General features: G+C 69.0%; 64 protein-coding genes (2 of these 64 cut by a window edge). 35 read left to right on the plus strand and 29 right to left on the minus strand.

Annotated features, from left to right (window positions below; translation table 11 throughout):
* From NO345_RS13535 to NO345_RS13545, 3 genes are all read right to left on the minus strand, one after another.
* Positions 1-781 carry the 5' portion of a DUF7289 family protein gene (locus NO345_RS13535; protein ID WP_438266771.1) on the minus strand. 902 nt of this gene lie to the left of the window's left edge, so the window shows 781 of its 1683 coding nt (coding positions 1-781); its start codon is at positions 779-781; its stop codon lies beyond the left edge, outside the window.
* A 237-nt stretch (positions 782-1018) separates the two neighbouring features.
* Positions 1019-1861, minus strand: a complete 843-nt coding sequence (locus NO345_RS13540; RefSeq protein WP_256300024.1) for an enoyl-CoA hydratase/isomerase family protein — start codon at positions 1859-1861, stop codon at positions 1019-1021.
* On the minus strand, positions 1858-2745 hold the full coding sequence (locus NO345_RS13545) for a 3-hydroxyacyl-CoA dehydrogenase family protein (RefSeq protein WP_256300025.1): 888 nt from the start codon (positions 2743-2745) through the stop codon (positions 1858-1860). The genes NO345_RS13540 and NO345_RS13545 overlap by 4 nt, the downstream gene beginning before the upstream one ends.
* A gap of 94 nt (positions 2746-2839) precedes the next feature.
* On the opposite strand from NO345_RS13545, the gene NO345_RS13550 reads away from it, so the two are divergent.
* Positions 2840-3262 (plus strand): DUF6069 family protein, encoded by a 423-nt coding sequence (locus NO345_RS13550; RefSeq protein WP_256300026.1) that lies wholly within the window; start codon positions 2840-2842, stop codon positions 3260-3262.
* 18 nt (positions 3263-3280) lie between these two features.
* On the opposite strand, the gene NO345_RS13555 is transcribed toward NO345_RS13550, so the two are convergent.
* Positions 3281-4717, minus strand: coding sequence for an OB-fold domain-containing protein (locus NO345_RS13555; RefSeq protein WP_256300027.1), 1437 nt, complete (start codon positions 4715-4717; stop codon positions 3281-3283).
* Positions 4714-5889 carry a thiolase C-terminal domain-containing protein gene (locus NO345_RS13560; protein ID WP_256300028.1) on the minus strand — a complete coding sequence of 392 codons (1176 nt, stop codon included), beginning with the start codon at positions 5887-5889 and terminating at the stop codon, positions 4714-4716. Before NO345_RS13560 ends, NO345_RS13555 begins: the two co-directional genes overlap by 4 nt.
* A gap of 90 nt (positions 5890-5979) precedes the next feature.
* Here NO345_RS13560 and NO345_RS13565 point away from each other — a divergent pair, with 90 nt between their 5' ends.
* From NO345_RS13565 to NO345_RS13645, 17 genes are all read left to right on the plus strand, one after another.
* A complete protein-coding gene (locus tag NO345_RS13565) occupies positions 5980-6141 on the plus strand; it encodes a hypothetical protein (RefSeq protein WP_256300029.1) in 162 nt (53 codons plus the stop codon).
* Between the two features lie 83 nt (positions 6142-6224).
* The gene (locus NO345_RS13570; protein WP_256300031.1) at positions 6225-6782 is read left to right on the plus strand and encodes a ribbon-helix-helix protein, CopG family; all 558 of its coding nucleotides are present in this window, start codon (positions 6225-6227) and stop codon (positions 6780-6782) included.
* Between the two features lie 149 nt (positions 6783-6931).
* Positions 6932-8281, plus strand: a complete 1350-nt coding sequence (locus NO345_RS13575) for an ABC transporter substrate-binding protein (protein ID WP_256300033.1) — start codon at positions 6932-6934, stop codon at positions 8279-8281.
* 91 nt (positions 8282-8372) lie between these two features.
* On the plus strand, positions 8373-10409 hold the full coding sequence (locus NO345_RS13580) for a hydantoinase/oxoprolinase family protein (RefSeq protein WP_256300035.1): 2037 nt from the start codon (positions 8373-8375) through the stop codon (positions 10407-10409).
* Complete coding sequence (locus NO345_RS13585; protein WP_256300036.1) at positions 10406-12124, plus strand: hydantoinase B/oxoprolinase family protein; 1719 nt, start codon at positions 10406-10408, stop codon at positions 12122-12124. The genes NO345_RS13580 and NO345_RS13585 overlap by 4 nt, the downstream gene beginning before the upstream one ends.
* On the plus strand, positions 12124-13257 hold the full coding sequence (locus NO345_RS13590; protein ID WP_256300038.1) for an MFS transporter: 1134 nt from the start codon (positions 12124-12126) through the stop codon (positions 13255-13257). The genes NO345_RS13585 and NO345_RS13590 overlap by 1 nt, the downstream gene beginning before the upstream one ends.
* Positions 13258-13318: 61 nt before the next feature.
* A complete protein-coding gene (locus NO345_RS13595; RefSeq protein WP_256300040.1) occupies positions 13319-14524 on the plus strand; it encodes a branched-chain amino acid ABC transporter permease in 1206 nt (401 codons plus the stop codon).
* Positions 14524-15972 carry a branched-chain amino acid ABC transporter permease gene (locus NO345_RS13600; RefSeq protein WP_256300042.1) on the plus strand — a complete coding sequence of 483 codons (1449 nt, stop codon included), beginning with the start codon at positions 14524-14526 and terminating at the stop codon, positions 15970-15972. The genes NO345_RS13595 and NO345_RS13600 overlap by 1 nt, the downstream gene beginning before the upstream one ends.
* Entirely contained in the window at positions 15965-16729 is a 765-nt protein-coding gene (locus NO345_RS13605) for an ABC transporter ATP-binding protein (RefSeq protein ID WP_256300044.1), read from the plus strand. Before NO345_RS13600 ends, NO345_RS13605 begins: the two co-directional genes overlap by 8 nt.
* Positions 16726-17430, plus strand: coding sequence for an ABC transporter ATP-binding protein (locus tag NO345_RS13610; protein ID WP_256300046.1), 705 nt, complete (start codon positions 16726-16728; stop codon positions 17428-17430). Before NO345_RS13605 ends, NO345_RS13610 begins: the two co-directional genes overlap by 4 nt.
* A 142-nt stretch (positions 17431-17572) precedes the next feature.
* A complete protein-coding gene (locus NO345_RS13615; RefSeq protein WP_256300048.1) occupies positions 17573-18016 on the plus strand; it encodes a DUF5518 domain-containing protein in 444 nt (147 codons plus the stop codon).
* Positions 18017-18106: 90 nt separating this feature from the next.
* Complete coding sequence (locus tag NO345_RS13620; protein WP_256300050.1) at positions 18107-18595, plus strand: MaoC/PaaZ C-terminal domain-containing protein; 489 nt, start codon at positions 18107-18109, stop codon at positions 18593-18595.
* A gap of 43 nt (positions 18596-18638) precedes the next feature.
* Positions 18639-18995 (plus strand): VOC family protein, encoded by a 357-nt coding sequence (locus tag NO345_RS13625; RefSeq protein WP_256300052.1) that lies wholly within the window; start codon positions 18639-18641, stop codon positions 18993-18995.
* A gap of 49 nt (positions 18996-19044) precedes the next feature.
* Positions 19045-19923, plus strand: a complete 879-nt coding sequence (locus tag NO345_RS13630) for an amidohydrolase family protein (protein WP_256300054.1) — start codon at positions 19045-19047, stop codon at positions 19921-19923.
* 42 nt (positions 19924-19965) lie between these two features.
* Positions 19966-20796: a VOC family protein gene (locus NO345_RS13635; RefSeq protein WP_256300056.1), complete on the plus strand. Its 831-nt coding sequence runs from the start codon at positions 19966-19968 to the stop codon at positions 20794-20796.
* Positions 20797-20911: 115 nt separating this feature from the next.
* Positions 20912-22522: a long-chain-fatty-acid--CoA ligase gene (locus NO345_RS13640; protein WP_256300058.1), complete on the plus strand. Its 1611-nt coding sequence runs from the start codon at positions 20912-20914 to the stop codon at positions 22520-22522.
* Between the two features lie 59 nt (positions 22523-22581).
* The gene (locus NO345_RS13645; RefSeq protein WP_256300060.1) at positions 22582-23406 is read left to right on the plus strand and encodes an alpha/beta fold hydrolase; all 825 of its coding nucleotides are present in this window, start codon (positions 22582-22584) and stop codon (positions 23404-23406) included.
* A 24-nt stretch (positions 23407-23430) separates the two neighbouring features.
* On the opposite strand, the gene NO345_RS13650 is transcribed toward NO345_RS13645, so the two are convergent.
* Positions 23431-24195 carry an enoyl-CoA hydratase/isomerase family protein gene (locus NO345_RS13650; protein ID WP_256300062.1) on the minus strand — a complete coding sequence of 255 codons (765 nt, stop codon included), beginning with the start codon at positions 24193-24195 and terminating at the stop codon, positions 23431-23433.
* Positions 24196-24291: 96 nt separating this feature from the next.
* Here NO345_RS13650 and NO345_RS13655 point away from each other — a divergent pair, with 96 nt between their 5' ends.
* The 3 genes from NO345_RS13655 to NO345_RS13665 all read left to right on the plus strand — a co-directional run bounded on the left by NO345_RS13655 (position 24292) and on the right by NO345_RS13665 (position 26586).
* Complete coding sequence (locus NO345_RS13655) at positions 24292-24492, plus strand: YMGG-like glycine zipper-containing protein (RefSeq protein WP_256300064.1); 201 nt, start codon at positions 24292-24294, stop codon at positions 24490-24492.
* Positions 24493-24545: 53 nt separating this feature from the next.
* Positions 24546-25544 carry a tyrosine--tRNA ligase gene (locus NO345_RS13660; protein WP_256300066.1) on the plus strand — a complete coding sequence of 333 codons (999 nt, stop codon included), beginning with the start codon at positions 24546-24548 and terminating at the stop codon, positions 25542-25544.
* Positions 25545-25623: 79 nt separating this feature from the next.
* Positions 25624-26586 (plus strand): biotin--[acetyl-CoA-carboxylase] ligase, encoded by a 963-nt coding sequence (locus NO345_RS13665; RefSeq protein ID WP_256300068.1) that lies wholly within the window; start codon positions 25624-25626, stop codon positions 26584-26586.
* Between the two features lie 2 nt (positions 26587-26588).
* Here NO345_RS13665 and NO345_RS13670 read toward each other — a convergent pair whose 3' ends face one another.
* From NO345_RS13670 to NO345_RS13690, 5 genes are all read right to left on the minus strand, one after another.
* On the minus strand, positions 26589-26762 hold the full coding sequence (locus NO345_RS13670) for a hypothetical protein (protein ID WP_256300070.1): 174 nt from the start codon (positions 26760-26762) through the stop codon (positions 26589-26591).
* A 5-nt stretch (positions 26763-26767) separates the two neighbouring features.
* Complete coding sequence (locus tag NO345_RS13675; RefSeq protein ID WP_256300072.1) at positions 26768-27202, minus strand: universal stress protein; 435 nt, start codon at positions 27200-27202, stop codon at positions 26768-26770.
* A gap of 72 nt (positions 27203-27274) precedes the next feature.
* The gene (locus tag NO345_RS13680) at positions 27275-28330 is read right to left on the minus strand and encodes an amidohydrolase family protein (RefSeq protein WP_256300074.1); all 1056 of its coding nucleotides are present in this window, start codon (positions 28328-28330) and stop codon (positions 27275-27277) included.
* Positions 28327-29550 carry an HD domain-containing protein gene (locus NO345_RS13685; RefSeq protein ID WP_256300076.1) on the minus strand — a complete coding sequence of 408 codons (1224 nt, stop codon included), beginning with the start codon at positions 29548-29550 and terminating at the stop codon, positions 28327-28329. Before NO345_RS13685 ends, NO345_RS13680 begins: the two co-directional genes overlap by 4 nt.
* 131 nt (positions 29551-29681) lie before the next feature.
* Positions 29682-29855 (minus strand): hypothetical protein, encoded by a 174-nt coding sequence (locus NO345_RS13690; RefSeq protein ID WP_256300078.1) that lies wholly within the window; start codon positions 29853-29855, stop codon positions 29682-29684.
* Between the two features lie 273 nt (positions 29856-30128).
* Here NO345_RS13690 and NO345_RS13695 point away from each other — a divergent pair, with 273 nt between their 5' ends.
* Together NO345_RS13695 and NO345_RS13700 are read left to right on the plus strand one after the other, a co-directional pair.
* The gene (locus NO345_RS13695) at positions 30129-30488 is read left to right on the plus strand and encodes a DUF555 domain-containing protein (RefSeq protein ID WP_256300080.1); all 360 of its coding nucleotides are present in this window, start codon (positions 30129-30131) and stop codon (positions 30486-30488) included.
* Between the two features lie 42 nt (positions 30489-30530).
* A complete protein-coding gene (locus tag NO345_RS13700) occupies positions 30531-31070 on the plus strand; it encodes a CBS domain-containing protein (protein ID WP_256300081.1) in 540 nt (179 codons plus the stop codon).
* A gap of 65 nt (positions 31071-31135) precedes the next feature.
* Here NO345_RS13700 and NO345_RS13705 read toward each other — a convergent pair whose 3' ends face one another.
* Positions 31136-31318, minus strand: a complete 183-nt coding sequence (locus tag NO345_RS13705) for a hypothetical protein (protein WP_256300082.1) — start codon at positions 31316-31318, stop codon at positions 31136-31138.
* A 221-nt stretch (positions 31319-31539) separates the two neighbouring features.
* On the opposite strand from NO345_RS13705, the gene NO345_RS13710 reads away from it, so the two are divergent.
* Positions 31540-31716 (plus strand): hypothetical protein, encoded by a 177-nt coding sequence (locus NO345_RS13710; protein WP_256300083.1) that lies wholly within the window; start codon positions 31540-31542, stop codon positions 31714-31716.
* A 2-nt stretch (positions 31717-31718) separates the two neighbouring features.
* Here the strand turns inward: NO345_RS13710 and purM are convergent, their stop codons facing one another.
* The 5 genes from purM to NO345_RS13735 all read right to left on the minus strand — a co-directional run bounded on the left by purM (position 31719) and on the right by NO345_RS13735 (position 36528).
* The gene (gene purM / locus NO345_RS13715) at positions 31719-32696 is read right to left on the minus strand and encodes a phosphoribosylformylglycinamidine cyclo-ligase (RefSeq protein WP_256300084.1); all 978 of its coding nucleotides are present in this window, start codon (positions 32694-32696) and stop codon (positions 31719-31721) included.
* A gap of 96 nt (positions 32697-32792) precedes the next feature.
* Entirely contained in the window at positions 32793-33836 is a 1044-nt protein-coding gene (locus tag NO345_RS13720) for a proline racemase family protein (RefSeq protein WP_256300085.1), read from the minus strand.
* Positions 33837-33884: 48 nt separating this feature from the next.
* Entirely contained in the window at positions 33885-34160 is a 276-nt protein-coding gene (locus NO345_RS13725) for a hypothetical protein (RefSeq protein WP_256300086.1), read from the minus strand.
* A 47-nt stretch (positions 34161-34207) separates the two neighbouring features.
* The gene (locus NO345_RS13730) at positions 34208-34819 is read right to left on the minus strand and encodes a zinc metalloprotease (protein WP_256300087.1); all 612 of its coding nucleotides are present in this window, start codon (positions 34817-34819) and stop codon (positions 34208-34210) included.
* Positions 34816-36528 carry a TraB/GumN family protein gene (locus tag NO345_RS13735; protein ID WP_256300088.1) on the minus strand — a complete coding sequence of 571 codons (1713 nt, stop codon included), beginning with the start codon at positions 36526-36528 and terminating at the stop codon, positions 34816-34818. The genes NO345_RS13730 and NO345_RS13735 overlap by 4 nt, the downstream gene beginning before the upstream one ends.
* A gap of 283 nt (positions 36529-36811) precedes the next feature.
* Here NO345_RS13735 and NO345_RS13740 point away from each other — a divergent pair, with 283 nt between their 5' ends.
* On the plus strand, positions 36812-37249 hold the full coding sequence (locus NO345_RS13740; RefSeq protein ID WP_256300089.1) for an acyl-CoA thioesterase: 438 nt from the start codon (positions 36812-36814) through the stop codon (positions 37247-37249).
* A gap of 18 nt (positions 37250-37267) precedes the next feature.
* Here NO345_RS13740 and NO345_RS13745 read toward each other — a convergent pair whose 3' ends face one another.
* The 4 genes from NO345_RS13745 to NO345_RS13760 are packed head-to-tail and all read right to left on the minus strand — an operon-like array spanning position 37268 to position 40954.
* Positions 37268-37987, minus strand: coding sequence for a class I SAM-dependent methyltransferase (locus NO345_RS13745; protein ID WP_256300090.1), 720 nt, complete (start codon positions 37985-37987; stop codon positions 37268-37270).
* A 48-nt stretch (positions 37988-38035) separates the two neighbouring features.
* Positions 38036-39094, minus strand: a complete 1059-nt coding sequence (locus NO345_RS13750; RefSeq protein WP_256300091.1) for a S66 family peptidase — start codon at positions 39092-39094, stop codon at positions 38036-38038.
* A 55-nt stretch (positions 39095-39149) separates the two neighbouring features.
* Positions 39150-39989, minus strand: a complete 840-nt coding sequence (locus NO345_RS13755) for an ABC transporter permease (RefSeq protein ID WP_256300092.1) — start codon at positions 39987-39989, stop codon at positions 39150-39152.
* A complete protein-coding gene (locus NO345_RS13760; protein WP_256300094.1) occupies positions 39986-40954 on the minus strand; it encodes an ABC transporter ATP-binding protein in 969 nt (322 codons plus the stop codon). The genes NO345_RS13755 and NO345_RS13760 overlap by 4 nt, the downstream gene beginning before the upstream one ends.
* A gap of 104 nt (positions 40955-41058) precedes the next feature.
* Between NO345_RS13760 and NO345_RS13765 the strand changes: the two genes are divergently transcribed.
* From NO345_RS13765 to NO345_RS13780, 4 genes are all read left to right on the plus strand, one after another.
* Positions 41059-41400, plus strand: coding sequence for an ArsR/SmtB family transcription factor (locus NO345_RS13765; RefSeq protein ID WP_256300096.1), 342 nt, complete (start codon positions 41059-41061; stop codon positions 41398-41400).
* The gene (locus NO345_RS13770) at positions 41401-41706 is read left to right on the plus strand and encodes a DUF7521 family protein (RefSeq protein ID WP_256300098.1); all 306 of its coding nucleotides are present in this window, start codon (positions 41401-41403) and stop codon (positions 41704-41706) included.
* A gap of 64 nt (positions 41707-41770) precedes the next feature.
* Positions 41771-42046, plus strand: a complete 276-nt coding sequence (locus NO345_RS13775) for a DUF7521 family protein (RefSeq protein ID WP_256300099.1) — start codon at positions 41771-41773, stop codon at positions 42044-42046.
* A gap of 135 nt (positions 42047-42181) precedes the next feature.
* Positions 42182-42637: a DUF7992 family protein gene (locus NO345_RS13780; protein ID WP_256300101.1), complete on the plus strand. Its 456-nt coding sequence runs from the start codon at positions 42182-42184 to the stop codon at positions 42635-42637.
* Between the two features lies 1 nt (position 42638).
* Here NO345_RS13780 and NO345_RS13785 read toward each other — a convergent pair whose 3' ends face one another.
* The 3 genes from NO345_RS13785 to NO345_RS13795 all read right to left on the minus strand — a co-directional run bounded on the left by NO345_RS13785 (position 42639) and on the right by NO345_RS13795 (position 44223).
* Positions 42639-43265 carry a DUF106 domain-containing protein gene (locus NO345_RS13785; RefSeq protein WP_256300103.1) on the minus strand — a complete coding sequence of 209 codons (627 nt, stop codon included), beginning with the start codon at positions 43263-43265 and terminating at the stop codon, positions 42639-42641.
* A 141-nt stretch (positions 43266-43406) separates the two neighbouring features.
* Positions 43407-43550 (minus strand): rubrerythrin-like domain-containing protein, encoded by a 144-nt coding sequence (locus NO345_RS13790; protein ID WP_256300105.1) that lies wholly within the window; start codon positions 43548-43550, stop codon positions 43407-43409.
* A gap of 115 nt (positions 43551-43665) precedes the next feature.
* Positions 43666-44223 (minus strand): class I SAM-dependent methyltransferase, encoded by a 558-nt coding sequence (locus NO345_RS13795; RefSeq protein WP_256300107.1) that lies wholly within the window; start codon positions 44221-44223, stop codon positions 43666-43668.
* A 96-nt stretch (positions 44224-44319) separates the two neighbouring features.
* Here NO345_RS13795 and NO345_RS13800 point away from each other — a divergent pair, with 96 nt between their 5' ends.
* The gene (locus NO345_RS13800; RefSeq protein WP_256300109.1) at positions 44320-44883 is read left to right on the plus strand and encodes a GrpB family protein; all 564 of its coding nucleotides are present in this window, start codon (positions 44320-44322) and stop codon (positions 44881-44883) included.
* Positions 44884-44904: 21 nt separating this feature from the next.
* Here the strand turns inward: NO345_RS13800 and NO345_RS13805 are convergent, their stop codons facing one another.
* The gene (locus NO345_RS13805) at positions 44905-45912 is read right to left on the minus strand and encodes an LLM class flavin-dependent oxidoreductase (protein WP_256300111.1); all 1008 of its coding nucleotides are present in this window, start codon (positions 45910-45912) and stop codon (positions 44905-44907) included.
* Between the two features lie 141 nt (positions 45913-46053).
* On the opposite strand from NO345_RS13805, the gene NO345_RS13810 reads away from it, so the two are divergent.
* Entirely contained in the window at positions 46054-47178 is a 1125-nt protein-coding gene (locus NO345_RS13810; RefSeq protein ID WP_256300113.1) for a M24 family metallopeptidase, read from the plus strand.
* Between the two features lie 55 nt (positions 47179-47233).
* Positions 47234-47740: a GNAT family N-acetyltransferase gene (locus NO345_RS13815; RefSeq protein WP_256300115.1), complete on the plus strand. Its 507-nt coding sequence runs from the start codon at positions 47234-47236 to the stop codon at positions 47738-47740.
* On the opposite strand, the gene NO345_RS13820 is transcribed toward NO345_RS13815, so the two are convergent.
* Entirely contained in the window at positions 47741-49009 is a 1269-nt protein-coding gene (locus NO345_RS13820) for a M24 family metallopeptidase (protein WP_256300117.1), read from the minus strand. It abuts the gene before it with no gap.
* 126 nt (positions 49010-49135) lie between these two features.
* Here NO345_RS13820 and NO345_RS13825 point away from each other — a divergent pair, with 126 nt between their 5' ends.
* Genes NO345_RS13825 through paaI form a run of 3 tightly spaced genes read left to right on the plus strand, consistent with a single transcriptional unit; the run spans position 49136 to position 50600 of the window.
* Complete coding sequence (locus NO345_RS13825; RefSeq protein ID WP_256300119.1) at positions 49136-49648, plus strand: DUF8173 domain-containing protein; 513 nt, start codon at positions 49136-49138, stop codon at positions 49646-49648.
* A gap of 59 nt (positions 49649-49707) precedes the next feature.
* Positions 49708-50187 carry a VOC family protein gene (locus tag NO345_RS13830; protein ID WP_256300121.1) on the plus strand — a complete coding sequence of 160 codons (480 nt, stop codon included), beginning with the start codon at positions 49708-49710 and terminating at the stop codon, positions 50185-50187.
* A complete protein-coding gene (paaI, locus tag NO345_RS13835; protein ID WP_256300123.1) occupies positions 50184-50600 on the plus strand; it encodes a hydroxyphenylacetyl-CoA thioesterase PaaI in 417 nt (138 codons plus the stop codon). The genes NO345_RS13830 and paaI overlap by 4 nt, the downstream gene beginning before the upstream one ends.
* A 7-nt stretch (positions 50601-50607) precedes the next feature.
* On the opposite strand, the gene NO345_RS13840 is transcribed toward paaI, so the two are convergent.
* The 3 genes from NO345_RS13840 to NO345_RS13850 form a co-directional block, all read right to left on the minus strand.
* Positions 50608-50997 carry a RidA family protein gene (locus tag NO345_RS13840; protein ID WP_256300126.1) on the minus strand — a complete coding sequence of 130 codons (390 nt, stop codon included), beginning with the start codon at positions 50995-50997 and terminating at the stop codon, positions 50608-50610.
* Between the two features lie 54 nt (positions 50998-51051).
* On the minus strand, positions 51052-52347 hold the full coding sequence (paaK, locus tag NO345_RS13845) for a phenylacetate--CoA ligase PaaK (protein WP_256300128.1): 1296 nt from the start codon (positions 52345-52347) through the stop codon (positions 51052-51054).
* 79 nt (positions 52348-52426) lie between these two features.
* A protein-coding gene (locus tag NO345_RS13850; protein ID WP_256300129.1) for an ABC transporter ATP-binding protein crosses the window boundary here: on the minus strand, positions 52427-52841 show its 3' portion. It continues 305 nt past the right edge of the window; 415 of the gene's 720 nt are visible here — the last part of the coding sequence; the start codon falls outside the window, past its right edge — the gene reads right to left on this strand; its stop codon occupies positions 52427-52429.

Below are 52841 nucleotides of genomic sequence, written 5' to 3' on the forward strand. Positions count from 1 at the left end.
CCTCGGAGAACGTGCTGTCGATGGCGGGCTCGCCGAGCCGCATGACCACCGTCTCGTTCTCGTGGTCGACGGAGATGCTCGCCTCGTTCGTCTGCTGGCGGAAGTAGTCCGCCCAGCCGCCGTAGTACTTGCTCCGTATCTCGACGGTCACGAGCTGACCCTGGACGACGGACTGCCGGTCCAGCGCCTCACCCGTCCCGTTCCGTCGGAGGTCGACGGCGTCGCCGGTGAGCGTCCGTTGCCCGGTCACCAGCGGAATCCAGGCGTTCAGCGATCCGTCGTCGTACTCGAACGGGGGTGGCGAGACCATGGTGGCGTCCGAACCGGCCCCGCGCCACACGCCACCGGCCTGGTACGCGATAGTGCTCCCCTCCCGCGTGTACTCGACGGACCCGAAGGTCCGATTGGCGATCAGCGTGTCGTCCGTGTAGACGAGGACGCGTCCGGTCTCGTCGTGACGCACCGCCGCGTCGTTCGCCCGGATGTCGAAGGTGACTCGTTCGGTCGTGCCCTGCCCGAAGGCGACGGACGTCACCGACTGGCTGAACTCGACGAACACCATCTCAACGCGCTGGTTCTGGGCATCGTCCTGCGCCCGGTCGAGCGTGACGCTCCCCACCAGTGCGACCGACAGCATGCCCATGACCACGAACCCGATGAGCAGTGCCACCGCCAGCACGGACGACTGTCCCCGTTCGTCCGCTCCGCTCGTTCGTCCGCCCGATACGCCCGTTTCTTCCCTGCGTTTCGACGCTCCCCCTTCCCAAGGGGCTCGTCTCATCGGTATGTGAAACGCAGGGCACACATAAATAAAGAATGTAATATAAACGTCAGTACCGGCGATAGTAACAACGCTATCGGGTGGGAAATAACCAGCAACAGCAGTGAAGAAGCGACGAGCGCCTCCGAGAGGACGTACGGGAACGTCTGAGAGGATACCGGCTCCGACAGGGAAGCGGCCACAACCCTATTGGGCCGGGACTAGTCAACCAGCTGAATTGAAACCCCTGGTCGGCGGTTACCGGCCCGACCACTCGGGCTCGCGATCCTCGAAGAAGGCGTCGATACCCTCGTTCTTGTCCTCCCCCGCGAACAGGAGGGCGAACAGCTCCGCCTCGTACTCGATGCCGGCCTCCAGTTCCATCCGCGAGGCGGCCTTCACGGCCTTCTTCGCGTGTTCGAGGGCGACCGGTGACTTCGACGCCATCTTCCCCGCGAGGTCGTAGACGCGCTCGTCGAGCGCCTCCGGCTCGTACACCTCGTCGACGAGGCCGATCTCGTCGGCCTCCTCGGCGTCGATGAGCTCGCCCGAGAGCACGAGCCGCATCGCCTGCCCCTCGCCGACGAGCCGGGGGAGCCGCTGGGTCGCGCCGCCGCCGGGCATGATGCCGAGGTTGATCTCCGCCTGGCCGAACTTCGCACCGGACTGGGCGATGCGGACGTCGCAGCCGAGGGCGAGCTCGGAGCCCCCGCCGATGCAGTGCCCGTTGATGCGGGCGATGACGGGCTTCTCCAGGTCGTCGACGTACTCGTAGACGCGGGGGCGCTTCGACGCCTCGCGCTGTTCGAGCGCGTCGCGCTCGCGCAGTTCCGTCACGTCCGCGCCGGCGACGAACGCGCTCGATTCGTCCGACCCCGTGAGCACGACCACGACCACGTCGTCGTCGGCCTCCACCGCGTCCAGGACCGACTTCAGCTCGCTGCGGAGCTGTGCGTTCAGCGCGTTGCGCGCGTCCGGCCGGTCGATGGTGACCGTCGCCACGCCCTCGGCCTCGTCGCCGACGGCCACGCTGACGAGTTCGCAGTCGGCGGCCGCGGTCTCGGCGTCGGCCGTGCCGTCCGCGCCCTCGCCGTCGCTCATTCCGCCTCACCCCAGTCGCCCGAGGTGCCGACGATCTCGCCGTCCTCCCAGACGTAGAACCCCTCGCCGGTCTTCTTGCCGAGCTTGCCCGCCCGGACCTTCTGCTTGAGCAGCTGCGGCGGCTTGAACCGCTCGCCGAGCTCCTCGCGCAGGTACTCGAGGATGTCCAGCCGGACGTCTAGCCCGACCACGTCGCCGAGCTCGATGGGCCCCATCGGGTGGTTGTAGCCGAGCTCCATCGCGGCGTCGATGTCCCGCGGCGAGGCGACGCCCTCCTCCAGCATCCGGATGGCCTCGACGCCGAGCGTGACCCCGAGCCGGGAGGACGCAAAGCCCGCCGAGTCCCGCACCGTCACCGGCGTCCGGTCGATACCCTCGACGAACGCCTCCGCGAACTCGACCGTCTCCTCGCTCGACTGCTCGGGGACGACGACCTCGACCAGCTGCATCAGGTGGACCGGGTTGAAGAAGTGCAGCCCGACGGCGCGCTCGTCGTGCTCCAGCGCGCTCGCGATCTCCGTGATGGAGAGCGATGACGTGTTCGTCGCGATGACGGCGTCGTCGTCGACGAGCGCCTCGACGTCCTCGAAGGTGCTCTTCTTCAGTTCCATCTGCTCGGGCACGGCTTCGACGACGAGTTCCGCACCTTCGACGGCGGGTTCGAGTTCGACCGCTGTGTCGATGCGCGCCAGCGTGGCGTCCATCTCCGCCTGGGTGACCTTGTCCCGGTCGACACCGCCCTGGAGGTTCGACTCGATGGTCGCCAGCCCGTCGTCGACGAACTCCTGTTCGATGTCGCGCATCGTCACGTCGTGGCCGGCCATCGCCGTGACCTGCGCGATTCCGTTCCCCATCGTCCCCGCACCGAGTACAGTGACCTTCATACTTGGGACGGTGTTTGCCCGGCAAGTAAGCGTTGTTCGTTCCGGCGGCCTCTGCGGTCCAAGCTTGAAGTTGGCCCCTGCCGTCGGTACGGCCATGAGTCAACGCACGACGACCATCGAGCGGCTCCGGGAGCCGGTCGCGGGCTACGGGCTCCCGGCCCGGACCGTGGTCGCCCTCGTCGCCTCCCTCCTCGGGAACCTCGCCATCGTGAACCTGGCCATCTCGGCCGACCTCGCACCGGACCTGCCGGCGCTGTCGTACCCGCCCGTGGTGTTCCTGACGACCGTCGGCGTCCTCGGGGCCGCCGTCGTCTACTGGCTGCTGTCGACCCGGGTAGAGACGCCGACGGGGACGTTCACCCGGCTGGCCTGGGCCGTGCTCGTCCTGTCGTTCGTCCCCGACATCGCCGTCCTCCTGCTCGACGAGACGGCGACCGCGGCGGGGGTCGGCGCGCTCGTGTTCATGCACGTCACGGCCGCGGTGGCCTGCATCGCGTTCATCCCGTCCGGTGACTGAGAACCAGCGTGGCGGCGGTCACTCCGCCGGTGTGACCTTCGCCCCGTAGCGCGTGACACCCTCCTGCGTGTAGATGCGACGGAACGCGGCGGCGACCGAGTCGCCGACGCCGACCGACCCCGGCTCCGCGTCGGTCGCCTGTACCGGGACGCTGACACTCCCGCCGTCGGGGCCGTCGAAGGCGACGACCGCGACCGCGAAGTCGCCCGACTTGGACTGCTGTTCTGCGAACTCCGGTGGTGCCCCGCCCTGGGAGATGGTCGTCACCGCCTCGACCGTGCCGGTTCCCGGTAGCTCGACCGCCTCCCGGCCGACGCGCTCGTTGCAGTCCCCGCAGGCACCCTCCGGCGGGAAGTTCAGCGCGCCACAGGCCACACAGCGGCCGGCCTCCAGTCGGTAGCGTTGCGGGATGGAGCGCTTCCACGACGGCACCGAGACGTACGCGCCACCGCCGTCCGGCGGGCCGGAGGTGACCTCGCCGCGCTGGCGCAGGTACTCGGCGTAGGAGAGGTTCGCACCACCGTCCAGCGCGAGGTCGGCCGCGACGGCGTCGCCACCGTCGGCGCTCTCGACCACGAGCGCGTCCGCGCCAGCACCGGAGCCGACCCCGACGACGAGCGTCGTGTCGACGCCGTCCGCGAGCGCGGTGGCGAGCGAGAGCGGCGCGCTCGCCGCACCCGTGTCCCCGAGGTCCTGCACGGTCGCGACGTCGTAGATCGCGGCGTTGTCGACGCCGAGGTCGCCCGCGACGCGGTACGGTCGCTTCCCGTCGGGGGCCTGGATGGCGACCGCGTCGGGGTCGGGGCTCGCATCGAGTGCGTCGACCGCGCCCGTGACGACCTCGCGGTACGCGGCCCGGTCGTAGGTCGTCACGTCGAGGCCCTCGACGCGCTCGCTACCGGCCTGCCGGAACCGGGTCCCGGGGTAGGGGGTGGCGTACTCGGCGCTGTCGGTGACAGTCGCACCCTCGTCGTCGCCGTCGCCGAGCACGAACGCGGCCGCACCAGCCCCGGCCGCGTGGTCGATATCGTCGTCGGGGTGGCCCTTCGGACAGTCCGCGGCGACGACCAGCGCGTGGCCCCCGTCGAGGTCCGCCGTGACGGCGTCCACGAGCGCCGAGGTGCCGGCGCGGGTGCTCCCGCCGCGGAACCTGCGGGTCGCGGTCTCGGGCACGCCCAGCGCCGCCCCCAGCCGGCTCGTGAGTTCCCCCTCTGCCAGCGGCGGCGTCGTGGAGGCGAAGGCGAGGTACTCGACCGCGTCCCCTTCGCTCCCGTCGGCGGCGAGTGCGCGCTTCGCGGCCGCGACGGCCATGGTGAGCGCGTCCTCGTCGGCCCCCGGGACCGCCTTCTCCTCGATGCCCGACGCCTGGAACTGGCCCCAGGCCTCCTCGAACGCCTCGGCGGTGATGCGGAACCGGGGAGCGTACGCGCCGACGGCACTGATCCGGTTGCTCATGCGCCGATCACCTCGCGCTCGAAGGCGTGGACGACGGCCGCACCGCCGCTCCCGCCGACGTTGTGGGTCAGCCCGCGCGTCGCGCCCTCGACCTGACGCTCGCCGGCCTGTCCGGTGAGCTGCTTGAACGCCTCGACGACCTGGCCCGCGCCGGTCGCGCCGATGGGGTGGCCCTTCGACTTGAGGCCGCCGGAGGTGTTGACGACGACCTCGCCGCCGTAGTCGCTCCGGCCGTCGGCGACGAACGCCCCGGACTCGCCCGGTTCGCAGAGGCCGAGGTCCTCGTAGGCCATCAGCTCCGCGATGGCGAAGCAGTCGTGGACCTCCGCGAAGTCCAGCTCCTCGGGGCCGAAGCCGGCCATCTCGTAGGCGGTGGCGGCGGCCTCGACGGACGCCGGCACGTTCACGTAGGAGTCGCGCTGGAACAGCCCGACGCGGTCGGAAGCCGCGCCGACGCCCGCGACGCGTAACGCCTCGTCGGCGTACTGGTCGACCACGTCCTCGCTGACGACGATGGCCGCCGCCGCGCCGTCGGTGGTCGGACAGCAGTGGTAGAGGTTCAGCGGGTCCGCGACGACGGGCGCGTTCATCGCGTCCTCCAGCGAGCAGGTGAAACCGAGGTGGGCGTGTGGGTTGTCCGCCCCGTGGGCGTGGTTCTTCACCGCCACCTGGGAGAGCTGCTCGTTCGTCGTCCCGTGCTCGGCCATGTGCGCGCTGGCCATCTGGGCGTAGACGCCGGCGAACGTCGTCCCGGAGAGTCGTTCCCACTCCGTCTCGCCGCTGACGCCGAGCCAGTACTTCGTCGCGTCGCCCGAGGCGTCGGTCATCACCTCGACGCCGCCCGCCAGCACCACGTCGGCCATGCCGGATTTGACGGCCTGCACGGCCTGTCGGACGGCGTAGCCCGACGCGGCACAGGCGTTCTCTACTCGGGTCGTCGGCACGCCGTGGAGCCCGACGTGCTCGGTGACCGCCGGCCCGGAGAGCCCGAGCTGGCGACCGCCGACGCCGAGTGTCCCCACGACGGCCTCGTCGAAGTCGTCGGTGTCGATGCCCCCCGCGACGCTGTCGACGGCGGCGTCGTAGGCCGTCTCGAACAGCGACCGGTAGCTCTCGTCGGGGAAGGAGCCGAAGTCGGACTGGCCCGCCCCGACGACGTACGCATCTCGCATAGCGGGAGTCGGTCGCGGGAGCGCATATAGGTCGGGGGAAGCGGCGGTTTCGACGGGAAGGTTCCTGTTCCGGCGCTGATAGCATCCGGTGTGTCCGCCTGGGAACCGAGGCTGTACGCGAAGGGGGTCCTCTACGGCGTCCCCCTCATCGCGCTCCTCTTCCTGGTCGCGCTGGTCTCCGGGACGGACGCGGTCGCCATCCCCGGGTTCGGAGCCTCGCTGTTCGCCGGTGCCGCCGCCCTGTTCTCCTGACCGGGGACGTCGATGTCGCGGGTCGACCCGTCCGGGGCCGGAATCGCCGTGAGATACAAGCCAACTCCCCGTCTCTACCGACCATGAGCAACTCGCGGATCACCGTCTCGCTCGACGAGGACGCCCAGGAGGCGCTCGCGGACGTCACCAAGCGGACGGGACAGGGCCAGAGCGAGCTCGTCCGGCGGGCGCTGACGTTCTACGCGGCCAACTTCCAGGCGGCGACGACGGACGCGAGCGAGAAGCTGGAGGACTACCACAAGATGCTCTCCGGCGGCGAGCACGTCCTCCTCGACGTGGACTTCCTGCACTGCTTCCTCGACTTCGTCTCCGACGAGGAGGGGAACCGGGCCGAGGAGTTCCTGGCGGCGGCCGACGAGGTGTCGGCGTACCACGCCCGGGAGTACGAGGACGAGTTCGGGAGCCTGGACGAGATGCTGGAGTGGCTCTCGCTCTGTGGCTTCCTCTCGGTCCGCCGGAGCGACGAGAACCGCTACCACGTCGTCTTCCCCTCCGAGGAGATACGCTGGTTCATGACCCGGTTCATCGAGCGCAGCGCGGTCAGACTGCCGTTCGACATCGAGATCGAGGAGGGCTACACGAAGGTCATGATGACCGAACACCCGGTCGAGGAGTCCTGAGCCAACAGCGAGGGCGTCGACCGGCCGTCCTGTTTTCCGACTAGTATGAACGTTTCATACGTCTTCATACGAACGCATAACTGCCGATAGAGCCGTGTTACTCGGTAACAACAGACTATAAACCGGTTCACGGACTGGTACCGTCCGTCATGGCACAGGATGACACGTTCGCGGACAGGCTGCGGCGGCGGCGGTTCCTGCGCCTGGGTGGGGCTGCCGGTGTGGCGGGCCTCGCCGGGTGCCTGAACCAGGGTGAACTGCAAGGTGAAACCGACGACAGTGGCGACGACACGGAAGACGGCGGTGGCGGTGGTGGCGACGAGACCGACGACGGTGGCGGTGGTGGCGGCGGCTCCGGAGAGCCGATCACGGTCGGTGCTGCCATCCCGTTCTCGGGCGACCTGAGCGACTTCGGTGAGCCGATGCTCAACGCGATGCAGATGGCGGTGGAGGACATCAACGCGGCGGGTGGACCGCTCGGTCGCGAGATCGAGGTCAACGACGAGGACACCGGGACCGACTCCACGCAGGGCGTCAACGCCGCGAACAAGCTGGTCGAGACGGACGGCGTCGACGCGGTCCTGGGGGCCGTCTCCTCGGGCGTAACCATCAGCATCGCACAGTCGGTGACCATCCCGAACGGCGTCCTCCACCTCAACTCGGCGTCGTCCTCGCCGAGCATCTCGACGCTCGACGACGACGACCTCCTCTTCCGGACGCGGACGAACGACCGGTTCGTCGCCCGGGTGATGGCCCGCATCATCGAGAACGAGGGGGCCGACAGCGCGGCGGTCGTCTACGTCAACAACGACTTCGGCCAGGCACTGGCGGACACCTTCGAGTCGACGTTCTCGGGGACGACGACCGCCGCCGTCGGCTTCTCGTCCGGCCAGTCCAGCTACGAGCAGGTGCTCTCCGAGGCGTTCAGCGACGACCCGGACATGATCGCCTTCGCCGGCTACCCGGAGTCCGGGACGACGATGCTCAGCCAGTGGAACGAGGGCGGCTACGGCGGCAACTGGGTGCTCCACACGAGCATGCTCTCGGAGGACGTCATCAGTAACGTCGGTGCGGAGGTGCTGAACGGGATGTTCGGCGTCCGGACGCGCCCGCCGACGGGCGACGCGACCGAGTCGTTCGTCGGCGACTACGAGAGCGAGTACCCGGACGCCGACGTGTTCTCGCCGTACTCGTGGAACTCCTACGATTCGCTCGTCTCCTACGCGCTGGCGGTCCACGCCGCCGGCTCCACGGACTCCGACGCCGTGAAGGCGGAGATGCGGACCGTCTCGAACCCGCCCGGCGACGCCGTCAGCTACGGCGAGTTCGGGGACGGCGTCGACCTCCTCGACGACGGCACCGAGATCGACTACAGCGGACCCAGCGGGACCGTGGACTTCGACGACAACGGCGACGTGGCCAGCGACATGGTCGTCGTCGAGGTCGTCGACGGCGAGTTCGAGGACCAGGAGGTAATCCCGGCCGACGAGCTGGTCTGAGACGACGGTCTGTCATCCCCCCATTTTCGATACACATGCACGCTGCAACAGCACGACGGAAACGCAGGCGACGGACAGAGGTGAGGCTCGCGTGAACGGCGACGCCCGCGTCGGCGTCGACATCGGCGGCACGTTCACGGACCTCGTGACCATCGCGGACGGGGCCGTCCGCGTCCACAAGACGCCCTCGACGCCCTCGGACTCCGAGCAGGGAGTCATGGACGGGCTCGAAGGGGTCGCCGAGCAGTACGGTATCGCCCCCGGGGACATCGGCTTCTTCGGACACGGGACGACCGTGGCGACGAACGCGGTGCTCGAGGGCCAGTGGGCCGACACCGCGCTCGTGACGACGGGGGGCTTCCGCGACGTGCTCGAAATCGGCCGACAGGCGCGGCCCGATATCTACGACTTCGACGCCGAGAAGCCCACCCCGGTGGTCGAGCGCGACCGCCGCTACGAGGTCACCGAACGACTCGACGAGCGCGGGGAGGTCGTCGACCCCCTCGAGGAGTCGTCGGTCGAGACGCTCGCCGACGAACTCGACGACGTCGACAGCGTCGCAGTCAGTCTCCTCTACTCGTTCGAGAACGACGACCACGAGCGCCGGGTCCAGGAGCTACTCGAGGCCCAGGGTGTCGACGCCTCGTTCTCGCTCTCCTCGCAGGTGCTCCCCGAGATCCGGGAGTACGAGCGCACCCTGACGACGGCGCTGAACGCCGCGCTCAAGCCGGTGATGGACAGCTACATCGGCCGGCTGGAACGGCGGGTCGCCGAGGAGGGCGTCGCGACCGACGTGAAGATAATGCAGTCCAACGGCGGCATCATCACCGCCGATGCGGCCCGCGACCGGCCGGTGAACACGCTGCTCTCGGGCCCCGCCGCAGGGGTACAGGGCGCGACCTACGTCGCTGGACTCGCGGGCATCGAGGACTGCATCACGATGGACATGGGCGGCACCTCCTGCGACGTGTCGCTCGTCGAGGGCGGCGACCCCCTCGTCACGACCGACGTCGAGGTCGGCGACTACCCCGTCTCGGTGCCGATGATCGACATCCACACCGTCGGGGCCGGTGGCGGCTCAATCGCCTGGACCGACGCCGGCGGCGCGCTGCGCGTCGGTCCCCGCTCGGCCGGCGCGGAGCCCGGCCCGGTCTGCTACGGCCGGGGCGGCGAGCACCCGACCATCACCGACGCGCACGCGCTGCTCGGCCGCATCGACCCCTCGCGGTTCCTCGACGGGCCGTCGCCCGACGACGCCGTCCGGCGCGCGATTCGAGACCGTGTCGCGGACGACCTCGACATGGGCGTCGCCGAGGCGGCACAGGGCATCCTCGACGTGGCGAACGCGAACATGGCCCGGGCGCTCCGGGTCGTCTCCGTCGAACGCGGCTACGACCCCCGGGACTTCGGCCTCGTCGCGTTCGGTGGTGCCGGGCCGCTCCACGCCTGCCGGCTGGCGCGCGAACTGGAGGTTCCCCGGGTCGTCATCCCGCGGACCGCTGGCGTGCTCTCCGCGCTCGGGCTGCTCATCAGCGACGTGCTGTACGACTACTCGACCTCGAAGGTCCGGCCGTGGACCGAGGTCGAGCCCCGCACCCTCGCCGAGAGCTTCGCGACGTTCCGCGAGCGCGGGAGCGACCGGCTCGACACCGAGCGCGGGACCGCCGACTCCGTCCAGTACGAACGCTCGGTCGACCTGCGCTACGCCGGGCAGTCGTTCGAGCTCACGGTCCCGGTCCCGGGCGGCGAGGTCGACGCGGACACCCTCGACACCGTCGTCGAGCGGTTCCACGACCGGCACCGCCAGCGCTACGGACACGCCTACGAGGACGAGCCGGTCGAACTGGTCACGGTCCGGCTTCGGGCGCGGGGCATCGTCGAGACGCCGGACCTGCACCCGGAACCCGTCGAGGGAACCGTCGAGGACGCGGTCCGCGAGACGCGCGACGTGGTGTACGACGGCCGGACCCACGGGACGCGGGTCTACGACCGGCGGCTCCTGCCGACCGGGACGAGCTTCGACGGCCCGGCCATCGTCGAGGGCACCGAGAGCACGGTCGTCGTCCACCCCGACCAGGCCGCGAGCGTGGACGAGTACGGCACGCTGCTCGTGGAGGTGAACGCATGACGGATTCGGTCACACTCGAGGTCATCAGGAACGCCTGCATCGCCGTCTGCGAGGAGATGAACGCGAACCTCATCCGGACGGGCTACTCGCCGAACATCAAGGAGCGCCGGGACTGCTCCTGCGCGCTGTTCGACGCCGACGGCGAGATGATAAGCCAGGCGGAGAACATGCCGGTCCACCTCGGCGCGATGCCGTTCTCGGTGGCGGCGGCCATCGACCGCTTCCCGCCGGAGACGCTCGAACCCGGCGACGGCATCCTGCTCAACGACCCGTTCTACGGCGGCGCACACCTGCCCGACCTCACCCTCGTGACGCCCGTGTTCCACGAGGACGACGCCGGAGAGAGCGAGCTCGTCGCGTTCGCCGCGAACCGCGCCCACCACGCCGACGTGGGCGGCGCTCGTGCCGGGAGCGTCGCCGCGGACTCCACGGAGATATATCAGGAGGGCATCCGCATCCCGCCGGTGAAGCTGTTCGAGGCGGGCGAGCCCAACGAGTCCGTCTTCGACATGGTGCTCTCGAACGTCCGGACGCCCGACGAGCGTCGCGGCGACCTCCGGGCACAGGAGGCCGCGAACCAGACCGGCCGGCGGCGCTTCCTCGACCTCGTCGAGAAGTACGGTCGCGAGACGCTGACCGAGGCGCTCGACGAGATTCAGGACTACTCCGAGGCCCGGATGCGTGCGGAGATCGAGGACCTCGAGGACGGCACCTACGAGTTCAGCGACGTGCTCGACGACGACGGCCTCGGCAACGAGGACCTGCGCATCCAGGCGGCCGTGACCGTCGACGGCGACGACGTCACGGTCGACTTCGAGGGCACCGCCGACCAGACCGAGGGGCCGGTCAACGCCGTGCTCGCGGTCACCGCGTCGGCGACGTACTACTCCGTGCGCTGCGTGACCGACCCGGACATCCCACCGAACCACGGCTGCTACCGGCCCATCGAGGTGCAGGCACCCGAGGGGAGCATCGTCAACCCGAACCCACCGGCGGCGGTCGTCGGCGGCAACCTCGAGACCTCCCAGCGGGTGACAGACGTGGTGCTCGGGGCGTTCGCCCAGCAGGCACCCGAGCGCGTCACCGCGGCCGGCCAGGGCACGATGAACAACATCACCTTCGGCGGCACCGACCCACGGACCGGCACGCCCTACGCCTTCTACGAGACGCAGGGCGGCGGCTTCGGCGGCCGGGTCGGCAAGGACGGCATGGACGGCGTGCACGTCCACATGTCGAACACGATGAACACGCCCGTCGAGGTGCTGGAGACGGCGTACCCGCTGCGGGTGGGTCGGTACGAGCTCCGACAGGACTCCGGCGGCCCCGGCGAGTTCCGGGGCGGACTGGGCATCCGCCGGGACATCCAGGTGCGCGACCACGAGGCGCACTTCAGCCTGCTCGCGGACCGCCACACCCACCAGCCATATGGATTGGAGGGTGGCGAACCTGGCGAGTCCGGCGCGGCAGAGCTGACGACCGCCGAGGGCGAGTCGCGTCGACTCCCGCAGAAGTCCACCCACGAGCTCCCGCCGGGCGCGACGGTGAGCATCCGCACACCCGGAGCCGGCGGGTACGGCGAACCGGGCGACCGCGACCCCGACGCCGTCCGGCGCGACGTCCGCCACGGGAAGGTATCGGCGGCGGCCGCGCGGGACGCCTACGGTGTCGACGTCCCGACCGGAGAAACAGCCGACGCGGAGGGAGACGATGACTGATGAGCCGCGACCCGCTCCGGTACGTCCCGCACGTGCTGGTCACGAGCGTCGGCTACGTCGTCTTCGCCTACGCCGCGCTGCCGGCGCTGCTGACGGCGCGACTCGACATCGGTCTCTCGTCGTTCGGGCTGCTGATGAGCGCGCCGCTGGCGGCGTTCGTCGTCGTCCAGCGACCCGCCTCGCGCTGGGTCGGCCGGCACACGACGACACGGGTGCTGTTCGCTGGCGGGCTCGCCCACCTCGGGCTGGGGCTGTCGCTGGACCTCTCGGCGTCGTTCCCCGTCGTGCTCGCGCTGCGCGGGCTCTGGGGGCTGACCGGCGGGCTCCTGCTCACGGTCGGCGCGACGCACATCTCGCGTCTCTCGGAGGGCGCGAACGCGACCCGACAGCAGGGCGTCTACGGCGGTCTGCTCACCATGGGTGGGATGCTGGGCTTCCTGCTCGCGCCGACGCTCGTCGAGCGCTACGGCTGGCTCGCGCTCCACGGGCCGGGCGCGCTGCTCTCGGTCCCGGCCATCGCGGTCGCGGGGCTCCATCTGTCGGACCGGCGGACGGCACCCACGGAGACGACGACGGAACGTGGCGGTGTCGTCCTGCACCCGGTCGTGGTGCTTGCCTCCGTGTGCTACGTGGCCATCATCGGCTCGTACATCACGCTCTCGACGTTCGTGACGGCGTACTTCGCGGACCTCGGTGTGGTCGCCCCGCTGAACGTCGTCGTGCTCGCGTCGGCGACGGCAGGGAGGATCGTCGGCGGGGAGACCTCGTGGCGGATCGCGCTCTCGGACCGGCGGCTCATCGCCGGGAGCACCGCCGCCGCCGCGCTCGGGTTCGGTGCAATGGCCGCGACCGGGAGTTCGACCGCGCTGGTCGTCCTCCCGTTCGTCGTGATGCTCGCCGTCTCGGTGCCGTTCGGGGCCGTGTACAACCTCGCTGCCGGAGCCACGGACGCGGAGGGGACCGCTATCGCGACCATCGTCGCCGCGGGCAACGTCGCCGCGCTCGTGCTCCCGCCGGTCACGGGCACCATCCGGGAGACGACGGGGAGCTACGGCGGCGCGTTCCTCGTCCTCGGTGGACTGAACGCCGTCGCCGCGGTCGCGACGTACTACACGATACGGAGGAACTCATGAGACACGACGGACGGTCCGGCGGGTCGACGAACGCCCGCCGGACGCTGGGGGTGAGCATCGCGTGGTAGACACCGGACTCCTCGACGCGCTGGCGCAGGGCCTCGTCACCGGGACCATCATCGCCGCCGGAGCCATCGGCCTCTCGCTGGTGTACTCCATCGCGGAGGTGCCGAACTTCGCCCACGGGGACATGATAACCGTGGGGGCGTACTTCGCACTCGTCGTGAACCGGCCCGCGGAGATCTCGCTCCTGCCGGGACTGCCCGGCGGCGCGGTGTCGCTCGTCGTCGCAGGGGTGTTCGCGCTCGTCGCGGCGTCGGCGTTCGGCGCGCTGTACGAACTCGCTATCTTCCGGCGGTTCCGGTCGAAGGAGGCGGACCTCATCACGATGGTCATCGTCTCGCTCGGCCTCGCGCTCGTGTTGCGCAACCTCGTGCTGTTCGTCGCCGGCTCGCGCAACATCGCCTACGAGACGCCGGTCGTCCGCGACGTGAACTGGGACCTCTACCTCACCGGCTCCGGGCTCACCGTCCAGCGCACGCAGCGACAGGCCGGCGACATCGCGCTGCTCGGCGAGTGGGGCTACCCGCTGTGGCTCCTGCTCGGCATCGTGGCGGCCGCCGCTGGCGTCGGGTACGGCGTCTACCGCTGGCGGTCTACCGACGACGACTTCCGGACGGTGCACCTCGTCTCGCCGCGCGTGCTCGGGGTGCTGGGCGGGCTGGCGACCCTGCTCGCGCTCGCGTACGCGCTCCGGTTCGGCCCACAGGGTACCGACGCGCTGTGGTCGACCCGCATCGGAACGAGCTACAAGGACATCGTTATCGTGGTCATCGTGGCCGTGGCGATGTTCCTGCTCAACCTCGTGCTGAAGGCGACCAGACTCGGCAAGGGGATGCGCGCGACGGCCGACAACATGGACCTCGCGGAGGTCCGCGGTGTCGACGTGAACCGCGTCCAGCTCGTCGTCTGGGTCATCGCCGGGCTGCTGACCGCGCTGGCCGGCGTGCTGGCGGGCTGGAGCGCGTCGAACGTCAACCCGAACATGGGATTCACGCTGCTGTTGCCGGTGTTCGCGGCGGTCATCCTCGGGGGCATCCGGTCGCCCTACGGGGCCGCCGCCGGGGCGATCCTCATCGGCATCAGCATGGACGTCGGCGTCTACCTACTGCCGTCCGGACTGGCGACGTACCGCACCGCCATCGCGTTCGTCGTCCTCATCGGCGTCCTGCTCGTCAAACCCGACGGCATCTGGGGTGATGTCTGATGGCGTTAGCTGACTTCGCCGTCTCGCTCGTGACGTTCATCGCCATCTACGGCCTGTTCGCGCTCGGGCTGAACCTCAAGTTCGGCTTCACGGGGCTGATCGACTTCGGCCACGTGGCCTACTTCATGGTCGGCGGCTACGTCACCGCCGTCCTCACGATGCCGGCGCAGGTGACCGGCTACGACGGCCTCGGGGGCTACGCGCTCCCCGCGATGCTCGCCGTCGTGCCCGGCGGCGACGTGCTCGGCTGGCTGCTCGGCGTCGCCGGCGGCATGGTCGCCGCCGCGCTCGTCTCGCTGCTCGTCGGTGTGCCGACCCTGCGCCTGCGCGAGGACTACCTCGCCATCACGGCGCTCGGCATCGCGACCATCCTGAACGAGGTCGTCCGGAACGAGGTCTGGCTGTTCAACGGGCCGTTCGGCATCCGGACCATCCACCAGCCCGCGTCGGGCGTGTTCCCGCTCGGGCTCGGCTCGTTCACGCTCAATCTCGTCGTCCTCGGCGGCCTGAGCGTGCTCGTCATCGCCTACGCGGGCTACCGCGTCGGCGGCTACGTGAAGGACGTAGACACGACCGGGGCGGGCCTCGGCCTGGCCAGCGTCGCCGTCCTCGGTGGGGCCATCGGGGCGCTCACGCAGGGCGGCAGCCTGCTGGTCGTCGGCGTCGCCCTCGCCGCGGTGGGTGTCGCGCTCGTCCGCGAGGCGGTCCGTCGCTCGACCGAGCCCGAGCGCACCCTCGCGCTCGTGGTCGCGCTGGCCGTGGCGGCGTGGTACTTCGTCCAGCCGCTGCTGGCCGCCTCGAACCCGACCGTCACGCTCCAGACGAACGTGATGTTCCTGTTCGACCCCGTCGCGGGGCCGAACGGCGGACTCGACTACGACCGGTTCTTCATGCTGCTCTCGCTCGCGTTCCTCGTCGGCGGCTACTGGTGGTGCCAGCGCACCATCAACAGCCCGTACGGCCGCGTCCTGCGGGCGGTCCGCGACGACGAGGACGTGCCGCGGGCGCTCGGCAAGGAGACGTTCCGCTACAAGATCCAGGCGCTCCTGTTCGGCTCCGCGCTCGCGGGGGCGGCGGGCTCGCTGTACACCATCCACCTCGGCTTCATCAGCCCCGACCAGTTCGGCGCGATGATCACCTTCTTCGCGTTCTCGTCGGTCATCATCGGCGGGACCGCGAACAACGCCGGGGTCGTCCTCGGCACGGCGGTGTTCTGGTCCATCAACAGCGGGACGCAGTTCCTCAACGACTACTTCCCGTCCGAGTACGCCGTCCAGCTGGCGGCGGCCCGGCTCATCTTCATCGGGGTCCTGCTCATCGTCATCCTCTACTACCGACCCGAGGGTATCCTCGGCGAGCAGGACTACGACATCCGCCTGCCCGGGGAGGACCCCGTGCCGAGTCGTGACGAGACCGCCGCCGCAGCCGGAGGTGACGCCGATGACTGAGCCCGTGCTGGAGGTCTCGGGGCTGCGGAAGTCCTTCGGCGGCATCAACGCCCTCGACGGCGTCGACGTGACCGTCGGCCAGGGCATCACCGGCCTCATCGGGCCGAACGGGGCCGGGAAGACGACGTTCTTCAACTGCATCACCGGCTACCTGGAGCCCGACGGCGGTACCGTCGAGTTCCGGGGGACGGACCTGACGGGGCAGCGAACGCCCCGCGTCGTCCGCGAGGGACTCGTCCGCACCTTCCAGATTCCGCGCGAACTGGAGAACATGACCGTCCGGGAGAACCTGCTGCTCGCCCCCGGCGGGCAGTCGGGCGAGAAGCTCACCCGGACCTGGCTCCGCGGCGGCGAGTTCGCCGAGGACGAGCGGCGGAGCCGACGCGAGGCCGTCGAGATGGCCGAGTTCTTCGAGCTCGACCACCTGCTCGACGAGCCGGCGAGTTCGCTCTCGGGCGGCCAGCGCAAGCTGCTCGAACTCGCCCGCGTCCTGCTGACCGACCCGGAGATGGTGCTGCTCGACGAGCCGCTGGCCGGCGTCAACCCGACGCTCGAACGGAAGATCCTCGACCGCATCCACGAACTCCAATCGCAGGGACTCACGTTCCTGTTCGTCGAACACGACATCGAACTCATCATGGAGCACTGCGAGCACGTCGTCGTCATGCATCAGGGGCAGAAGCTCACCGAGGGCGCGCCATCCGAGGTCAGAAGCGACCAGCGCGTCATCGACGCCTACCTGGGTGAGGAGCTATGAGCCTGCTCGAACTCGACGCGGTCGACGCGGGCTACGGCGACCTCCAGATACTGACCGACGTGGACATGCACGTCGACGAGGGCGAGTACGTCACCATCGTCGGCCCCAACGGAGCCGGCAAGTCCACCGCGATGAAGACCGTCTTCGGGCTGACGACCCACATGGGCGGCACCGTCCGATTCGAGGGGACCGACATCCACGAGCTCGGCACGCAGGAGATCATCCGCGAGGGCATCGCGTACGTCCCCCAGACGGAGAACCTGTTCCCCCGGATGACCGTCCGGGAGAACCTGGAGATGGGTGCGTACATCTTCGACGACGTGCCGCAGGACCGACTCGCCGACGTGTTCGACCGGTTCCCCATCCTCGAGGAGCGCCAGCGCCAGCGCGCCGGCACGATGTCCGGCGGGCAACAGCAGATGCTGGCGATGGGGGCGGCGCTGATGCTCGACCCGGCGCTCCTCCTGCTCGACGAGCCATCCGCCGGGCTCGCACCCGACCTCGTCGACGAGATGTTCGACCGCATCGACGAGATCAACGACGCCGGGACGGCGGTGCTGATGGTCGAGCAGAACGCCAAGGAGGCGCTCCGCCGCTGCGACCGCGGCTACGTGCTCGTCAACGGCGAGAACAGCTTCGAGGGTCCCGGCGACGAGCTGCTGGCCGACGAGGAGGTCCGCCAGCGGTTCCTCGGCGGCTGACCCACCCCGACCGGTTCGTCGGCGACAGTGCAGGCCGTCCGCCGTCCCCATACCTGCGGGGCCTGTTCCGAATCCACCCCCGGCGGCTATCGACGAGACACCTAGAGCGCAAGTTTATAAGTGCATCTGTCGTTCTACCGGCATGGCACTCAACTTCGACGACAGCAGTCACGAGAACGGCTTCTGGATCAACGCGCTCATCGGTGCCGTCGCGGCGTTCGTGCTCGGGTTCATCCCGTTCTCGACCGTCCTCGGTGGCGTGGTCGCGGCGTACCTACAGAAAGGGGAGACTCGAATGGAGAACGTGAAGGTCGGCGCGGCCGCCGGGGCGATATTCTTCGTGCCCTCGCTGCTCGCCCTGTTCGGGTTCGGCTTCCTCGGCATCCTGACCGGCGACGCGGCGGGCTTCATCGTCCTCATGCTGTTCGGCATCATCATGCTCGTGATAGCCGCCATCTACACCGTCGGCCTCTGTGCGCTCGGTGGCTTCATCGCCCACGCAGTCTGGGAGGACGACTTCCGCAAGGCCCGCACGACCGCCAGCACCGACACCACGACCGAGACGTACGACGAAGCCCAGTACTGACCGGGCGTCGAGGAACGCGTTTTTCGGGGCGACGACAGTCACCGGAGTCGGAGGGCAATCATTACTTGGGGGCCCTTCGAAGCCACCGCTATGGCCTACAGCTACGAGCCACACTACTTCGAGGACATGGAGGTCGGCAAGACCTTCGAGAGCGTCGGACGGACCGTCACCGAGTCGGACTTCGTCTTCCACTCGATGTTCGCCGACGACTGGACGGAGCTCCACACCAACGCCGAGTACAGCGAGGACGGCCCGTTCGGCGAGCGCATCGGCCACGGCCCGATGACGTTCATCCTCACGACCGGGATGGTCCAGCGCTGTGGCTTCGTCGAGCGCACCGTCATCGCCTTCCTCGGGATGAACTACATGGACGTGCCGAACCCGCTGACCATCGGCGACACCATCTCCTCGGAGTTCGAGGTCACGGAGCGACAGGAGTTCGAGTCGCGTGAGGACGCCGGCCTCGTCGTGGTCGACTCCGAGACGCGCAACCAGGACGACGAGATACTGCTGCAAGGCGACATGAAGTTCATGTTCAAGAAGCGGGCGCACTACGGCGACAAGCCCGGCAACCCCTGACGCGGTACGAGGTACTTTCTCCCCGGCCGCCGAACAGTCGTCCATGACCATGGACCACGCGGCGATCCGCGTCTCGAACCTCGACGACTCGCTCGCGTTCTACCGGGACGTGTTCGGATACGAGCCGGTCGAGCGGTTCGAGGAGAGCGACGCCGTCTCGGACACGTTCGTCGGCGTCGACGACCAGGCGGTGATACAGCTCGTCGAGGCCGACGGCCCGGTCGAACCGAGCGACGGCGGACACCTCGGGCTCTCCGTCGAGGACGTCGACGCAGCGGTCGCCGAGCTGCCGGCCGACCGCGTCACCCGCGGACCGGAGACCATCGAGGAACTCGACATCCGCATCGCGTTCGTCACCGACCCCGACGGGCACGTGCTCGAACTGCTCGAACCGGTCTGAGCCGGGGGAAACACGAACGCTTTTTCGCCTGCCCGTTGCAGGAGGGAGTATGAGTCTCCCGAGCGTCGTCGACCCCGACGACCCACGAATCATCGACACCCACGCACACCAGCCGACCGAGGAGTTCCTGTTCGACGCCGGCGGCGAGATGATGCAGGACGCCGCCGCACGCTTCGGCAAGGAGATGGTGCCGAACTCCTACGAGGAGATGATCGAGGAGTACCGCGCCGTGGGCATCGACAGGGCGGTCCTGCTCGGCTGGGACGCCGAGACGAACACCGGCAACCCGCCGGTGCCGAACGAGTACGTCGCCGAGGTGCGCGACGAGCACGACGACTTCTTCGTCGGCTTCGGCAGCGTCGACCCGCTGAAGGACGACTGCGTCGAGGAGGCCCGCCGCTGTGTCGAGGACCTCGACCTCGTCGGCTTCAAGTTCCAGCAGATCGCCCAGGGCTTCGACCCGAGCGACCCCGAGCACGAGGAGCTGTTCGCGACCATCGAGGACCTCGGCGTCCCCTGTGTCTTCCACGGCGGCAACTCCACGCTCGGCGCGTGCTCGCCCGGCGGCCGCGGCCTGCAGATCAAGTACGGCGACCCGATGCTCATCGACGACGTGGCTGCCCGCCACCCCGATCTGCAGATCCTCATCGCCCACCCGGCGTTCCCGTGGGAGAAGGAACAGCTCGCCATCTGCCAGCAGAAGGGGAACGTCTACATGGACCTCTCCGGCTGGATGCCCGCGTACATCGACGACCAGGTGCTGCACTACGCGAAGAGCCTGCTCAAGGACAAGGTGATGTTCGGCACGGACTACCCGATGCTCGACCCGAAGATCTGGCTCGAACAGTTCGCCGAACTCGACTTCCCCGAGGCGGTCCAGCGCAAGATACTCTGGGAGAACGCCGAGGAGTTCTTCGACCTGGACTGAGCCGCCACGAACCCTTTTCTCGCTGGGACGCGCGTAGCCGCCATGGACATCCGCATCGACCACGTCGCGAGCGCCTGGGCCGACCGCGAGGCGGGCGAAGCCGCGTGCGACGCCGTCGGGCTCCCGACCACCTACGGCGGGGAGCACGCCGACGGGACGACCGACATGAGCATCGTCGGCTTCCCCGACGGCAGCTACCTCGAACTCATCACGAACACCGGCGAGGCGCAACCCTCGCGTTGGCCCGTGTTCATCGCAGGCGACGCGGGGCCGGCCGCCTGGTGCGTCGAGGTCGACGACCTCCGGTCGGCGCTCACCCGCGCACTCGACGCGGGAGTGCGCGTCGCCGGCCCGGACCGTGACGGCCGCGAGCGTCCCGACGGGGTGTACGTCGAGTGGGAGACGGCCATCCTCGGAGACAGCCTCGGCGCGACGCTCCCGTTCGTCATCGAGGACCGGACACCGCGGCGCTACCGCATCACGCCCGACCCGCAGCTCGTGGACTCGCCGCTGGTGGGCATCTCCGAGGTCGTCGTGCTGACCGACGACGCGACCGCACTGACGCGGCCCTTCGACCGCCTGTTCGGGGTGCCTCGACCGGAGGCCGTTGACGCCGACGAGTTCGGGGCAAGGCTCCACCGGTTCGCCGGTGCGGGCGTCGCGCTCGCCGAACCGGCCGGCGACCGCCTCCGGGACAGGCTCGACGAGTTCGGTCCGGCACCCTGTGCCGTGCTCGTGGAGACGCCCGACCTCGACGCGGCGGGGGAGGCCTTCTCGCTCACGAACCCGGTGGCGTGGGGACACGACCGCGTCGCGTGGTTCGACCATCCGGCGCTGCGGGAGTGGCTGGGTGTCGTCGAGTACGACGACTGAGGCGGACGGGCGGTGTTCGACTGGCACGGCCGGGCTATCGTTCACCCGGCCCGGGATTCAGGTAACTATTGAACGAACACGGGGTTTTGAACCCCGGAGAACCGAACCATCGTTCATGCACAAACCCCTGCTGGTGACCGACTTCCTCGACCGTGCACGCCGACACTACGCCGACGAGACGGCCGTCGTGGCGACGACGGGCGAACGCTACACCTACGCCGAGTTCGGCGAACGAGCCGACCGGTTCTCGGCGTTCCTCCAGTCCGTCGGCGTGTCGGAGGGTGACCGCGTCGCCGTCCTCGACCCCAACACGCACTACCACCTCGAAGCGGCCTACGGGTCGATGCAGGTCGGTGCGGTCCACACGCCGCTGAACTACCGGCTGACCGCCGACGACTACGCCTACATCCTCGAGGACGCCGGCGTGACGGCCATCTACGCCGACCACGAGTACGCCCACCGCATCGAGCAGATCCGCGACGAGGTGCCGACCGAGCTGTTCGTGACGAACGACACCGACGCGGTCGACGGCGACTGGCGCTCCTTCGACGACGAGCTCGACGCGGCGGGGACCGACTACGACCGCGCCGAGATGACCGAGCACGACGTGGTGACCATCAACTACACCTCCGGCACCACCGGCGACCCGAAGGGCGTCTGTCGGACACACCGCGCGGAGACAATCCACTCCTACCTCGTCACGGCCCACCAGGACATCTCGGACGACGACGTCTACCTCTGGACGCTGCCGATGTTCCACGTCAACGGCTGGGGCCACATCTACTCCATCACCGGCAACGGCGGGACCCACGTCTGCACGCGCGGCGTCGACGCCGAGGCGGTGTTCGACGCCATCCAGACCGAGGACGTGAGCTACCTCTGTGCCGCGCCGACGGTGCTCAACATGCTGATGAACCACTACGACGAGCACGACGGCGACGTCCAGACGGCGGGCGCGAACCCCGTCCGCGCCGCGACCGCTGGTGCAGCGCCGCCCGAATCGACCCTCCGGACCGTCGAGGACGAGTTCGGCTGGACGCTGATGCACGTCTACGGCGCGACCGAGACCGGCCCGCTCATCACCACCTCGCACTCGCCCCGGCACCTCGCCGGCAAGAGCGACGACGAACGGTTCGACCTGATGAAGCGGCAGGGCGTCGGCTACCTCGGCACCGAGGTCCGCGTCGTCGACGAGGACGGGAAGGACGTGCCCCGTGACGGGTCGACCATCGGCGAGATCGTCGTCCGCGGCAACCAGGTGATGGACCGCTACTGGAACAAGCCCGAGGAGACAGAGACGGCGTTCTCCGAGCGCCGTGAGGGCTACTACCACATGGGCGATCTCGCGACGTGGGACGAGAACGGCTTCGTCGCCATCCAGGACCGCAAGAAGGACATCATCATCTCCGGCGGCGAGAACATCTCGACCATCGAGCTGGAGGACGTGCTCTACGACCACCCCGAGATATCGAAGGCGGCGGTCATCCCCGCACCGAGCGAGCAGTGGGGCGAGACCCCGAAGGCGTTCGTCGTCCCGACCGCCGACGCCACCATCGACCCCGACGACGTGAAGGCGTTCGTCGCGGACCGCGTCGCGAACTTCAAGCGCATCACCCGCGTCGAGTTCGTCGAGCAGCTCCCCGAGACCGCGACCGGGAAGGTCCAGAAGTACGAGCTCCGCGAGCGGGAGTGGGAGGACGAGGACTCGATGGTCGGGCAGGGCTGAAGCGGGCGGCCACCCGGCGTCGGGAACGGGGTTAAGCCGGTTCGGGCCCGAGGTCGACCGTGCTCCCCACCCTCGCCACCATCGGCACGGCGGCCGGCCACCCGTTCGTCCGGGTCGGTGCCGGGCCACGCAGCCTGCTCGTCGTCCCCGGTCTGAACGATCCCCTCCACACGGTCGGGGACTCGTGGTGGTACCCGCGGCTGATGGCGCTGTACCTCCGGCGCTACGCTGACACGCACACCGCCTACATGGTGAGCCGACCGCACGGGCTCGCCCCGAACACGACAGTAGCCGACCTCGCCCGCGGCTACGGACGCGTGCTCGACGAACTCGACGCGGACTCGGTCGACGTGCTCGGGCTCTCCATGGGAGGGTTCGTCGTCCAGCACCTCGCCGCCGCGGACGACCGGGTCGAGCGCGCGGTGCTGGGGCTGTCGGCCGCGTGGCTGAGCGACGCTGGGGCCGCGGTCGTCCGGCAGTGGCGCGACTGGGCAGTCGCGCGACGCTGGGGCCGCATCTACCGCGACGCGTTCGGCATCCTCACCGCCGGGACCCGGGCTCGGCTCCTCCAGGCCGGCGTCGTCGTCTACGACCGGGTGTTCGAACCCGTCGAACCGGCCGACTTCGTCGTCTCCGCCGACGCATGCCTCGCCTTCGACGGTGGCGACGTCTGCAGGCGTGTCGGCTGTCCGACCCTCGTCGTCGGCGCGGACCGCGACCCCTTCTTCGACGAGGCCGACTACCGGGCGGCCGCCGACGCGCTGCCGAACGGCCGGTTGGCGATGCTCCGCGGGACCGGCCACGAGGCGGTCGTCGAGCATCCAGCGGCCTTCGACGGCACCGTGCAGCGGTTCCTCGAACGATGCGGCTCCGCAGGCAGCTAGTCGGGCCTCGCAGAGACCGAGCGGCTAGTCCCAGTCGGGGTTCCGTCCCTCGAGGAACGCGTCGACCCCCTCCTCGTGCTCCTCGGACATGTACGCCTGCACCTGCAGCATGTTCTCGTAGTCGAGCGCCTTCCGCCAGTCGTTGTCGAGGTTCTCGTGGATGGCCTGCTTGGTCATCCCGACCGTCCGGGTGGGGCGACGCGAGAGCTTGCCGACCATCTCGTCGACCGTCTCGTCCAGCTCGTCCTCGGGGACGGCCTCGTTGACGAGGCCCATCTCCGCCGCTTCCTCGCCGTCGAAGAACTCCCCGGTCATGGTGAGGCGCTTCGCGGTGCGGAGCCCGACCAGCCGCGGCAGGGTGAACGTCGCGCCGGTGTCGGGCACCAGTCCGACGCGGATGAACGCACAGGAGAACGTCGCGTCGGGGACCGTGTACGCCAGGTCAGACGCGGCGACGATGGCGAGCCCAGCGCCGACGCAGTCGCCGTTGATCTTCGCCACGACGGGGACATCGGTGTTCAGGAGTTCCGTCGCCGCCCGGTTGAACGTGTCCGCGACGCGCTCGTAGGCCTCGCGCGGGCCCTCCTCGCGCTCCTTCATCGCCTGGATGTCGCCGCCGGCGGAGAACGCGGGGTCGTCGCCGGTCAGCACGATGGCGTCGTGCTCGACCGGGTCGGCCTCGGCGACCGCGTCGGCGAGGTCCCGCGCGACCTGCAGGTTCATCGCGTTCATGACGTTCGGCCGGTCGAACGTTATCGTCCGTACGCCGTCGTCGTCCTCGACTCGCATACTCCCTCCAACTTTCCATGAGTGCTTAATTGTTCTCCCGCGCCCCGACCCTGGTCAGGATTTTTGTATCGACGGTCCGAACCTCGAAGCGAACCCATGAATCCGCTGAAACCGCCGTGCATGCGCAAGAACTCGCACGCCAAGAAGGGAGCCGAGGAGGGCGCGAAGATCGGTGCGAAGATCGGCCGGCCCCTCGGCCCCGTCGGCTCCGGCATCGGCGCGGGGATGGGCGCGGCGAGCGGGCACATCGCCGGTGCGATGCGGGACAACGTCGAGAACGTCCTCAAGCCGTTCTGAACGGTTCGCACGGCTTGGCAAGGTTCAAAGCCCCCGGGCGAATTCGTGTCCGTATGGACACGTACGAGTTGATGACCCGGAACACCGACGAGGTCATCACCGAGTCCGAGGTGCGCGCACTGGCCGACGACCCCGACGGGAAGCGGGTGTACGTCGGCTACGAGCCCTCGGGCGTCCTCCACGTCGGCCACCTCCTGACGGCGAACAAGCTCATCGACCTGCAGGAGGCCGGGATGGACGTGGTCGTCCTGCTGGCGGACGTCCACGCCTACCTCAACGGGAAGGGCACGTTCGAGGAGATCCGAGAGACGGCAGAGCGGATGCGCGCGCAGTTCCTCGCGTACGGGCTCGACGAGGAGCAGACGGAGTTCGTCTACGGCAGCAGCTACCAGATGGACGAGGACTACGTGCTCGACCTGCACGAGCTCGAACTGGAGACGAGCCTGAACCGCGCCCAGCGCGCGATGGCGGAGCTCCAGGGCGGCGAGACCGCGAAGGTCAGCCACGTCGTCTACCCGCTGATGCAGGCGCTCGACATCGAGTACCTCGACCTCGACCTCGCCATCGGCGGCATGGACCAGCGGAAGGTCCACATGCTCCACCGCGAGGAGCTGCCGTCGCTGGGCTACGAGGCCCGTCCCTGCCTGCACACGCCCATCCTCGCCGACCTGACGACCGGCGTCGGCAAGATGTCCTCCAGCGGGGGGGTCACCATCTCCATGGAGGACTCCGCCGAGGAGCTCCAGGAGAAGGTGAACAAGGCGTACTGCCCGCCGACGGCCGACCCCGAGCCAGACGACGACGGCAACGACCGGCACAACCCCGTGCTGGAGCTGTTCCACTACCACGTCTTCCCGCGGTTCGACTCCGTGACGGTCGAGCGCCCGGAGAAGTACGGCGGCGACCTCGTCTACGACTCGTACGACGACCTCGAGGCGGACCTCGAGTCCGGCGAGCTCCACCCGCAGGACGCGAAGAACACGCTCGCGAGCTACCTCGACGAGCTCGTCGAGCCGGGCCGGGCGAAGCTGCAGGAGCTCCGCGCGAACTGACGCCACACGCTGCCCCGACTCCGCACTCTCGACCGCCCAACCGGCCGCTTCAAGTCGCGCCGCCACGAACCCGCCCAGCATGAACGAGACACGACGGCGCGTCCTCGCGGCGCTCGCTGACGGCCCGGTGAGCGGCCCCGAGCTCGCCGACGAGCTCGGCGTCTCCAGGGCCGCCGTCTGGAAGCACGTCGAGGCCATCCGGGGGGCCGGCTTCGGCGTCGAGAGCGGCGACGACGGCTACCGACTCACCGCGGTTCCGGAGTACGGCGGGCTCGCCATCGCCCACGGGCTCGACGCTCCGTACGAGATCGAGTACCACGACTCGCTGGGGTCGACGAACGACAGCGCCCGCGAACTCGCCGACGAGGGGGCGAGCGACGTGGTCGTCGTCGCCGACGAGCAGACCGGCGGTCGCGGCCGTCTCGACCGCGAGTGGGCTGCCCCGCCGGGCGGCGTCTACGCCTCCATCCTCACCCGGCCGACGGTGCCGCCGTCACAGGTGCCGCTGGCAACGCTCGCGGCTGCGGTCGCGGTCACGCGCGCCGCCCGCGAGGCCGGCGTCGACGCCCGCATCAAGTGGCCGAACGACGTGCTCGCGCCGGTCGACGACGTCGCTGGCGACGGCCCCGAGTACCGCAAGCTCGCTGGCATCCTCACCGAGATGGAGGGCGAGGCCGACCGCGTCTCCTGGCTGGTCGTCGGAATCGGCGTCAACGCGAACGTTGCGGCCGGCGACCTGCCGCCGACGGCGACGAGCCTCCGAGAGCAACTCGGCGAGGGCGTCGATCGCCAGGTGTTCCTCCAGCGCGTGCTGGAGGCGTACAACGAGCTCGGCACCGACCCCGACACCGTCCTCCCGGCGTGGCGCGAGCACGCGCTCACCCTCGGACAGCGCGTCCGTGTCGAGACACCCTCCGGCGAGGTCGTCGGCGAGGCGGTCGACGTGGCGTCGCCCGGCGCGCTCCTCGTCGAGACGGACGACGGCGTCGTCCGGGTGAGTGCGGGCGACTGCGAGCATCTCCGGCCGGTCGACGCGTCGTAGGCTCAGCGGAACAGGACGACCGTGAGCAGGGGGAGCGAGGCGAGCAGCGCGAACACCGCCATCCAGGGCACCACCACGGCGAACGCGGCGTTGATGACCGCGATGGCCGCCACCGCGACGACGCGCTCGCCGAGGGTCATCGCGGCACGGTCGTCGCCCCGAAGCCCCGCCCCCATCGGCCTCATCCCGAAACCTGCACCGTCAGGACCGGGACCTCCGAGGACCTGACGACGCGCTCCGCCACGCTCCCCAGCAGCAGCCGGTCGATACCGCCGCGACCGTGGGTCCCCATTACGACGAGGTCGCAGTCCTCCGTCTCCGCGTACCTGACGACCTGCTTCGCCGGTGTCCCCTCGAGCAGTGCAGTCTCGGCGGGCACCCCCGACTCCTCGGCGAGCTCGACGACACGGTCGAGGGCCGTCTCGCCCTCGCGTTCGAGCATCTCGTGCAGCCCCTCCCACGCGGTCTCCATGGGGACGCCGCCGTAGCTGGCCGAGTCGACGACGTAGATGGCGTGGATGGTCGCGTCGTGAGCGACCGCGAGGTCGATGGCGTGGCGGACCGCCCGCTCGCCCTCCTCCGAGCCATCGGTCGGCACCAGTATCCGGTCGTACATGTGGTATGCTATCACGTTGGTCGGGGCGGGTCTTGAGTGTGCCGTCGGTTCAGCGCCCGACGGCGACGCCCGCTACCGGACGACGTCGCGGACGTCACTCACGCCAGCGCGACGGACGACAGCCCGAACCACGTCATTCGCTCCCGTGAGATTGTGGGAGTCGCCGTCGAGGACCAACAGCTTGGCGTCCCGCCCGGGCGCGACGAGCCCGCAGTTCAGGTTCGCGATGTCCGCCCCCGCGACGGTCGCCATCCGGAGCACCTCTGTCGCGGAGACGTCGAACAGCTTGGCCGCGAACTCCATCTCGCGGAACATCGACGGCGAGTTCAGGAACACGTTGTCGGTGCCGAGCGCGACCGAGGTCCGTTCCAGCAGCTCCGACACCGGCGGGAGCCCCACGTCCGTGACGAGGTTCGACCGCGGACAGACGGCCACCGGCGTCGCCGCGTCCGCGAGCCGGTCGAGGTGCCACGGTTCGGGGTGGACCATGTGGACGAGGAACTCCGGATCGAGGTCCATCGCGCCGTCGATGTCCGAGCTGTCGACCTCGCCGGCGTGGATGCCGAACAGCTTGCCCTCGCGGGCGGTCGCCGCGCGCTCCCGTTCGAAGTCGGCGTCGTTCGTCCCCGACGCGCCGTAGCCGTCGGCCGCGTGCATGGCGTCCGTGCTTCCCCGGCCGAGCACCACCGACTCGACGGGGACGTTCTCGCCGGCGGCACGGATCTCCTTCACGCCGTCGACGTCGCCCTCGCGGAACTCGATGTGTGCGGCGGTGCCGGCCTCGGCCATGAACTCGAGCGACCGGTGCATCGCGGCTATCTTCTCCTCGGTGCTCGCCTGTCGCAGGAGCCGATGTTTCAGCCCGTTCGGCGGGGCGACCAGTTCTTCGAGGGAGAGCCCGCCGCCGGCCTCCTTCGCGATGGAGTCGCCGATGTGCGTGTGGGCGTTGACGAACGCGGGAAGGACGATGGCGTCGCTCTCGACCGACTCCTCCTCGATAGCGACGATCTCGCCGTCCTCGACGACGACGCGGCCCTCGACGGGCTCGAACTCGCGTCCGCGGAGAACGGTCCCCTCGACGAGGCGCTGGTCGTCGGCCGCCGACTGCACCCCACCGTCGCCTGTCATTGCCCGTACTGGTCGAGGGTCCCCTGCAGCCCCCTGACCTCGGTGACGAGCGCGCCGTCGATGTCGAGGCCGAGCACGCGCACCGCCGCGGTGCCGACCTGGTCGGTCACGTCCGCGGGGGAGTAGACCCCGAGTCGCCACTGCGCGAGCTGGGCGGACTGGAGCGCCTCGACCAGCGGCGACTGCTCGTCGAGCCGACGGGCCTCGCCGCCGACGAGCACGCGCGTCGAGGACTCGTCCATCGAGGGCTCCCCGGGGACGTCCAGCACCACCCGTTCGGGGTCGACCCCCGCCCGCTCGGCGATCTCGAGCTCGTACCCCCGCACGTCCTCGTGCTCGATATCGAGGACGTCCTCGGGAACGTCCGCACGTTCCGCCCAGACCGCCCGTTTGTAGAGGTCGCGCTCGTCGAACCGACGGGCCACCTCGGCCGTCTCCGCGGCGTTCCTGAGCGCGACGAGGAAGCCGGGGTCGTCCATCCGACGGAGAGCCTCGGCGTCGTAGGTGGTCGAATCGAGGAGGCGCTCGCCCGCCCGGCGGAGCATCGCCTTCGAGATGCGGGTGACGTGATGGTCGTAGACGGTCGGCGTCATCAGCGCCCGGGCGACCAGGAGGCTCTCCGCGGTCTGGACGTTGCCCTCCGCGAGGACCAGCTCGCCGTCCTGGAACGTGAGCTCGCGGACGAGCCGGGCGTGGTCGATGGTGCCGTAGGGGACGCCGGTGTGGTGGGCGTCACGGACGAGGTAGTCCATCCGGTCGACGTCGAGCTCGCCGGAGACGAGCTGGCCGAACCGGCCGTCGCCGGCGACGAGGTCGGCCACCTCGCGGGGCGCGATGTCGTGGGCCCGCAGGACCGTCGCCACGTCGCCGCGCTCGAACAGCTCGTGGACGTCGTCGTGGTACTTCCCCGTTCGACGGTGCGTGAGCGGTTCGAGGTTGTGACTGAACGGACCGTGGCCGACGTCGTGGAGCAGCGCCGCCGCCTTCACCTTCTCCGCCCGGGGTCCCTCCACGTTGAGGTGGTCGAGCGCCTCGCAGGCGTTGTGGTAGACCCCCAGCGAGTGCTCGAACCGGGTGTGGTTCGCCGACGGGTAGACGAGCGAGGCGGTCCCCAGCTGTTTGATGTGCCGGAGTCGCTGCATCTCGGGTGTGTCCAGCAGCGCCCGAGCCACGCCCTCGACCTCGATGTGGTCGTGGACGCTGTCCTTGATGGTCTTCATTGCCCCCCGATTCGGCGTGTTCGTACAAAAGGAGACGGGTCAACGGGGGGCTCGCGGCGGGCGCGTCGGGCACCCGGCACCGACGCATCACTCGGTGCATCGGTTGCGCGAAAACGTGTGGAGATCCCCGCTCAGACTGCGTTCGCCTCGTCGTACGCCGTACCGAGCGACTCAACTACCCGGTGGATGGGGAGGGAGACCCCGAGTTGCCGCATCGCGAGCGCAAGTGGCATCAGCACGATGCCTGCGGCGATGCTCAGCTGGTACAGCGCGAACAGGCTTGCCGTGTAGGCCCTGTCTATCATCGGTCTTCACGCGACGGTGAGATGGGGCCATATATAAGCTTTCCTGCCGGCGGCGGGCGTGATACTCGCACGCAAGGCCGTCGCAGTCTTGCGATTAAGCTCTACTTGTCCGTTGGACAATCCGAACTGCGAACGAGGCGGGAATACCGGTTCCCAACGGGTTCCGAACGCCCGTGATTCTCGTAACTTATGGGAATGATGTGAATCTCGTGCGCTTCTCCACGGCGGGAGTGAACCGCAAAACAAGCCTTACTCCGGCCCGTCCGTGCGAGCATGAGCAACTATCTCGTTGTGATGGAAGCCGCGTGGTTGGTCCGCGACGTCACCGATATCAACGACGCCATCGGCGTCGCCGTGAGCGAGGCGGGCAAGCGACTGAACGAGCAGGGGAAGGACTTCGTCGAGGTCAACGTCGGCCTCACCGACTGTCCGGCGTGTGGCGAGCCGTTCGAGTCCTCCTACATCGCCGCCGACACCGCGCTCGTCGGCCTGATGCTGGAGATGGAGGTGTTCAACGCCGACAGCGACGAGCACGCGAACCGCATCGCGAAGAGCGAGGTCGGTGGTGCCCTCCGCGACGTGCCGCTCAAGGTCGTCGAGACCATCGAACGCGAGAGCGACGAGGACGAGTGACACCCGGAACACTTATTCTATAACCTCGGGTAATGGGCGGGTATGGAACTCCCGACTCCGGCGGACCTGCGCGAGCGCCGCACGGAACTGGGGCTCACCCAGAGCGAGCTCGCCGACGCCGCCGACGTCTCACAGCCGCTCATCGCCCGCATCGAGGGCGGTGACGTCGACCCCCGCCTCTCGACCCTGCGCCGCATCGTTGAGGCGCTGGACGAGGCCGAGGGCGAGATCGTCCGCGCCGGCGACCTGATGCACGAGGACGTCATCAGCGTCGCCCCCGACGACACCGTCAGCGACGCCGTCCGCACGATGGAGCGCGAGGCGTACTCCCAGCTGGCGGTCATCAAGGACGGCATCCCCGTCGGCAGCATCAGCCAGTCCGACCTCGTCCACGTCGGCGAGGCTGCGCGCGACGAACCCGTGCGCGAGCACATGAGCGAGTCGTTCCCGACCGTCTCCGAGGACGCGACGCTGGAGGAGGTAAGCAACCTGCTCGACCACTACAAGGCCGTCATGGTCACCGAGGGCGGCGAGACGCTCGGCATCATCACCGAGGCGGACATCGCGGCACGGCTGAGTTGAATCGGCGTTCGACCCCCCTCGTCGTTCTGACGGTGAACCGTGGCCGCGCCCGAGCTACCCGCTTCTCAGATGAGCTCGAAGAGCCACGACGACGTCGGAACGCCGAACGCCTCCTCGACCGCGATCAGGAAGAGCAGCGGCGCGACGAGGGTCACTCCGACCCCGACGGCCCCGAGTAACGCCCCCTGGACGACGTTGCCGAACACGGTCCGTAGTTCCCCCGAGTCGGAGACGACGAACTCCGGCACCTCGTCAGGCCCTCCGTGACGCACTCGCCACGTGGCTCGCCTTCCTCGCCATCCTGCTGGCCGCCGGCCTCGCGACCGGTGTCTGGGACCCCGCAACCGTCCGCATCGACGCCGCCCTCACCGACATCGGCCCGCTCTACGGCCTGCTGTCGTTCGGCCTCGTCGCCGTACCGGTGTTCGTGCTCCGGCGATACCGGTTCCGGTCCCCGGCCGCACTCCTGGTGGGGTGGCTCCTCCTCGGGATCGCCTTCGGCACGACGCTCGACCTCCAGCCGGTCCGCGGGCTGTACATCGCCGTGCTGTACGGCTTCCTGCCGACCGCGGCGTACCCGCTGCTCTCTGGCATCGAGTTCGTGTTCCGTCGGATGGGCGAGAAGCGGTCGTCCGCGGCGGTCTGAGACTACGACAGCGAGAGCCCACGGACCTCGACCGAGTCGCCCTCGGCGACCTCGCCGATGACCCGGCCGTCCTCGGTGGCGGCCGCGAGGTCGTCGGCCTGCGCCGCCGGGACCGCCGCGACGAAGCCGGTCCCCATGTTGAACGTGCGGTACATCTCCTCCGGCGAGACGTTGCCGAGGTCCTGCACGAAGCCGAATATCGGCTGTGCCGGGAACGGATCCTCGACCCGGTACTCGAACGCACCCATCCGCGAGAGGTTCGTCCAGCCGCCGCCGGTGACGTGGGCCGCAGCGCGCACGTCGTGCTCGCGCATCGGCTCGAGCAGGTCGGTGTAGATTCGCGTCGGTTCGAGCAGCGCCTCGCCGATGCTCTGCTCCGGTTCGGGCGGGAACGGGTCGGTGTACTCGTGCTCGCGGGTCACCGCGGTCCGGGCGAGCGTGAGTCCGTTCGAGTGGATGCCCGAGGAGGGCCACGCGACCAGCCTGTCCCCCGCCCGGGCCTCGCCGTCGAACACGGTGTCCTTCGGTGCGAGCCCGGCGCAGGTGCCCGCGAGGTCCAGCCCGGAGACGACGTCGGGCATGACGGCGGTCTCGCCGCCGAGCAGGGCGACGTTCGCACGCTCGGCGGCCTCCGCGAGTCCCTCGCCGACCTGCTCCGCGAACGTCTCGGAGGGCTCGTCGACGGCGAGGTAGTCGACGAACGCGACGGGGGTCACGCCCGCGGCGACGAGGTCGTTCGCGTTCATCGCCATGCAGTCGATGCCGACGGTGGAGTAGTCGCCGAGTGCCTCCGCCACGAGCAGCTTCGTGCCGACGCCGTCGGTCGCCAGCGCGAGGTACTGGTCGCCGATGTCGAGCATCCCCGCGTACTCCGTGTCGACGACGTTGCCGACGGCGTTCAGCAGCGCCGCCGTCGCCGCCTCGCTCTCCTCGATGTCGACCCCCGCGTCCGCGTACGTGAGCTCCTCGTCCTCGGTCATGGCAGAGAGCGCGCTGTGGACGCGCAAAAGCCCACCGAATTCCAGAACCGGGGGTCGCACTCGAACGCCGTTATCGTGGCCGCCACGGCCACCGCCCTACCGCAGGAAGAACCCGGACTGGAACGGGTCCTCGGGGTCGACGACGAACGTGTTCCGGCCCGTGATGTGCGCGCTCCCCCGGACGTTCGGCACGACCGCGTCGTACCCCTCGAACGCGGTCTCCTCGTCGTACCAGCCGGTGAACCGCGAGTCGACGATGCTCTCGACGGTGAACCGCTCGCCCGGCGCGAGCCGGTCGGCCGCGGCGAGCAGGGCGAGCCGGCCGCTCACGCCCGTCCCCGTCGGGCAGCGGTCGACCTCGCCGTCGGCGAAGACGCAGACGTTCCGGCTGTCCGCGTCCGAACCGGGGGCGTCGTCGACGAAGATGGTGCCGTAGAGGAACGAGAGGTCGTCCTCGGTCGGGTGCTGGATCGCCAGATCGTCCGCGACCGCCTGCTTGATCCTGCGTCCAGCGTCGACCAGCGCCGACGCGTCCCCGCTTCCGAGTCCGACACCCGCATCGGCAGCCTCGACGTACGCGTAGAACGCGCCGCCGAACGCGACGTCGTAGCCGACCGCGCCGATGCCCGGCACCGCCACGGTCCGGTCCAGCGCGTAGGCGAACGACGGGACGTTCTCGAAGGCGACCTGTGCGACCCGTTGCCGACCATCGGCGTCGACCGTCCCCTCGGTCGTCGCCGTCACCAGCCCCGCTGGCGTCTCGAACACGATCTCGTCGCCGGACTCGCACGGCCCGGCCTCGACGAACGCGACGCCGAGTGCGACGATGCCGTGCCCGCACATCGTGCTGTAGCCCTCGTTGTGGGTGAACAGCACGCCGACGTCGGCACGCTCGTCGGTGGGTTCCGTCAGCACCGCGCCGTACATGTCGGCGTGGCCACGGGGCTCGTGCATCAGCAGCCGACGGTAGTCGTCCAGTTCCTCGCGCATGTGCCGGCGCTTCGCCAGCAGTGTCTCGCCCTCGAGCTCGGGGAGGCCGTCGAGCACGATTCGCAGCGGTTCGCCGCCGGTGTGGGCGTCGAGCGTCTCCACCCGCCGCCAGTCGTCGGGTGGGGTCCAGTCGAGTGCAGTTGCGTCCATCGACGGTGAATCGGCGCGCACCGACAAGTAGGTTGGTCGTCGAAGGGACTACCCGTCGGCGAGCTGGTTCGCCCGGACGACGACGTACATGAGCACGAGCCCGGTCCCGACGGCGAGGACGAACTGCGTCGCGAGCGTGAACACGACACCGATGCCAGGGGTGAGGACGACGAGCTCGAGCACCAGCCAGCCCAACAGCCACGGGACGAGCGCCACCGCACCGACGGCGGCGACGAGCTTCGCGAGCGGGACGGCCTCGTACAGTATCTGGCCGGTGTCGAGTTCGCCGGACGGTGACTCGAAGAACGGTCTGGAGGGCGACATGCTCGCACGGATTCGTCTCGCCGGTAAAGGCCTTGGGATAGCGCCGCTCAGGGCAGGTATCCGAGGAACGCACCCGCCGCCAGCGAACCACAGACGAGGAAGCTCACGACGAAGACGGGCTTGCTCCAGTTCCAGACCTTCTTGCCGTCGAGCGGGCCGTACGGGATCATGTTGAAGCCCGCGAGGAAGGCGTTGATCCAGACGCCGAGGTAGCCGACGATGCCGACGACGCCACCGACGAGGAACAGCGGGTAGAACACCGCGAGCAGCGCGACGTTCGTCGCCGGGCCGGCGAGCGCGATGAGCCCGCTCTCGCGCTCGCCCGTCTGCGGGTGGTAGACGGCTCCTGGAGCGGCGAACAGGAAGCCGACCATCGCGCTGAAGATGGCGAGCAGCAGCATGTTGTAGTCGGCCTTGAATGCCGCCGGGTAGCCGAAGCGCTGGGCGGTGAACTTGTGCGCCAGCTCGTGGAGCAGGAACGCCACGCCGGCGGTGATTGCACAGACGACGATGGCGAACGGGAGCGTGGCCGCGGAGACCGATCCGGGCTGGAACGCGCCGCGGAAGAACAGCAGCGCGAACGCGACCGAGAGCGCGATCCAGGCTGCCGCGAGGTCCCGAAGCTCCGTCTCCTTGATGGCGCGCATCGACGTGCTCATAGCAGCCCCACGATGATGTCCAGGCTGTTCTCGGCCCCACGCAGGAGCACGCTCATCAGTTCGTCGACGGTGTCTATCTCGTCGGGCGCGAGCCACGGCAGGACGACGACCGGGAAGCTGAAGCTCGCGATGACGCTGCCGATGTTCGTCGCGGCGACGACCATGATGAGCTTGAACAGCGGCACGTCGAACATCCGGCGGACCACGTCCAGCAGCGGGCTCTCCTCGTCGGAGAGGATCTCGTTGAGCGTGGCGATGTCGCCGACGTTGACGGGGTCCTTGCGGAGCTCCATGTAGCCCGCGAACCAGCCCGGCGCGAGCACCGGGTTGAGGCTGGTGAGCCACGCGATCGCGCCGCCGACGCCCGCGCTCGTCCAGCGCGCGCCGGCGAGCTTCGCGAGGCCGAACGCGAAGATGCCGTTGTAGAGGAACCACGCCGCAAAGAGCTGCAGGAGGAACAGGTCGTTCACGCCGGCCATCACGAGCAGGAAGAAGAAGGCGACGTAGCCGACGGTCAGCAGGTAGACGAACGCCTTCATGATGGAGAACCGGCGCTTCTTCTCGGTCCCCTGCAGCGACGCCATCGGTGGGAGCGAGGCTGGGTCGGCGAGGTAGCGTTCGATGCCCTCGCGGTGGCCCGCACCGACGACCGCGACGACGGAGTAGCCCTGGTTCTTCAGCGCGACGAGGTTGTGGGCGATGTAGGCGTCGCGCTCGTCGATGAGCGCCTGCGCGCCGCCGGGGGAGAACCGGCGGAACTCCTCCATCATCGCCGTGACGACGTCGCCGTCGGTGAGGTCGTCGATGTCGAACTCCTCGTACTCCTCGACCTCGTCGGCGTCGTAGCCTCCGACGGCGAGAACGAGTCCGAGGACGGCACCGACGCCGACGCCCGCGAGGATGCCGCCGAGCAGGCCGGCGGTGAACGCGACGCCGAGACCGCCACCGAGGACGTTCGCGACGTACGGTGCCGTGATGCCGCTGGCTGCGACACCGGCACCGACGGTCAACCCGCCGACCGCGCCGATGGCGATGGACTGGTCCTCGCGCATGGTCCGCATCCCGCCCTCCCAGAGCAGGTAGCCCGCGAGCAGGCCGACGAGGCTGCCGCCGGCGACGGACTGGACGGTCGTCGTGCCGATGCCGAAGACGGCCGGGACGGCGAATCCCGCGAGGGGGCCGAGGAACAGCCCCAGGAACAGGCCGGCCGTGACGCCGACGACGAGCGCGTCGGCGACGCCGAAGATGAGCCCCGACATCATCTTCACCTTCTCCAGCGCGGTCATCCGACGCCAGAACCGCTGGATGGTCACCTGGATGTCGCGGTCGACCAGCGAGACGCCCAGGCCGTGCTCCTCGGCGGCCTCGACGGCCGCGAGCATGTCCGCGCCGGGCTCGATGTCGAACTTCTCGCCCATCCGGGTCTGGACGTACGAGAGCATCCAGTAGGCGATGAACTGGAAGACGGTGTTGCCCTCGAGCAGGTCGCGTGGCTCGATGTCGTCGGGGGTCTCCCCGCGCATCTGCCGGTAGCGGTCCTCGTCGAGCTCGACGGCGACGACGTCCGGCCGCTCGTCGGCGATGGTCTCGCGGACCTCCTCGACGCTCCGCTCCGACACGTGGGCCGTCCCGAGCACGGTGACCGAGCCCTCGCCGTCTCCCGGCGGGTCGGGGGGTTCGGGTGCCGGAGGGGCGGCTGAATCACTCATTGCCCCCGCTTCTAACTCGGACGGTAAACTGTTGTCGGAGCGCGTTCGTCCCTGTCACACGCTCTGCGGCACCGGCGTCAACGGTGGGGCCTCAGCGGATCGCCCGACTCGTTGCTGCGATAAGTGCCCCGAGGTCGCCGTGTCCGAAACGGTCGGCCCGGTTCGGACGGAGCGACCCGTCGCTGTTCGCGAACTCCTGAGTAGCGTCCTCTGGAATCGCCCCCAGACCTCGCTCCGAATCGAACCCGGTAGGCTATTCCATCGGGGACGGGAACGACCACCCATGCCCAGCCTGACCGACACCTACGTCGAGAACCGCGTCATCGTCAACCCGAACGACGCGAACAACCTCGGCGCTGCCCACGGTGGCAACGTCATGAAGTGGATGGACGAGGTCGCCGCGATGGCGGCGATGCGCTTCGCCGGTGAGACCTGTGTCACCGCCCGGATGGACCAGACGAACTTCCGGCGTCCCATCCCACAGGCCGACATCGCGCTCGTCAGGGCGTACGTGTTCGAGGCGGGCCGGACGAGCGTGAAGACCCGGGTCCGGGTGTTCCGCGAGGACCCCCACACGGGCGAGACGGAGCTGACCACGGAGTCCTACATGGTGTTCGTCGCCATCGACGAGGACGACGAGCCGACGCCGGTGCCCGAGCTGACCATCGACAGCGAACGCGGCGAGGAGCTGTACGAGGCCGCCGTCGACGGCGAGGAGTAGGGTCCGTCGGTCGCCGCGTCAGTCCAGTCTCGCCCGCACGCAGAGGAACACCGGGTACCGGGACTCCTTCTCGTACCGCTCCGGTAGCCGCTCCCGGAACCCCTCGGTCGGCTGCGGTTCGACGACGGCCTCCAGCCGGAACCCGTTCTCCAGCAGGGGGTTCACGACCGCCGAGAACGGCCGCCGGTAGTACGGCACCGGCACGTCCCACTCCTTCGTCAGCCGCTCGACCTCGAAGTAGTTCTCCGCGTCGGCGGGTTCCCCGCCCTCGTCGAGCGGGAACTGGTCGAGGGGGTGGCCCGTCGAGAACACAACGAAGCCACCGGGCCGGAGGACCCGGGCGAACTCCGCGAACAGCGCCTCCCAGTCCGCGACGTAGCCGAGGGCGAGCGCGCTGACGATGCCGTCGAACGAGTCGCCGGGGAACTCGAGCCGCTCGCCGAGGTCGGCCTGCCAGAACTCCGCGCGGTCGCCGACCGCCTCCCGGGCGTGGGCGAGCATCGCCTCGCTGGCGTCGACGCCGACGACCTCGGCACCGCGGTCGAGCAGGAGTTCGGTGTAGACGCCGGTACCACAGCCGGCGTCGAGGACCCGCGCCCCCTCGACGTCCGGTACCATCGACGACGTGGCGGGGAACTCCAGATGAGCGTTGTAGGCGTTCGAGCGGACGTCCGCGGCGTAGGAGTCCGCCAGTTCGTCGTACGCCTCTCCCGCGGTGGGGTCGTCGTCGGAGGGCATGGACTACCGTCGTTGCTGGCCGCCATCGAAGTTTCTTGCGGAATCGGCCTACAGGAGCGTCAGCGTCTCCGTCTCGGGGTCGATGCGGACCTCGCCGCCGATGGGGAGCGGACACGTCGGGTAGGTGTGGCCGAACTCGCAGTCCAGCACGACAGGCGCGTCGGGGTTGTACTCGGCGAGGACCGACTCGACGACCTGCCGGTGCTGGTCGCGGAACGTCTCCCGCTCGTGGGCCGGCGTATCGCCGGCCGGGGTGTGGTTCCGCGCGGTCGGTCGGCCGACGAGCACGCCGTCGAAGGCCGCCAGGTAGCCCGCCTCGCCGAGCGCCTGGAGCCAGCCCTTCACCATCCCGGGGTGGGGGAGCTCCTCGCTGGTCTCCATGGCGAACACGCAGCCCCGCAGCTCGTCGGGCTCGGGTAGCCACTCGTCGTGGACGAACCACTGGTCGAGCACCTCGAAGCAGCCGCCCCAGATGCGGCCCTCGGCAACCTCCTCACCACCGGCCCAGGTCCGGCCGTCCGACGGCTCGATATCCCGGGGGTACTGGAGGCTCCGCGGGTCCTCCCAGTCGCCCGCCTGGTCCGTGAAGCAGTCCGCTTCCTCCCACTCGCCGATGGACTCGTCGAACAGCGCGCGGCCGATGTACTCGACGGAGTAGTCGAACATCCCCCCGTCCATCGCGTACTCCAGCAGCGTCGAGCCGCCGTAGTAGGAGACGATACCCTGGTTCCAGAGGTAGCACGTGAGGTTCGTGTTGTCCGACCAGCCGTAGAAGCGGGTCGGGTGCTCGCGGAGGACGTCGGGCTCGAGATGCGGGAGGACCGTGAGCTGGTCGTTCCCACCGATGTTCGCGATGACCGCCGAGATGTCGGGGTCAGCGAACGCGTCCATGATGTCCTGGGCGCGCTCCTCGGGATGCCCGGAGAGCCACTCCGGGTCCTTCGTCGCCGTCGGGTACTCGACGGGTTCGAGGTCGAACTGCTCGCGCATCCGGTCGAGGCCGAGCTCGTAGACGTACGAGAACTCGGACGGGACGTTCGACGCCGGTGCGACCACGGCCACCCTGTCCCCGGGTTCGACGGGCGGCGGCGTGACGAACTCCTGCATGGGTCGTCCGACGAGGGACGGCAGAAAAAGCGTTCGGTGGGTCTGTGAGCCGTTCTCAGCCCAGGTCGGCGCGCTGGAACCGCCAGTAGCCCAGCGCGAGCGGGACGACCAGCCAGAACGCGAGGATGACGAACATCACCCAGGTGTCGAGGAACCAGACGTCCGGCTGGCTGTAGCCCTCGAACCCCTTCCCGGTGGCCTGGTTCCGTGCGAGCACGAGGTCGAGAGTGCTCAGGTACGCCGCCGTCGGGCTGAGCGACGCGATGAACGTCAGCACGCCGTCGGAGATGTCGACGCTCAGCTTGTCGGCGACGAACTGGACGATGGTCGCCGGCTGGATGGGCAGGAAGTTCCAGAACACGTTGAGGACGAACCAGACGCCGATGGCCGAGCCCATGGCGCGCGAGCGCGAACCGGTCGCCGCCGAGAGGCCGACGGCGATGCCGACGTACACGAGCGTGAACAGGAGCGTCAGCGCGACGAAGCCGGCGTAGGTCGCCAGGTCGACCGTCTCGAAGTAGTAGAACCCGAGGCCGAGACCGACGAGGAACGCGACGACGATAGCCCCGCTGACGATGGCCGACCGTGCGATGAACTTCCCGAGGACGACGTCGAGTCGGTCGTTCGGGTACGAGAGCAGGAACTTCAGGCTCCCCGACTCCCGTTCACCCGCCACGGAGAGGTACGCCGAAACGAGTGCGATGAGCGGGATGACGAGGATGCCGATCCCCGCCAGCCCGTACAACTGGGAACCGAGATCTGTGCTGTTGGTGGTCGAACCGACCCCGTAGAAGTACAGGACGGTGAACAGCGTGTACAGCAGGCCGACGCCCCAGACGAGCTTCGCGCGACGCACGTCGAGGAAGTCCTTCTTGACCACGCCTTGCAGGCTCATTGGGGCACCTCCTGTGCCTGCTCGCGATCTTCGGCGAGCTCGCGGGCGTCCTCGTCGAGGCCGTCCCGGCCGCCGCCGGTGTACTTGTTGAACAGCTCCTCGAGCGAGGTCTCGGTGGCGACGACGTTCGTCACGGTCGCGGCGCGGTCGACGTGGCGGATGACGTTCATCTTCGCCTCGCCGTCGTGGCAGTAGGCGCGGATCTCGTCGCCGTCTACCTGGACGTCGCTCACGTCGTCCATCACCTTCAGCCCGAGGTCGTCGGGCACCGTCTCGACGGTGAGTTCGACCTCGCCGGCGTCGCCGGAGCGCTCGCGCAGGTTGTCGATAGTGTCGACAGTGACGAGTTCGCCCTGGCTCATGATGCCGACGCGGTCGCAGACCGCCTCGACCTCGCTGAGGATGTGCGACGAGAAGAAGACGGTCGTGCCGCTTTCGGCCTCGTCGCGGAGGAGCTCGCGCATGTGCTGGATGCCGTTGGGGTCCAGCCCGGAGGAGGGCTCGTCGAGGATGATGAGCTCCGGGTCGCCGACCAGCGCCATCCCGAGCGCGAGGCGCTGGGACATCCCGGTCGAGAAGCCGCCGGCCTTCCGGTCGGCCTCCTCGCTGAGACCGACCCGTTCGAGCACGTCCAACGGGTCGTCGGGTGCGTCCTTCATCTCGACGCAGAGTTCGAGGTGCTCGCGGGCGGTGAGCCGGCCGTACAGCTCGAGGCCTTCGGGGAGGACGCCGACCCGCTCGCGGATCTCGTCGATCTCGTCCTGGGCGTCGAAGCCGAGGACGGTCGCAGAGCCGCTGGAGGGGCGGTGGAAGTCGAGCAGCATGTTGATCGTCGTCGACTTGCCGGCACCGTTCGGGCCGAGGAAGCCGAAGATCTCCCCCTCCTGGACCGTGAGGTCCAGCTCGTCGACGGCGAGGACGTCGCCGAATCGTTTCGTCAGGGCGTTCGTTTCGATAGCTGCCATCGTGTTCGGTTCGTCTCCCGCACGCGTTGTATAAACGTTGGTTCTGCTTCAGGAACGGAAAGTTTGGCTCCTTTTATAAGAGGTCGCGGAGAAAACCCGACGAGATGAGCGAGGAGGTGCTCGTGGACGTCGCCGGGCTGCTCGAGGACGAGTACGCCCGGGCGATCCTCGTCAACACAAGCTCGGAGCCGATGTCGGCCACCGAGCTGGCGGAGCGATGCGACGCGTCTCCCCCCACCATCTACCGTCGCATCGACCGGCTCCGCGAGCACGACCTCGTCGAGTCAGAGCAAGAGCTCGACCCCGACGGGCACCACTACGAGGTGTTCGTCGCCAACCTCGAGCGGGTGACCATCGAGCTCGGCGACGACGGCTTCGAGGTAGAGATCGAGCGACAGACCGACCCGGCGGACCGGTTCACGAGCCTGTTCGAGGAGCTGAGATAGATGCAAGGGGTCACCACCACCGGCGGGCCGACGATACTCGTCCTGACGCTGTTCGTCGGCGTCTTCGCGTCCGTCGCGCTGGCGAGCGTCATCGCGTACCGGGCCTACCGGGCCTACCAGCGCACCCACAGCACGCGCCTCCTCGCGCTCAGCGCCGGCCTGTTCACCATCGTCGCCGTCCCGAAGGTGCTGAACATCGTGCTGTCGACGCTCCGGTACTCCGCCGAGACGACGAGCACCGTCGCCGCCACAGCGCGTCTCGCGGGGCTCTGCATCGTGCTGTACGCCATCTACGCGGGTGACTGACCATGACCGGACCGACCACATCCAGACCCGACCGCCACGACGACCGCGAGCAGGGGGTGTCGCGATGATGGACCCGCTCCTCGTGCGCTCGGCGGTCGCGGCCGTCGGCGTCGTCGTCAGCCTCCTCGTCGTCTACCAGGCGTACCGCGGGTACCTCCGGAACGGGAGCCGGGCGATGCGCGCACTCGCCGTCGGCATCGCGCTGCTCGGGACGGTCCACTTCCTGCTCCTGCTCCCCGGTGGGACCAGCCAGGAGCTCGACCTCGGGCTCTCAATCCTCCGTCAGGTGGTCGACGTCGTCGGGCTCGCGGTCGTGTTCTACGCGCTGACGAGGAGCTGAGCGACGGCCCACTCGCTCCCCCGACCGGGCTGCAGCGGTCCGGGAGGCCGCGGACGACGGGACGCTCCGAGACGGCCGTCAGCACCGCGTCCCCGGACCTGTACCCTTATCGGCCGGCGGCGCGTACCTCCCGGCATGGGACTTGACGTCGACGCACCTGCGCCACCCGAACTCGAGTACGTCGACCCGAACGAGTACGGGGACGCTTCGGTCGCCGCCGACGCTGACTACCGACGCGAGGAGCTGGAGGAGTTCATGCACGACGGCGCGTGGGAACGTGCGTTCAACGAGTGGGCAGAGGACGCCGACATGACCGAGGAGGAGTTCCGCATCGCCGGCGAGATGGAGCTGTTCGCGGAGTTCGACTTCTTCTGGGACGACTTCGCGGACCGCGTCGGCTACCACGCCCCGGGGATCCCGGAGGACTGGAAGGAGCGGACGTACCACCCGGGGCTCGACTCGTGGGGCACGGTCTCGGCCATCAACGCCGGGCTGACCGAGCTCGGGCAGGTGGTCTGTGACGTGCTGAAAACGGAGTACATCGACTGGGAGGCCGACTACGAGCCGCCCGAGGACCTCCCGGACTTCTGACTCACTGGCCGACGCCGACACGCCGGACCACACGGCGGGCGACGAACCCGGTGGAGAGCGACGCGCCGAAGTACCACGCCAGCCACAGCTTGACCGGCCCGATCACGGTCGCGGTCCACGACAGCTGGCCGACCAGCGGGACGAACACCATCGCCGGTGCGATGCCGGCTGCGGGCGCGAGGAACACCCAGCGCAGCCAGAGGAACGTCGGGATCGTGACGAGCATGCTCCAGACGAGCGGTCTGAAGTTCGCCTTCAGCATCGCGAGCATCGTCCGGTTCAGTTCCAGCTGTTCGTCGTCGAGGTCGTCGACCGACAGGTCGTCCGCCTCGCGTGCCTCCCGCTGTCGTGCCTGGAGCTCCTCGATGCGGCCCTGGAGCCGTTCGACCCGGTCCGAGTCCCGGAGCTTCGCCTGGAGGAGGGCGGTGAAGACGCCGTTCGTCCCCGCGAGCAGCAGCACGAGGACGGAGAACGGGAGTATCACGGTGAACGGGCCCAGAACGGCCGACCAGACCATCGCGACCGCGGTCTGGATCGGCGAGAGGACGTAGCCGGCCGCGAGCACCAGTGCGAGGAGTCCGGCGACTCTGTCGGCGGTCGACCAGCCTGTATCGTCCGTCGTATCCATACGCTGACTTGATGGCCGCCGTATCTAAATCTTTCCCGAGAGGTCTCGGAGTCGTCTCGAACGCGACCGCGGTTCGGGCGGAGCCGCGGGAACGAAATCGACCGGTGCTGGCGGGTTGGGGGCAGCCTCGGGGCTGCCGTACTACTCCCGTGAGACGGCGACGTTGCGGACTTCGCCGTCACAGAGCGGCTTGTCGCAGGTCGCGCTGGCCGAGTCGACTCGCGCGCCACAGCGGACGCACTCGTACTCGGCCCGGGTCGGTGTGTATGGGTCGGTTCGTACCATCCTGGTAGTGTGGTACATACCCACACAATTAAGCGTTGTCCCGTGACAAGCACATACTCATCCCTCGTATGGGGTACACCTTAAACACATCCTAGTCAGAGGATTGGACGAACGTTCAGTTCCCGGTCGCAGCGAGGAGCATCGTCTCGGGACGCTCGTCCGCCCGCTCGACCGTGAACCCCGCCTCCTCGTGGTGTGCGACCGCGTCGGCGGCGTCGAAGCGCTCCTCGCGGGGCGGTCCCGACTCACCCTCGCCCGACCCGGTCCAGTCCACGGTGACGAGTCGACCGCCCGGCACGAGCACCCGATGCAGTTCCTCGAGCGCGCCCTCGCCGGCGAACTCGTGGTACGTCATCGTCGAGAACGCGGCGTCGAGTGCACCGTCATCGAGCGGCAGGTCGTCGACGGGCGCGGTCACCGGTTCGACGTTCTCCGGCATCCCCTTCTCGCGGTACAGCTCGTGCATCTCCGCCTGCACGTCCACCGCGTACACCTGGGCGGCGAACGGTGCCACGTCGTCGGTGTAGAAGCCGGTGCCCGAACCGAGGTCGGCGACGGTCTCGCCGCCGTCCAGCGCGAGGGCGGCGACCAGCTCCTCCCGGGAACAGTAGCGGTAGCGGGAGGGGTCCTCCAGTGCGTCGGCGCGGTCGATTGGGAACGTGTGGAAACCCATGCAGGTGCTTGACGCCGCAACGTTGTAGCGATGGTGGATGTCGAACGGTGGCACGGAACACGGAGTTTCAAGTGACTCGCTCGATTCCGCCTACCAATGGTCGACCTCCACGACGACCCCATCGAACTCGTCGACTCGCGTCACGGGACGTGGGTCGAACGATACGAGGCCGAACGCGGTCGGGTGCACGACGCGCTCGCCGCGGCCGGCCTCGACGACAGCATCGGTCGCGTCGAGCACGTCGGCTCGACCGCGGTCCTCGACCTCGCCGCGAAGGACATCGTTGACCTGGACGTCGTCGTCGCAGACGGCGCGGTCCGCGAGGTGGCAAGAGCCATCGTGGACCGCCTCGGCGGCACCCGGTACGACAACCACGACGGCTGGAACGTCGTGCCCCGCCGCCACGGTGGTCAGCGGTTCAACGTCCACGTCTTCGCCGAGTCCAGCGACGGCTGGAAGGTCAGCGTCGTGACCCGGGACGTCCTCCGCGAGCGCGACGACCTCCGGGCCGAGTACGAGTCCGTGAAGCGACGGCTGGCCGGCGAGACCGACGACCTCGGCGAGTACTCGCGCGGGAAGACCGAACTCGTCGAGACGGTGCTCGACGAGGCGAGAACGGGTGAGTACGACTTCGGGTTCGTGGTGCCCGAGTCGGCCTGAGGCGGCCGCCTCCCCGGTCGTTCAGCGCAGTTCCGGCGCGACCTCGCTGCCGAGACGCTCGATGCACTCCGACATCGTCTCCGTGCCGATGCCGGGGTGGTAGGTGCGGAAGATGACGTGGACGTCGTCGCCGAGCGCGTCGCGGTAGCGTTCGAGGTCCGAGACGACCTGCTCGGGCGTGCCGAAGATGGCCTGCTTCTTCAGTTCGGCCTTGCGCTCCTCGGGCAGTTCCTCCACTTCCTCGCCCGAGAAGAGCTCAGCGTACCGGCGCTGGATGTAGAAGTAGCCGGGCTTCATCGTCTCCCATGCGTCCTCGCGGGAGTCGCCGAGGAACCCGTGCCGGATGACGTAGAAGTCGAAGTCGCCGTCGATCTCCTCCTCCTCGCGGACGTTGCGGATGTCCTCGATGCGCTTCTTCAGGCCGCCGATGGAGAGCTTCGAGGGCGCACACCACGCGTCGGCTGTCCGGGCGGCCCGGCGCACCGCCGGTTTGGCCCCGCCGCCGAGCATGATGGGGACGTCGTTGTCGACGGGCTTCGGCGTCACCGACACGTCCGGGTCGATGTCGTGGAACTCGGCGTCGTAGTCGAGCGGCCCCTCGGACCACGCCGCGCGCAGGAGCTTCACCTGGTCGTCGAGCCGCTCGACGCGCTCGTCCTGCGGCACGCCGAAGGCCTCGAACTCGCCCGGGTTCGAGCCGATGGCCAGCCCGAGCGTCGTCCGGTCGTGCGAGATGTGGTCGAGCGTCGCGGTGTCCTCCGCGAGGCGGACGCCGTCGTACAGCGGCGCGAGCGCGATGCAGGTGCCGAGCTCTATCTGCTCGGTCTCCGCCGCGATGGCCGAAAGCGACGGCATCGTCCCCGGCAGGTACTCGTCCTCGGTGAAGTGGTGTTCGGACACCCAGATGCTGTCGAGGCCCGCGTCGTCTGCGGTTGCCGCGAGTTCGAGCATCTCGTCGTAGATCTCCGTGGTCGAACGGTCGTCGTCAGGACGGCGCTGGCAGGTGAACAGTCCCGTACCGAGTTTCATGCCTGTTGAATTCCCTCGGCGACGTGAAAATGGTTCGGCAATCGGCAGTGAGCCGGCCAGCACGTGGTGTGCGAACGCCCGACTCGGTCGGCTCGCCCGAACCCACCGGCCTACTTGTCCCCCGGAATCCAATCCCCGCACATGACCGACCCCGCCTTCGAGCGACGGACCCGGGCCTGCCAGCAGCGACTCCGCGACGGAGCCGGCGATCTCGCCGTGCTGTTCCCGAGCCGGAACCTTTGCTACGCGGCGGGCTTCGACGAGGAGCCACAGGAGCGCCACCTGTTCCTGTTCGTCCCCCGCGAGGGCGACCCCGTCTTCCTCGTGCCGGCCCTCTACGGCTCGCAGGTCCGGGCCGAGAGCTGGGTCGAGGACGTGTGGACGTGGAGCGACGGCGAGGACCCGGTGGCGGCCGTCGAAGAGGTCGTCGCCGACCTCGCCGTCCCGGCCGACGGCCACGTCCTCGTCGACGACACGATGTGGGCGCTGTTCACGCAGGACCTCGAACGTGCGCTGCCCGACGCGACGTTCGGGCTGGCCAGCGCGGTGTTCGACGACCTTCGAATCCGGAAGGACGAGGCCGAACTCGACTGCCTCCGCCGGGCCGGCGAACTCGCGGACGAGGTGAGCATCGCGGTGCGGGACCTCGGCGAGGAGGTCGTCGGCTGGACCGAGTCCGAACTCGTCGCCGAGATCGAGTCGCGGCTCCTCGCGAGCGGCGACGCCCTCGCGTTCGACGTCATCGCCGGGTCGGGGCCGAACGGGGCGATGCCCCACCACACCCACGAGGACCGCGAGATAGAGCTGGGCGACCCCGTCGTGCTGGACTTCGGCGCGTACGTCGACGGCTACCCGGGCGACCAGACCCGGACCGTCGTGTTCGCCGGCGAGCCACCTGAGGGGTTCGCAGAGGTCCACGGGACGGTCCAGGAGGCGCTGGAGGCGGGCGTCGCGGCGGTCGAACCGGGCGCGACCGCCGAGTCCGTCGACCGCGCCGCCCGCGAGGTCATCGAGGACGCGGGCTACGGCGAGGGGTTCGTCCATCGGACCGGCCACGGCGTCGGCCTCGACGTGCACGAGCCACCGTACATCGTCGAGGGTAACGGGACGGAACTGGAGCCGGGGATGGTGTTCTCGGTCGAGCCGGGAATCTACCTCGAGGACGAGTTCGGCGTCCGCATCGAGGACCTCGTCGTCGTCACCGACGACGGCTGCGAGCGACTCAACGACTCGCCGCGGGGCTGGCGAGCCGACGCCACGGAGTGAGTGGTCGTCGCCGACGGGGGAACAGTAATACCCCACGACAGCGTCATATGCCACCATGGAGTTCCGCCACGCCACCACGGACGACGTCCCGGAGATACTGCGCGTCGCGGAGCGGTCCTGGGAGCAGGACTATCCCGACATCCTCACACGAGAGACGGCCCGCGAGGCGGTCCACGACTGGTACGACGCCGACCAGCTGGAGCTCGACGCGGTGGCCGCCGACACGGCGCTCATCGTCGCCATCGACGAGGAGGCCGACGAGGACCGTGCGGGGCCGGCCGTCGGCTTCCTCCACGGGGTCGTCGACGACGACACCGGGACGCTGCTTCGGGTGTACGTCGACCCCGACAACCGGGGCGACGGAATCGGGCGCTCGCTCGTCGAGTACGCCATCGACGACTTCGACACGCGCGGCGTCGAGCGCGTCGAGGCGATGGTGCTCGCGGCGAACGAGCCGGGCAACGAGTTCTACCGGTCGCTCGGCTTCGAGCTCGTCCAGCGCGCGACGACGACCATCGGCGGCGAGCCGCACGACGAGAACATCTACCTGAAACTGCTGTAGTCAGTAGTCGATGCGGGTTATCTCCTCGACGGGCCACTGGCTCAGGATCTCGACGCCGTCCTCGCGGACGACGACCATCTCCTCGACGCGGACGCCCTGGCGGTCCGCCGGCTCCATCGTCTCGACGGCCATCGTCATCCCCTCCTCGATCTCGATGGGGTGCTCCGGCGAGAGGCCGCGCCAGATGAGCGGCACCTCGTAGAGCTGGAGGCCCAGCCCGTGGGCCCAGTGGTTCGTCGTCATCTGCCAGTGGTCGGTCGCGCCGTACCAGTCGGCGTGCTCGCCCTCCATGTCGGGGAAGCCCTTGCAGATCTCGTCGGTCGTCGCGCCGGGCTCGATGCGGTCGAGCACGTCGTAGAGGTTGTCCACCGCGGTCTCGTAGGCGTCCTGCTGGGCCTGCGTCGGCTCGCCCAGGGAGAACGTCCGGTAGTAGCACGACCGGTAGCCGAGGTAGCCGATGTTGTAGAAGTCGGCGTAGACGATGTCGCCCGGGCGCATCATCCGGTCGGTCGTGTTCGCCTGGTGCTTCGGCCAGGTGTTCGGGCCGGACGTGACGTAGCCGCCCTGGGCCATCGCGCCGTGACGCCAGATCTCGCGCACCGCGTCTCCCCAGACCTCGGACTCGCGCTTGCCCGGCGCGGCGTTCTCGACGATCTGCTGGAAGCCCGCCTCGCAGATGGCCGCGACCATCCGCAGGCACTCGATCTCGTCGTCGGTCTTGATCTTCCGGGCGTCGTGCATCAGGTCGACGCAGTCCTTCGTGCGCACCTCGACGCCGTTGTTCTCGAACGCGTCGACGAGGCCCATGTTGCCGACGTCCAGCCCCATCGGCTCCTTGTGGACGCCGTACTCCTCCATCGCCTCGTAGACGAGGTCGGCCATCTTCTGCTTGAGCCAGCTGCGGGCGGAGTCACGACCCGAGGCCCGCGGGACGTTGCCCAGGCCGGGGCAGGCGTACCGGATGTCGTCGAGCCACGGGCAGTTGAACCGCTGGTTGCTCGCGTGGTCGGCGGTGTCCCAGTGGACGATGTCGCCGTCCTCGGTGAGCAGGGTGTAGTGGTCCGCGCCGGAGCCGCCGGTCATCGCCAGCCCGGTGACGTAGCGGATGTTCGGGTCCGAGACGAGCAGCATCGAGCCCATCTCGGAGTCCTCCAGCCGTGCGAGCGCCTTCGCGTAGCGCTCCTCGCGGAGCCGCTTCACGTCGATTCGTTCCTCCCAGTCGACCGCCTGTGTCCCACGCGTTCCCTCCATGAACGAGCGTTCGTACATGGCGCATGCTACCGCCAGTAGGCATATCAAACTACGGGCGTGCCCCGGCCCCTGCTGGCATTTCTCACGGTCGCGGACGGGTGCCCGACTGGAAGCTTTTTTCCGGTCTGGCGACGTGTACCAGGTATGATACCAGCCGTGAACCACGTCGTCCTCCAGCCTGGGTTCGACCCCGACCCGGGTGGTCTCGACGTGGCCGTCAACCTCGGTAGTTCGGCGGGTTCGGCGTTCCTGACGACGCTCGTCGTCGGGGCCATAATGATCGCGCTCGCCCCGGACTACACGCGTCGGAAGATGGAGACGGTCCGTGAGGACGTCGTCGGGTCGTTCGTCTACGGGCTCGTGCTCCTCCTCGCGCTCGTCGTCGTCACCGTCCTGCTCGCCGTCACCATCATCGGCATCGTACTCGCCATCCCGCTCGCCCTCCTCGCGAGCCTCGTCTGGGCGGTCGGCGCGACCATCGGCTACCTCGCCATCGCGGAGCGACTCGTCAAGCCAGCCCCCGACGAGTGGCTCGTCCCACTGCTCGTCGCGGCGGGGCTCAACGGCCTGCTCGTGCTGACCGGTATCGGCGGCATCGTCTCGTTCTGCATCGGCGCGGCCGGTTTCGGTGCGGTGCTTCGGGACTGGCTGGACTGACCGGAACGCCTGCCGACACCCGAATTGGTTTGTCGCCGTCGTACGTGTGTCCCGACCACATGACCCACGACGTGCCCATCCGGGTCGACCACGTCGGCATCGCCGTCGAATCGGTGGCCGACGCCGAACCCGTCCTGCTCGCGCTCGGCTGCGAGAAGATGAACGACGAGACCGTCGAGGACCGCTTCCGCTGGGTGTACTACCGCCTCGGCGACGCCTCGCGGGTCGAGCTCATCGAGCCCATCGAGGACGACAGTTTCCTCACGACGTTCCTCGCCGAGAACGGGCCGGGGCTGCACCACGTCACGCTCGAGGTGGCGGATCTCGACGCCGTCGCGGACTCGCTTGAGGCCGAGGGGCTCCGCGTCGTCGACCGCGCCGAGTTCGACACCTGGACGGAGGCGTTCGTCTCGCCGGCCAACCCGACCGGCACCCTGTTCCAGCTGATGGAGTACCACGAGGACTACCCCGAGGGCCGCGACCCGCCCGAGGAGCTGTTCGTCAACGGCGGCCGCGTCGAGGAGGTGACCAGCGCATGAGCGACGACGCCGCCGAGGACGATATCCCGTCGGAGGTGCGCGAGCGCATCGAGTCCGACCCGTACTGCGAGAAGCTCGGCATCGAACTCGTCGACCTCGGCCCCGGCACCGCGACACTGGAGCTGACCATCGCCGAGGACATGCTGAACTTCCACGGGACGCCCCACGGCGGCGCGGTGTACTCGCTCGCCGACGCCGCCTTCGCCGCCGCGTCGAACTCCCACGGCACGACGGCGGTGGCGCTCGAGACCAACATGAGCTACCTCGACGCCGTCGAGGTCGGCGACACGCTCCGCGCCGAGGCCCGGGAATCGCACATGGCCGGCCGGACCGCGGAGTACCAGATCCCCGTCACCGCCGACGGCGAGCGGGTCGCGACCTTCCGGGGTCGCGTGTACCGCTTCGTGGACTGAACCGACCTCACCCAGTCACGACGGCTTCCGCCTCCACCTCGACCAGCATCGCGTCGTCGACGAAGCCCGCCACCTCGACCATCGTCGCCGCTGGCCGCACGTCGGCGAAGAACTCGCCGTGGGCGCTGCCGACCTGCTCCCAGTCGTCGGCGTCCGCGACGAACATCCGTGTCCGGACCACGTCCGAGAGCTCGGCGTCCGCCTCTTTCAGCGCCGACTCGACGTTCCGGAACGCCCGCATCGCCTGGGCGTGCGGGTCGCCCTCGCCGACGATGTCGCCCTCGGCATCAGTCGCGGTGGTTCCGGAGACGACGACCCGGTCGCCGACCCTGACCGCCCGCGAGTAGCCGACCGTCGATTCCCACTCCGTGCCGGAGGAGACGTGTGTCCGTCGCATGGCTCACCGGACGTGAGACGACCGCAAGAAAGTATCCTCGAACGGGGCGCGGTTCTACTCCTCCTCCCTGTGGTCGAAGACGCGCTTGACCTTCCCGACCTCGGTGCGCTCGATGACGCCCGGGCCGACGACCTCGATCTCGTCGGGCTTCACGTCGAGGACGTCCTTGAGCTTGCTCTCGATGTCACGTTCGAGCTCCTCGTGGGTGCCGTCGTAGGACTCGTCGTGCTCGACGGTCAGCTCCATCGTGTCGAGAGAGCCCTCGCGGTAGAGGTCGATGCGGTAGTACGGCGCGACGTCGGCCATGTCGACCATGACCTCCTCGATCTGGCTCGGGTAGACGTTGACGCCGCGGACGATGAGCAGGTCGTCCGCCCGCCCGGTGATGTTGTCCATCCGGACGATGGTGCGGCCACACTCGCACTCCTCGTAGTTCAGGCGGGTCATGTCGCCGGTGCGGTAGCGGATCATCGGGAACGCCTGCTTCGTGAGCGACGTGACGACCAGCTCGCCCTCCTCGCCCTCGTCGAGCACCTCGCCGGTCTGCGGGTCGACGATCTCCGGGTAGAAGTGGTCCTCCCAGAGGTGCAGGCCGTCCTGTGCCTCCTCGCACTCGATGGAGACACCCGGACCGATGATCTCGGAGAGGCCGTAGACGTCCACGGCGGTCACGTCGAGCGCCTCCTCGATCTCCTCGCGCATCGGGTCCGTGAACGGCTCCGCACCGATGACGACGCGCTCGAGCGGGAGGTCCTTGATGTCGATGTCATGCTCCTCGGCGTACTCCGCGAGGTAGAGGCAGTACGACGGGGTACACGAGAGCACGTCGGACTCCATGTCCTGGAGCATGTCGAGCTGGCGGGCCGTGTTGCCGCCGCCCGTCGGGATGACGCAGGCTCCGAGCTCCTCGACGCCGTCGTGGAAGCCGAGACCGCCCGTGAACAGCCCGTAGCCGTAGGAGTTCTGGACCATGTCGCCCTCGCGGACGCCCGCCGCGTACAGCGAGCGGGCCATGACCTCGTGCCAGACCCCGAGGTCGTCCTCGGTGTAGGCGACGATCTTCGGCTTGCCCGTCGTGCCGGAGGAGGCGTGGACGCGCCGGAGCTCGCTGTGGTCCACCGCGAACAGGTCGTCCGGGTAGTTGTCGCGGATGTCCTCCTTCGTGGTGAACGGGAGCTTCGAGATGTCGTCGACGCTCTCGATGTCCTCGGGGGCGATGCCCGCCTCCTCGAAGGTCTCCCGGTACCACGGCACGTTATCGTAGACGTGCTGGACGGTCTGCTGGAGCCGTTCGTTCTGCAGTTCGGTGAGTTCGTCGCGTGACGCGGTTTCGATGTCGTTGTATGTCATGTGTGGTGACGTCGTTGTCGTGACTGCGGACGTTCGATCGGTCGTTTCGCGCGCTGTACCGTAAGATTTGGTGTGAGGGTCACATGCTGACGCCGAGGTGTCTGTCGCGGACCTCCTCGTTCGCGTCCAGCTCCTCGGGCGTCCCCTCGTAGACGATCTCGCCCTTGTCGAGGATGTAGACGCGGTCGGCCAGTGCCGAGGCCACCGCGACGTTCTGCTCGACGAGCAGGACCGTGATACCCTCCTCGTTGAGCTCCGTGACGAGATCTGCGACGCGCTCGACGATGATGGGGGCGAGCCCCTCCGTCGGCTCGTCGAGCAGCAGCAGGTCCGCTCCGGCGACCAGCGCCCGTGCGATGGCGAGCATCTGCTGTTCGCCGCCGGAGAGGTCGGTGCCCCGGCTGTCCTTGCGCTCACGGAGGTTCTCGAAGGCGTCGAGCTCCCAGATGTCCTCGACGCTCCGGCGGTGGGCGGTGTCCGCCCCGCCGAAGCGG

This window comes from Haloarchaeobius salinus (assembly GCF_024464185.1).
Taxonomy (GTDB): domain Archaea; phylum Halobacteriota; class Halobacteria; order Halobacteriales; family Natrialbaceae; genus Haloarchaeobius; species Haloarchaeobius salinus.

What these genes read in the sequence shown, in the direction of transcription:
- NO345_RS13610 (WP_256300046.1), top strand. Translation starts at nt 16,726, where the DNA reads ATGAGCCTGCTCGAACTCGACGCGGTCGACGCGGGCTACGGCGACCTC.
- NO345_RS13560 (WP_256300028.1), bottom strand. Translation starts at nt 5,889, where the DNA reads ATGCGAGATGCGTACGTCGTCGGGGCGGGCCAGTCCGACTTCGGCTCC.
- NO345_RS13800 (WP_256300109.1), top strand. Translation starts at nt 44,320, where the DNA reads ATGGTCGACCTCCACGACGACCCCATCGAACTCGTCGACTCGCGTCAC.
- NO345_RS13630 (WP_256300054.1), top strand. Translation starts at nt 19,045, where the DNA reads ATGAGTCTCCCGAGCGTCGTCGACCCCGACGACCCACGAATCATCGAC.
- NO345_RS13670 (WP_256300070.1), bottom strand. Translation starts at nt 26,762, where the DNA reads ATGGGGGCGGGGCTTCGGGGCGACGACCGTGCCGCGATGACCCTCGGC.
- paaK (WP_256300128.1), bottom strand. Translation starts at nt 52,347, where the DNA reads ATGACATACAACGACATCGAAACCGCGTCACGCGACGAACTCACCGAA.
- NO345_RS13755 (WP_256300092.1), bottom strand. Translation starts at nt 39,989, where the DNA reads ATGAGCCTGCAAGGCGTGGTCAAGAAGGACTTCCTCGACGTGCGTCGC.
- NO345_RS13625 (WP_256300052.1), top strand. Translation starts at nt 18,639, where the DNA reads ATGACCATGGACCACGCGGCGATCCGCGTCTCGAACCTCGACGACTCG.
- NO345_RS13575 (WP_256300033.1), top strand. Translation starts at nt 6,932, where the DNA reads ATGGCACAGGATGACACGTTCGCGGACAGGCTGCGGCGGCGGCGGTTC.
- NO345_RS13810 (WP_256300113.1), top strand. Translation starts at nt 46,054, where the DNA reads ATGACCGACCCCGCCTTCGAGCGACGGACCCGGGCCTGCCAGCAGCGA.
- NO345_RS13720 (WP_256300085.1), bottom strand. Translation starts at nt 33,836, where the DNA reads ATGGACGCAACTGCACTCGACTGGACCCCACCCGACGACTGGCGGCGG.
- NO345_RS13555 (WP_256300027.1), bottom strand. Translation starts at nt 4,717, where the DNA reads ATGAGCAACCGGATCAGTGCCGTCGGCGCGTACGCTCCCCGGTTCCGC.
- NO345_RS13685 (WP_256300076.1), bottom strand. Translation starts at nt 29,550, where the DNA reads ATGAAGACCATCAAGGACAGCGTCCACGACCACATCGAGGTCGAGGGC.
- NO345_RS13700 (WP_256300081.1), top strand. Translation starts at nt 30,531, where the DNA reads ATGGAACTCCCGACTCCGGCGGACCTGCGCGAGCGCCGCACGGAACTG.
- NO345_RS13795 (WP_256300107.1), bottom strand. Translation starts at nt 44,223, where the DNA reads ATGGGTTTCCACACGTTCCCAATCGACCGCGCCGACGCACTGGAGGAC.
- NO345_RS13635 (WP_256300056.1), top strand. Translation starts at nt 19,966, where the DNA reads ATGGACATCCGCATCGACCACGTCGCGAGCGCCTGGGCCGACCGCGAG.
- NO345_RS13660 (WP_256300066.1), top strand. Translation starts at nt 24,546, where the DNA reads ATGGACACGTACGAGTTGATGACCCGGAACACCGACGAGGTCATCACC.
- NO345_RS13585 (WP_256300036.1), top strand. Translation starts at nt 10,406, where the DNA reads ATGACGGATTCGGTCACACTCGAGGTCATCAGGAACGCCTGCATCGCC.
- NO345_RS13545 (WP_256300025.1), bottom strand. Translation starts at nt 2,745, where the DNA reads ATGAAGGTCACTGTACTCGGTGCGGGGACGATGGGGAACGGAATCGCG.
- NO345_RS13605 (WP_256300044.1), top strand. Translation starts at nt 15,965, where the DNA reads ATGACTGAGCCCGTGCTGGAGGTCTCGGGGCTGCGGAAGTCCTTCGGC.
- NO345_RS13690 (WP_256300078.1), bottom strand. Translation starts at nt 29,855, where the DNA reads ATGATAGACAGGGCCTACACGGCAAGCCTGTTCGCGCTGTACCAGCTG.
- NO345_RS13745 (WP_256300090.1), bottom strand. Translation starts at nt 37,987, where the DNA reads ATGCCCTCCGACGACGACCCCACCGCGGGAGAGGCGTACGACGAACTG.
- NO345_RS13600 (WP_256300042.1), top strand. Translation starts at nt 14,524, where the DNA reads ATGGCGTTAGCTGACTTCGCCGTCTCGCTCGTGACGTTCATCGCCATC.
- NO345_RS13650 (WP_256300062.1), bottom strand. Translation starts at nt 24,195, where the DNA reads ATGCGAGTCGAGGACGACGACGGCGTACGGACGATAACGTTCGACCGG.
- NO345_RS13750 (WP_256300091.1), bottom strand. Translation starts at nt 39,094, where the DNA reads ATGCAGGAGTTCGTCACGCCGCCGCCCGTCGAACCCGGGGACAGGGTG.
- NO345_RS13570 (WP_256300031.1), top strand. Translation starts at nt 6,225, where the DNA reads ATGAGCAACTCGCGGATCACCGTCTCGCTCGACGAGGACGCCCAGGAG.
- NO345_RS13740 (WP_256300089.1), top strand. Translation starts at nt 36,812, where the DNA reads ATGCCCAGCCTGACCGACACCTACGTCGAGAACCGCGTCATCGTCAAC.
- NO345_RS13785 (WP_256300103.1), bottom strand. Translation starts at nt 43,265, where the DNA reads ATGGATACGACGGACGATACAGGCTGGTCGACCGCCGACAGAGTCGCC.
- paaI (WP_256300123.1), top strand. Translation starts at nt 50,184, where the DNA reads ATGAGCGACGACGCCGCCGAGGACGATATCCCGTCGGAGGTGCGCGAG.
- NO345_RS13760 (WP_256300094.1), bottom strand. Translation starts at nt 40,954, where the DNA reads ATGGCAGCTATCGAAACGAACGCCCTGACGAAACGATTCGGCGACGTC.
- NO345_RS13775 (WP_256300099.1), top strand. Translation starts at nt 41,771, where the DNA reads ATGATGGACCCGCTCCTCGTGCGCTCGGCGGTCGCGGCCGTCGGCGTC.
- NO345_RS13825 (WP_256300119.1), top strand. Translation starts at nt 49,136, where the DNA reads ATGATACCAGCCGTGAACCACGTCGTCCTCCAGCCTGGGTTCGACCCC.
- NO345_RS13770 (WP_256300098.1), top strand. Translation starts at nt 41,401, where the DNA reads ATGCAAGGGGTCACCACCACCGGCGGGCCGACGATACTCGTCCTGACG.
- NO345_RS13730 (WP_256300087.1), bottom strand. Translation starts at nt 34,819, where the DNA reads ATGAGCACGTCGATGCGCGCCATCAAGGAGACGGAGCTTCGGGACCTC.
- NO345_RS13620 (WP_256300050.1), top strand. Translation starts at nt 18,107, where the DNA reads ATGGCCTACAGCTACGAGCCACACTACTTCGAGGACATGGAGGTCGGC.
- NO345_RS13590 (WP_256300038.1), top strand. Translation starts at nt 12,124, where the DNA reads ATGAGCCGCGACCCGCTCCGGTACGTCCCGCACGTGCTGGTCACGAGC.
- NO345_RS13665 (WP_256300068.1), top strand. Translation starts at nt 25,624, where the DNA reads ATGAACGAGACACGACGGCGCGTCCTCGCGGCGCTCGCTGACGGCCCG.
- NO345_RS13640 (WP_256300058.1), top strand. Translation starts at nt 20,912, where the DNA reads ATGCACAAACCCCTGCTGGTGACCGACTTCCTCGACCGTGCACGCCGA.
- NO345_RS13655 (WP_256300064.1), top strand. Translation starts at nt 24,292, where the DNA reads ATGAATCCGCTGAAACCGCCGTGCATGCGCAAGAACTCGCACGCCAAG.
- NO345_RS13805 (WP_256300111.1), bottom strand. Translation starts at nt 45,912, where the DNA reads ATGAAACTCGGTACGGGACTGTTCACCTGCCAGCGCCGTCCTGACGAC.
- NO345_RS13540 (WP_256300024.1), bottom strand. Translation starts at nt 1,861, where the DNA reads ATGAGCGACGGCGAGGGCGCGGACGGCACGGCCGACGCCGAGACCGCG.
- NO345_RS13830 (WP_256300121.1), top strand. Translation starts at nt 49,708, where the DNA reads ATGACCCACGACGTGCCCATCCGGGTCGACCACGTCGGCATCGCCGTC.
- NO345_RS13735 (WP_256300088.1), bottom strand. Translation starts at nt 36,528, where the DNA reads ATGAGTGATTCAGCCGCCCCTCCGGCACCCGAACCCCCCGACCCGCCG.
- NO345_RS13550 (WP_256300026.1), top strand. Translation starts at nt 2,840, where the DNA reads ATGAGTCAACGCACGACGACCATCGAGCGGCTCCGGGAGCCGGTCGCG.
- NO345_RS13680 (WP_256300074.1), bottom strand. Translation starts at nt 28,330, where the DNA reads ATGACAGGCGACGGTGGGGTGCAGTCGGCGGCCGACGACCAGCGCCTC.
- NO345_RS13615 (WP_256300048.1), top strand. Translation starts at nt 17,573, where the DNA reads ATGGCACTCAACTTCGACGACAGCAGTCACGAGAACGGCTTCTGGATC.
- NO345_RS13725 (WP_256300086.1), bottom strand. Translation starts at nt 34,160, where the DNA reads ATGTCGCCCTCCAGACCGTTCTTCGAGTCACCGTCCGGCGAACTCGAC.
- NO345_RS13765 (WP_256300096.1), top strand. Translation starts at nt 41,059, where the DNA reads ATGAGCGAGGAGGTGCTCGTGGACGTCGCCGGGCTGCTCGAGGACGAG.
- purM (WP_256300084.1), bottom strand. Translation starts at nt 32,696, where the DNA reads ATGACCGAGGACGAGGAGCTCACGTACGCGGACGCGGGGGTCGACATC.
- NO345_RS13780 (WP_256300101.1), top strand. Translation starts at nt 42,182, where the DNA reads ATGGGACTTGACGTCGACGCACCTGCGCCACCCGAACTCGAGTACGTC.
- NO345_RS13695 (WP_256300080.1), top strand. Translation starts at nt 30,129, where the DNA reads ATGAGCAACTATCTCGTTGTGATGGAAGCCGCGTGGTTGGTCCGCGAC.
- NO345_RS13790 (WP_256300105.1), bottom strand. Translation starts at nt 43,550, where the DNA reads ATGGTACGAACCGACCCATACACACCGACCCGGGCCGAGTACGAGTGC.
- NO345_RS13820 (WP_256300117.1), bottom strand. Translation starts at nt 49,009, where the DNA reads ATGTACGAACGCTCGTTCATGGAGGGAACGCGTGGGACACAGGCGGTC.
- NO345_RS13815 (WP_256300115.1), top strand. Translation starts at nt 47,234, where the DNA reads ATGGAGTTCCGCCACGCCACCACGGACGACGTCCCGGAGATACTGCGC.
- NO345_RS13675 (WP_256300072.1), bottom strand. Translation starts at nt 27,202, where the DNA reads ATGTACGACCGGATACTGGTGCCGACCGATGGCTCGGAGGAGGGCGAG.
- NO345_RS13840 (WP_256300126.1), bottom strand. Translation starts at nt 50,997, where the DNA reads ATGCGACGGACACACGTCTCCTCCGGCACGGAGTGGGAATCGACGGTC.